This window comes from Aliiroseovarius crassostreae (assembly GCF_001307765.1).
In the GTDB taxonomy this organism is placed as follows: domain Bacteria; phylum Pseudomonadota; class Alphaproteobacteria; order Rhodobacterales; family Rhodobacteraceae; genus Aliiroseovarius; species Aliiroseovarius crassostreae.
Genome location: NZ_LKBA01000023.1, coordinates 55,871 through 113,541 on the forward strand (window position 1 = coordinate 55,871; position 57,671 = coordinate 113,541).

Consider the following 57,671-nt stretch of genomic DNA (forward strand, 5'->3'; position numbering starts at 1 on the left):
GGTTTTTGGGCATTTCCATGGCCGCTTTCCGTATTTCCGGTGGGATCCTTTTGCTGCTGACCGCGCTCGATATGCTGTTTGAGCGGCGCACCAAGCGGCGCAAGGACACGTCCGAGAAAACCATTGATGCCGAAGATGACCCGTCGGTCTTTCCCCTCGCCATGCCGTTGATGGCAGGTCCGGGGGCGATCGCCACGATGATCCTGTTATCCGGCGAAGGGGACGGGTATTCCGGTGTGATGCTTGCCCTGGTGGTCATGGCGATGGTGCTGTTGATCACATTGGTCTTTTTCTTTGCCGCCAACCTGCTTGAACGGATGCTGCGTGAAACCGGGATCACGGTGCTGACGCGCCTGCTTGGCATGCTTCTTGCCGCGTTGGCGGTGCAGTTTGTGCTGGACGGGCTGAAGGATTTTGGCCTGTTTGGCATGGGCTAACTGAGAGCAGACAACCGTTTGGAAAAAATTGCTTCTTTGGCCTGTGGCCGGGATAGCAAAACACGGCACGAGGCGACAATTTTGCCCCCGCCCCGATGACAATTCCACGCGCGGTTCCTATATTTCGGGGACGGAGGAATGGAATGACCGCTGATGATCTTGGACGTCTGGCCTATCTCGCGCTGCTGCTGACAGCGGTGGCGGGGTATTTCATCTCCGAAAACCGGTTCAACCTCGGACAAACCCTGCGCCATGCCCTGCTCTGGGTGTTCATCTTCATTGGCGCCATGGCTGGGGTTGGTTTGTGGAATGACATCAGAAATGACATTTCCCCCAAACAAAGCTTTATTGAGACCTCCGGGCAGGTTGTGTTGCCCCGCGCCTTTGACGGACATTTCTACATACAACTCAAGATGAACGGGCAACCAATTGATTTCATAGTCGATACGGGCGCCAGCAATGTCGTGTTGACCAAAGAGGATGCCGAGCGCGCCGGGGTTGATCCATCCAGCCTGCGTTATTTTGGCCGCGCGCTGACCGCCAATGGGACCACCCGGACGGCCCCGGCCAATATTGCCCGGGTTGAGCTGGAAGGGATCACCGATTACGGGGTTGAGGTCTGGGTCAATGAAGGTGAAATGCCGCAATCTCTTCTTGGAAACAGCTATCTGCAACGCTTTGACAAGATCGAGATCCGCCGCGACCAGCTGGTGCTGACGCGCTGAACCGCTGACCTTCGACAAGTGGGCGCAGCCGGTCCCGCTTGGCCCCCTTCCGTCCTGCTTCACCGATCCTGTTCACGGGGGCCGGCTCACCCGTGCCCGCAGCCGAAGTGCAACCGGGGTGAAAATAACGGGGGGTCGCCAATCAGGAGCTTGCTTTCAGCTTCCATCGCCCACTGTCCTGGGACCAGTATTTTGCAGTGCATCCCGCCGCCACAACCGCTTTCCACTGGGTGCGGGCATGTGCCACCGCGTCCGGGTCATTGCCATCAAACAGGATGGAAACACGCTCCATCCCAGTCATTTCTTCGGGGCTCACCCCGGCCCCGTCCACTGAAATCAGCGTGTTGGCGCCGTTTGGGTTGTCCTGCCCCTCGGTCAGCAGCACCGGCTGGTCTGCCTCATGCGCGCCCCCGGCGCGCCCATGAGGCAAGAACCCGTCCTCCGGGGACAGCCAGAGTTTCTCATCCAGCCAGGTCAGCTGCTCCGGGTTGCGCCCCCGCACCAGCACCCGCCAGCCATTTTGCAGCGAACGGGTGAGAAGCACGGGCAGCGTGGCCTCAAGCGGCGTCAGGGTCATGTGGTAGAAAAAGACCTCGCCACCTGTCGGCGCGATGCCTTTTCCCTCCGAATTCTCCGCCGCCTGAGACATGGGGTCAGCCTTCGAACAGGTCTGACACCAGACGGTTCAGGGCCAGAACGCCCCAACCGGTGGCACCTTTGGGCGCGTAGGTGGTATCCCCTGCGGTCTGCGCCGTGCCGGCGATATCGAGGTGAATCCAGGGAGTGCCCTCTTTGACGAAACGTTGCAGGAACTGGGCGGCGGTGATCGACCCCGCGGCGCGACCTCCGACGTTTTTCATATCCGCCTTGTTCGATTTCAGCAGCTTGTCATAGGCATCGCCCAGCGGCATGCGCCAGGCGCCTTCGCCTTCGGATTGCGCCGCCTTCAACATCGCGTTGCAAAGCGGGTCATCGTTTGAGAACACACCGGTATTTTCATGCCCAAGGCCGATGATGATCGCGCCGGTCAGGGTGGCCAGGTCGATCATCCCCATCGGGCTGAACGTTTCCTGCGCATACCACATGATGTCACACAGAACCAAACGCCCTTCGGCATCGGTGTTGATCACTTCGATCGTGTCACCTTTCATCGATGTCACGATGTCACCGGGGCGTTGGGCACGACCATCAGGCATGTTTTCCACAAGCCCCACAACACCGACAACATTTGCCTTGGCCTTGCGTCCGGAAATTGCTTTCATTGCGCCTGCCACGGTGCCCGCACCGCCCATATCCATGGTCATGTCTTCCATGCCAGCCGCAGGTTTCAGGCTGATCCCGCCGGTGTCAAAGACCACGCCTTTGCCGATCAGCGCCAGCGGGGCTGCGTCTTTCTCACCGCCATTCCATTTCATCACCACAACCTTGGACGGGCTTTCCGATCCCTGCCCGACCCCCAACAGCGCCCGCATACCGAGTTGTTCCAGCTCCGGCTCGTCCAGGACCGAAACCTCAACCCCAAGCTCTTTCAACGCCACCAGACGGTCGGCAAATTCGGTGGTGGTCAGGATGTTGGAGGGTTCGTTGACCAGATCGCGGGTGAAGAACACACCATCGGTCAGGGCGGCTGCCAGCTCTGCCTTGCCGTCGAAGGTTTCCGGCTTTGAGACCATCACGGTCAACGCGCCGCCTTCCTGGGCGTCTTTGGACATGTGGTCCACGAATTCATAGGCGCGAAGGCAGGCCCCAAGCGCAAGTTCGTCAGCAAACCGACGATTGCCGGCGAGCACCAGAACCTCTTTGCCCAACAGGGATTTACCGATGACCGCACCGGCCTTGCGCATGGCATTGCCCTTGGACCGTTTTGACAGGCGCAGCACCTGGACCGCCTCGGCGGCAAGACCTGTGGGCCAGGCCAGCTCCGCTGCTTCCCCCTCTTTCATCTTTTCAAACCGCTCGCTTGAGGCAAATCGCGCCAGCGCGCCGCGCATGAGCTTGTTCACCCGGCGGGCGGCCGGGTCGAGTTTTCCGGGCTCGGAAACGATCACCACGATTCGTCCGCCATGGGTCGCAATGGCATCAAGGTCGGTGGCAATGAAGCGGGGGGTGATCGGGGTGGCCATGGGAACTCCTTCCAAAGGGCAACAAATGAGGCGCAGCTGAACCTGCAATCGGTCCGCGCCACCGTGACTATTGATCAAAACCGCCGCGATTCGAAGGGGGCATTCTCCGCTTGCAAATCCTTCCGGTTTTTCATCCGGGGGCGGCATTCTTTTGCCATTCCTACCTGTCAGAGCAAACAAAGGCCAGATAGCAGTTTTCCCGCCCGCACCAATCCGCTAGAACCGCTTGAAGATGTTGTAATCTATCGCATGTGGCAATTGGGAAAAGTTGGGGGAAATTTGGCCAGGCTGGATCGATATATCTTGTCACAGCTCTTGGTGCTGTTCGGGCTGGCCGGCCTGGTCCTGGTTCTGATCTTCTGGATCAACCGGGCGGTGCGCCTGTTCGACTATATCATCTCTTCTGGCGAAACGGCGTTGGTCTTTCTTGAAATCTCGACCATGATTCTGCCCAGCGTGATCGTGTTTGTCCTGCCGATTGCCGCCTTTACGGCCTCGATTGTGGTGATCAACCGACTGAATTCCGAAAGCGAGCTGGTGATCGCACAGGCCACCGGGTTCGGCCCGTTCCGACTGGCGCGCCCGGTGCTGATCTTCGGGGTCATAGGGGCTGCGTTCATGCTGGTGCTGACCCATTACCTCTCCCCCAAAAGCCAGCTGAGCTTTGCCCAGAGGCAGGCGGAGATCTCGTCAGATGTGACATCGCGCTTCCTGATCGAAGGCAGTTTCGTACACCCCACCTCCGGGATCACCCTATATGTGCGCGAAATTACGCCCGAGGGTGAGCTTTTGGACCTGTTCCTGTCCGATGAGCGCGAGAAATCTGAGGGCGGGACCCTGGCCACCTATACCGCCCAGCGGGCGCTTATCCTGAACACCGCAGAGGGCCCGCGCCTGTTGATGTTTGACGGGTTGGTGCAGATCCTGTCCCCCGATGGCCGACTGACCACCACCGGGTTCGAAGAATTCACCTATGACATTTCTGCGCTGATTTCCGATCCGATTGCTGGCAAACGCAAGATCCGCCAGCTTTACACCCATGAAATGCTGTTTCCCACCGAAGCCCTGATTGCCGAAACCCGCCAAAGCGCCACCGCCCTGCGCGCCGAGGCGCATTTCCGCAATGCCCAGGCGCTTTATGTCATTGTCGCCGCCCTGACTGGCTATTCCATGCTGATTGCTGGCGGTTTCAGCCGCTTTGGCATGTGGCGTCAGGTGGTGATTTCCATCGGCGTTGTGGCCAGTTTCCAGACACTCGACAACACGATGCTTGATATCGCCCGCCGGAGCGACAGCGCCCTGCCCCTGATCTATCTGGCTTCTATTCTCGGCCTGCTGTTCAATTTCACGGTATTATGGAGCGCCACGCGCCCCTCCTTCCTGGCCATCCGCAAACGCCGGAAAGCGGCGACGCTTTTGGCCCGGACCACCGCACAGGAGGGGTCCGCATGAGGCTGCACCTCTATTTCGCCCGCCGTTTCCTGTTTTCCTTCGTGACCATGCTGGTGGTGCTGGGACTGGTGTTTGTGCTGCTGGATATGGTTGAGGGCATGCGCAAATTCGACGCAAGCCAGGTCGGCTTCACCGAGGTTCTGGGGCTGACACTTCTGAACATGCCCATGTGGATGTATCGCATCCTGCCGCTGGTGACCATTCTGGCAACCATCTGGATGTTCCTGAGCCTTGCGCGCAGCTCCGAGCTGGTGGTGACGCGTGCGTCGGGACGATCGGCCATGATCACCCTGATTTCCCCGGTGGTCACGGTTTTCCTGATCGGGGTTGTGGCGCTGCTGATCTTCAACCCGATTTCCGCGGCAACCCAAAAGAAATATGAGCGCCTGTCGGCAGAATATTCCGGCGGAAGCCGTTCCATTTCCTCTGTTTCAAAAGGCGGGGTCTGGCTGCGACAGGGCAACAAGCAAGGGCAGATCGTGATCCGTGCCAGCCAGTCAAACAATGACGGAACCCGCTTGCAGGATGTGACGTTTTATTCATTTTCATCTGACGGCATGCCGACCAAACGCGTTTCGGCCCGTCAGGCCACGCTGGAACCGGGCCGCTGGGCGCTGCGCTCGGCCAAGGTCTGGAATTTTGATCTGTCCGACAACCCCGAAGGTGAGGCACTGGTGCTGCCCTCCTATTGGATCGCCACAAACCTGACCGAGGAACAGATCCGCGACAGTTTCGGCAAGCCCTCCAATATTTCAATTTGGGATCTGCCCAGTTTTATCACCCGGTTGAATGAGGCAGGGTTTTCCCCCCGCCTGCATCAGGTCTGGTTGCAGATCGAGCTTTCCACCCCCCTGTTTCTGGTGGCCATGGTGCTGATCGGCGCCTCGTTCACCATGCGTCATACCCGGTTCGGACGCACCGGCATCATGGTTGTGTCAGCGCTTGTTCTTGGGTTTGGCTTTTATTTCATTCGTAATTTCGCGCAGATCCTTGGCGAGAACGGACAGATCCCGGTGATTTTTGCCGCCTGGACCACCCCGATTTCGGGGATCCTTCTGTCGCTCGGATTTCTGCTGCATCTGGAGGATGGGTAATGTTCACCATATCCGACCTGTGGTCTGGCCGTATCAGCAAGCTGGCCCTGATTGCCGGTCTGGCCGCGGCCATTGGCCTTGCCCCCCCTCCGACAACCTTTGCACAGTCCCGCCCCGTCGCGGACAGCTCTGCCCCTGCCCTGTTGGTGGCAGACCGTATCACGGTTCAGGGCAATAAGGGGCTTTTGGCCGAAGGCAATGTGATGGTCCACTTCGCGGGCACCACACTGACCGCGGCCAGCATTTCCTTTGACAAGACCACCAACCAGCTGACCATCAGCGGCCCGATCGTGTTGCAAAACGGTGAGGATCAGCTGATCCTGGCCAGTGCGGCCGAGCTGTCCTCCGATCTGCGCAACGGGATATTGCAATCCGCCCGTCTGGTTCTGAACCAGCAGTTGCAAATTGCCGCCGTCGAAATCAACCGCGTGCAGGGCCGCTATACCCAACTGAACAAGATCGTGGCCTCCTCCTGTCAGGTCTGCGCAAAATCGCCTGTGCCCTTGTGGCAGATCCGGGCTGAGAAAGTCGTGCATGACGAACAGGAGCGCCAGCTTTATTTCCACAATGCCCAGCTGCGTGTTGCGGATGTTCCGATCCTGTTCCTGCCGCGCCTGCGCCTCCCGGATCCGACCCTCAAGCGCGCAACCGGCTTTCTGGCCCCGAAGCTGCGCACGCGAAGCAGTTTTGGCACCGGGGTCAGGCTGCCTTATTTCATTCGGCTAGGCGACCATGCGGACCTGACGCTGGCCCCGTTCATCGCCACCAGGTCCAGAACTCTGGAATGGCGTTATCGTCAGGCGTTTTACAACGGCAACCTGTCTTTCAACGGCGCTGTCAGCAATGACGATATTCGGAGAGACCAGACCCGGTCCTATGTGTTCGGAGAGGGATCGTTTGACCTTCCGCAGGATTTCAAACTTGATTTCACCCTTCAGGAAGTCTCAGACCCCGGCTATCTGAACGATTACGACTACTCCAGTGCCGACCGGCTGCGCAACGCGCTTGAAGTGTCGCGTGTGCGTCGGGATGAGTTCATCTTTGCCGGCATCACCCGACACGAAAGCCTGCGCGCCTCGGAACGGGCCATTTCAGATCAACTGCCTTTCGCCCAGCTGGAATTTCTGTATCAACGCCGCTTTGATCCGGTTCTTCTTGGCGGCGTCGCCGAATATGAACTGTCCGCGCGGTCCTATTTCCGGGAAAGCACCCTGGACGGCCCAAAGGGGCGCGATGTGACCCATGTGGGAGCGTCCTTTCACTGGAAACGCGACTGGATGATCAGGGGCGGGATGATCGCATCCCTGGAAACCGGGATTGACTGGGGAAATTACTGGATCAACCAAGACAGCAGCTTTGATCCCAACCAGAGCTTTGCCACCCCCTCCGTCGCCGCCACGCTGCGCTGGCCTTTGTCGCGGGTTTCCGCCAATGGAAGCGTCGATGTGATCGAACCGGTGCTGCAGCTGGTCTGGAGTGATCAGATCGGTGCCACCCTGCCCAATGAAGACAGCACCTATGTCGAACTTGACGAAAACAACCTGTTCGACATGTCCCGGTATCCGGGATTTGACCGACGAGAAGAGGGCACACGGGCCAATATTGGCGTGAAATGGAGCCGCTTTTCCCCAACCGGCTGGAGCTCGACAATCGGCATCGGACGCGTGTTTCGCTTTGATGGGAATAATTCTTTCTCCAATGCCTCCGGCCTGTCCGGCGACAGTTCGGACTGGTTGATCGCAGCGCAGTTGCAATTCGGGGCAAACCTCGCCTTCCAAGGCCGTGCGCTGATCAATGACCAGTTCGAAGTTGCCAAGACCGAAAGCCGCTTTGCCTATATCGGGGAAGACTGGAACCTGAGTGCGGCCCATCTCTGGGTTGTCGCAGATCCCGATGAAAACCGTGACGCCTCGATCCACGAGCTGCGCCTGACAGGCGGGTATCAGCTGACCGATGGCTGGCGCATCAGCGCGGAGGGCGATGTTGACCTTTCGGCCAATCAGGTCACCAAGGGCCAGCTTGGGCTGCAATATCGCAATGAATGCCTCCAGGTCGATCTGGCCGTCTCGCGCCGGTTCACCGCCTCACAAACCATTACACCCACCACGGAACTTGGCCTTCAGGTCGAGCTGTTGGGGTTTGGGGGGGCCCCGAAAGGAGCTGCGCGCAGATGCCTGCAGTGACCCAGCCCCCTCAAGCGGCGACAATCATCCGCATCTCCCTGTCACGGGGCAGATCGGGCTGGCATCCTGAGGCCGCTTTGGGCAATATACCCGCAGACCCGCAAGATGTTCGCGGCCACGCCCCTTGTTAACGATGAATAACCGGAAGAGCAGACAAGACATGACACACGCTATTTCATCGGGTTTTCCCATGGCAACGCATGGAAAAAGCGACCGCTTCAAACGCCTGCGCCGCGCTCTGACGACCCCTTTGGTCATGGCAGTGGTGCTCTCGCCCCTGCCCGTAGTGACACCGGTCAGTGTCGCCCATGCCCAGAACCTGTTTGCGCCCGCTTTACAGGTCAATGATCGGGTGATCACCACCTATGAGCTGTCTCAGCGAATCGCCTATCTGACCTTGCTGCGCGCGCCCGGAGACAGGGCTGAACTTGCCCGTGAACAGTTGCTCACTGAAACCCTGCAACGCGAAGCTGCCGCCCGTGCAGGTATGGCCCTCAGCGACGCGGAGCTCACCGAAGGGATGGAAGAATTCGTCAAGCGGTTCAACATGCCCCTGGAAAAATTCGAACAGGCCATCGCGCAGGGCGGCGTGGCCATGGAAACCTTCCGCGATTTTGTCTCGGCCGGGCTGGTGTGGCGGAAATTCGCCCGTGAACGGTTTCGCCGCGACGTAAGGATCACCGAGGAAGATATCGACCGCCGTCTGGCACAAAGCGGCCCTGATGCCGGGGTGCGGGTGTTGTTGTCCGAAATCATCCTGCCCGCTGATACGCCACAAACCCAAGAGACATCCGGCGCGCGCGCATTACAGCTGGCGGAAATTGACACCCTGCCTGCCTTTGCGGCCGCCGCACGACGCTATTCCGCGGCCCCCTCCAAAGGGCGTTCAGGTCGGCTGGACTGGATGGACCTGTCCAACCTTCCCCCTGCCCTTGCGGCCCAGATCCTGCCTCTTGCCCCGGGGGAAGTGACGGCACCGCTGCCCGTCCAGAACGGCATTGCGCTGTTTCAGATGCGCGCCATCGAAGAAATCGACGCCCCGGCCCCGAAAGATGTGCTGATTGATTACGCCGCTTACCTGATCCCGGGCGCCGGAACGCCGGAAGCCCTGGCCAGCGCCGCCGACATTCGCACCCGCGTTGACAGCTGCAACGACCTTTACAAGGTGGCCCAGGGGCAGCCGGAAGAACAGCTCGTGCGCGATACGAAACTGGTCTCGGAGCTTCCTACCGATTATGCGATTGAACTGGCGAAGCTGGACGAAGGTGAAAGCTCTGTTGCGCTGACCACACCGTCAGGCCAGAATCAGATTTTCCTGATGCTGTGCAGCCGCACACGGGAACTTCCAGAAGAACTCAGCCGTGACGACATTCGCACCCAGTTGCAAAACCAGCGTCTTGGTGCCCTTGCCACCGGTTATCTGGAAGAATTGCGGGCAGAAGCCTATATCGAGGATCTTGCACAGAAATGACCTCTGATCTTTCCCGTCTGGCCCCCATTGCCCTGACGATGGGTGAGCCAGCGGGCATCGGCCCGGAGCTGGCCCCAGCGGCATTTGAGGCGCTCAGGGGAGAGGTCCCGTTTTTTCTGATAGGTGACCCGAACCATTTGCCCGCAGGCTGCAAATTCACCGAGATCAGCACGCCGGCCGAGGCTCATACCCCCCAAGATCTGCCGGTCCTGCGCCATGATTTCGGCCCCGATCGCACCCCCGGCACCCCTTCGGGCGCACATGCGCAACACGTCGTCGACGTGATCGCCCGGGCGGTCAGGCTGGTGCAGGAAGGTGAGGCAGCGGCAATCTGCACCAACCCCATCCACAAGAAAGCGCTCAAGGATGGCGCCGGGTTTCGTTTTCCGGGGCACACCGAATTCCTTGCGGATCTGGCAGGTGGGGTCGAAGTGGTGATGATGCTGGCCTGTGAGGAGCTGCGCGTCGTGCCTGCGACCATTCACATCCCCCTCGGCGAGGTGCCCTCCACCCTCAGCCGGGACAGGCTCACCCAGGTTATTCGCACAACCCATGATGCCCTGATCCGGGATTTCGGCCTTGCAACACCGCGAATTGCGGTGGCTGGGCTGAACCCGCATGCCGGTGAAGGCGGTGCGATGGGAGTGGAAGAGATCACGATGATCTCGCCTTTGTTGGATGAGCTTCGCCGCGAAGGGTTGGATCTGTCCGGCCCGTGCTCAGCAGACACGATGTTTCATTCTGCGGCCCGCGCAGGCTATGATGCCGCGATCTGCATGTATCACGATCAGGCCCTGATCCCGATCAAAACCATTGATTTTGCCGGAGGGGTAAACGTGACACTGGGGCTGCCCTTTGTGCGCACCTCTCCCGATCATGGCACGGCATTTGACATCGCCGGACAGGGAAAAGCCGACCCAAGTTCATTGATTGCGGCATTGCGGATGGGCTGGAGCATGGCAAACGCCCGCAAGACGGGCCTTCGCAATACCAACCACAAGGACGGAACACGCTGATGACCCAGATCGACGGGTTGCCCCCGCTGCGCGAAGTGATCGCCACCCATGGCATGACCGCCAAAAAATCGCTCGGGCAGAATTTCCTCCTTGATCTGAACCTAACCTCAAAAATCGCCCGACAGGCGGGGGATCTGACATCCTGTGACGTTCTGGAAGTGGGGCCCGGCCCCGGCGGACTGACCCGCGGACTGCTGGCTGAAGGCGCGCGCAAAGTGCTTGCCGTTGAAAAAGATAGCCGTGCCCTCGGCCCGCTGGGAGAGATCCAGGCCGCCTATCCAGGTCGGCTGGACGTGATCAATGCAGATGCGCTGGAACTGGATCCGCTGGAACATCTTACCCCGCCAATCCGCGTTGTGGCCAACCTGCCCTACAATGTCGGAACAGAACTTCTGGTGCGCTGGCTGACCCCCAAAACCTGGCCCCCAGTCTGGTCCAGCCTGACCTTGATGTTCCAAAAAGAAGTGGCGCAGCGCATCGTCGCCCAGCCCGGCTCCAAAGCCTATGGCCGCCTTGCGGTTCTGGCGCAGTGGCGCACCGATGCCCGAATTGTCATGGAGCTGCCGCCCGAGGCCTTCACCCCACCGCCGAAAATCCGCTCGGCCGTGGTGCATCTGGCAGCCCTGCCGCAGCCCCGCTTCGAGGCGGATGCCGACAAGCTGCAGAAAGTGGTGGCCACCGCCTTCAACCAACGCCGCAAGATGCTGCGCGCCTCACTCAAAGGCCTGCACCCGGAGATCGAAGACATTCTGAACTCGGTGGGGATCAAACCCACATCCAGGGCGGAAGAAATCGACCTCGAGGCGTTTTGCGCCCTGACCCGCGCCCTGACCAAGACATGACCCCAAAGCAGCCGTAACCTGCGGCTGCACGACCTTTGGCTGGAAAACCCGCTAATCTTCAGCGGCCCCCTTCGTTTTTTTCTTGCTGAAAATACCTCGGGGTGAGCCTCAAAGAGGCGAGGGGCAGCGCCCCTTCCTGCACATATTCAGAGACAGTTCCACCGTTGCGGAAACGCGCTGAGCTCCCTCAGGAATGTTCCTCCTGCGCGGTTTGTGCAAGCACCCTGTTATAGGCTTTGAGCGCATCCACATGGTGGATCGTGCCCCAAAGATCCGGCGCGTCCCCCTCTCCGCCAAGGGTCACAACCGGCACAAATACAGCCCCCGTAGCCTCAAAAACCGGCATCACCGCCTCCAGTGTTGCATTGCCATCCACATAGACCCCCTGCTCGATCAATTCCCAGCAATCGGCCTCGCCCGGTGATCGCTTGTGATCAAGCTCACGCATGACCGCAGCCACGCGCACCATGGACAAAAGATACGCCTGTGGCCCGGCGGCAAGGTGGATATTGCGTCGCTCCAACTGGGTCAGGAAGAAAGACTGGTCCACCAGACGACTGGACAGCGCAGTGGAGAGAGACACCGCACACATCACCGCAATCCCGGTCTGCCAGTCGCCTGTCAATTCAAAGACAATCATCGTGGTGGAAATCGGCGCACCCAGCACCGCGGCTGCCACCGCTCCCATTCCAGCAAGGGCATAAAGCGTTTCTGACCCGGAGACGTCCGGGAAAATGGCTGTGGCGATAATGCCAAAAGCAAGCCCGGTCAGCGCGCCCATCATAAGCGCCGGAGAGAACACCCCGCCCCCCATCCGTCCGGCCATGGTGACCGCGACCGCAAACACCTTGACCACCGCCAGCACCACCGCTTCATGCCACACCATCTGACCGGTCAGGGCAAGCGAGGTGGTCTCATAGCCCACACCAATGATATGCGGGAAGAAAATCGCAATTATCCCCAGGATCAGACCGGACAGCGCCGGACGCAGAACGTTCGGCAGGCGCATCCTTTTCTGCAGGTCATTTCCAACATCATCCGCCAGAAAGATCGCCCGCATGAAGACAACCGCGACAAAGCCAGACAGGATGCCCAGGATCAGGAAGGCCGGCAGTTCGACATAAAAAGCGAGACTGCCCTCCAAAGGCAGCACAAATTCGGTCATACCGCCATATTCCAACCGGTTGATTACCGTCCCGGCCACCGCAGCAATGGCAATCGGCGCAAAGGCATGCAGGGCAAAATGGCGCAACACCACTTCAAGCGCAAACAGGGCTCCCGCAATAGGGGCATTGAAACTGGCAGAAACGGCGGCGGCCACGGCACAGCCCAAAAGATCACGGCCCGTGACGCCATCTGCCTTGATCCGGTTGGCAATCCAGCTTGAGACAACACCTGCCATATGCACAACCGGCCCCTCACGTCCGGTGGATCCCCCGGTTGAAAGCGTGATGAACGAGGCCAGCGCCGAGCCGATCCCCGCGCGCTTTTCCACCCGCCCTTCCCAAAGGGCTGCCCCCTCGATCACATCCGCCACCGAACGCACCCGGCCATCATGGGTGAACCAGTTCAGAATGACCCCAACTGCAAATCCGCCGAGCGCGGGCAGGATCAGGATCCAGTACCATGGCAGGGTCGATGCAAAGCTGTGCAGATGGGCAAGATCATCCGTGCCGTAAAGCGTGGCTTGCAACCATTCGATTCCCTTGCGAAACCCAAGTGCGGCGGCCCCGGAGACCACTCCGATCACCAGCGCGATAAGCCAGAATTGCACCTGGGACGGGCCTTTTTCCAGCAACAGTTTCCAACCCGTTGACAATGCTTGAATTTGCCGTTGTAGTGTTTTGAGAATTAACCCTTTTATTTGATTAAACTTTACCAAAACTTTACCCGACCCTTTTCCCGTTCGCCCAAGCAGGCTAGTCTGTCTCGGCTGCTAATTGGGAGAGGATGGATGTCCATCGACGCCGTTTTGACCGAGCTTACTTCGTTTCTAGGCGATCGGATGAGCCGCTCCAAGCCCGATCTGATGGAACACGGGCGTTCTGAAACGCATTTCGAGATGGTTTTGCCTGATCTGGTCGTCTGGCCAATCAGCACCGACGAAGTGTCCCGGATCATGACCCTCTGCCACAAACACGACATCGCCGTGACCCCTTTCGGGGTCGGAACCTCGCTTGAGGGGCATACCATTCCGCTGAAAGGCGGGGTGGTCATTGACCTGTCGCGGATGAACCGCCTGATCCAGGCGGACCCGGGCGACATGGTGGCCGTGGTGGAACCGGGGCTGACCCGCGAAGCGTTGAATGAAGAGCTTCGGGCAACGGGTTTGTTTTTCCCCGTCGACCCTGGCGCAAATGCCACATTGGGCGGCATGGCCTCAACCCGTGCCTCGGGAACCACAACCGTGCGCTATGGATCCATGCGTGACAATGTCCTTGGCCTGACCGTGGTTCTGGCAGATGGTCAGGTGATCAAAACCGGGTCGCGCGCAGCCAAATCAGCCGCAGGTTATGACCTGACCGCCCTGATGCTGGGTGCAGAAGGCACCCTGGGCGTGATCACCGAGCTGACATTGCGCCTGCATGGCACACCTGAGGCGATCAGCGCGGGCGTTTGCGCCTTTCCCGATCTGGCGTCAGCTGTCGCCACCGTGCAGCAGGTGATCCAGATGGGTATTCCTGTGGCCCGGATCGAGTTTCTGGACGAAGCCAGCACCGGCGCCATCAATCGCTATGCCGGTCTCGACCTGCCGCTCTGCCCGCATCTTTTTGTCGAATTTCATGGCAGCGACAATGCCGTTGCAGACGCGGTGCAGGATTTCTCGGATATTGCCGACGATTTTGGGGCCGCCGGCTTTGAAAGTGCCACGCGCACCGAAGATCGCAACCGGCTATGGAAGATCCGCCACAACGCCTTTTACGCCCTGACAGCGCTGAAGCCAGGTGCCAAGGCGATGGTAACGGATATCTGTGTGCCGATCTCGAAACTTGCGCAGGCGGTTGAGGAGACCCGGCAGGATATTGCGGCCTCACATATGCCCGGCCCCATATTAGGACATGTGGGGGACGGGAATTTCCATGCAATCTTGTTGTTGGAAGAGGGCAACAAGGAGGACTGGACAACGGCAAAGGCCCTTGTGAAACGCATGGCGGACCGGGCGATTTCCCTTGGCGGAACGATCACGGGAGAACATGGGGTCGGCATGGGCAAGCTGAGCCTGATGGAGGCGGAACATGGACCGGCCTGGGAGGTCATGGGGACGCTGAAACAGGCGCTTGATCCGAAGGGCATTCTGAACCCGGGGAAGCTGGTTCCACCGGTTCACGGGTAACCTGAAGCGTTTCAGCGTCAACCTGAGACAGGGAAAGGCCGAACCGCAGCAAGAAACATCAAGGTCGTGGGCTTTCGCAACAAACCTGCGTGTCAGGTTTATCCCGAAATGCTGTAACCCCCTCATCTGTCGCTCGCGCTTCGGGACTGCCGCGCCAAGGGGCTCTGCCCCTCGCCTCTTTGAGGCTCACCCCGGATATTTCTAACCAGAAAATATGGCGGGCGGTGGCGGCTTATCCGTTCAGGAGTTCCTGTGCCGCAGCTTTGGCAGCGGGGGTGATCGTATCGCCAGAGATCATCCGGGCGAGTTCATCCACGCGTTCCTTTGCGCAAAGCGGCACCACGGTGGACAGGGTCATGCCATCTGTCACCGATTTTTGCACCCGCCAGTGATGATCACCGAGGGCAGCCACTTGCGGTGAGTGCGTTACCACCAGCACCTGCCCTCCATCAGACAGGGATTTCAGGCGGCGGCCCACCGCATCAGCAGTGGCGCCCCCGACCCCACGGTCGATTTCGTCAAAGATCATTGTCAGCCCATCGGCGTCGCGGGTCAGGCAAACTTTGAGCGCCAGCAGGAAACGGCTGAGTTCGCCACCGGAGGCGATTTTGTTCAGAGGGCCGGACGGTGCCCCCGGATTGGTGGCCACGGTGAAGGTGACGACATCTGTCCCCTCCGGCCCCGGATCTGTTGGTGTCAGTTGGGTGGTGAACACGGCGCGTTCCATTTTCAACGGGGCGAGCTCCGTGCCCATGGCGCTGTCAAGAGAACGGGCCGCCTTCTGTCGCGTGGCATGCAGGGCCGTCGCCGCAAGGTCATAGCTTTCCTGAGCCTCGGCCACCGCGCGTTCCAGGGCGGCAATCTGGTCCACCCCGGCATCAAGCGCGTTCAGACGCTCACGCAGCACCTCGGCATGGGCGCCCAATTCATCGGGTTGCACCTGATATTTGCGGGCAAGACCGCGAATTGCAAAAAGGCGCTCTTCGATCTCTTCAAGCTCATGTGGGTTGAAGGTCAGCTGGTCAAGTGTTGCTTCGACATGAACGATGGCATCGGACAGCTCTGCCATGGCGCGGCCAAGCGATTGGATCGGCTCATCAAGACTGTCCCCGGCCTGATCGACCACCCCTTCGAGCCAGCGCAGCGCATCTCCCATCCGGGCCTCGGCCCCCTCTCCAATCGCCCCCATGGCCTGATGGGCACGCTGGATATCCTCACCGATTTTCTCGGACGCCTGCATCATGCGGCGGCGCTGATCCAGTTCGGCATCTTCGCCGGGTTGCGGATCGAGCTTGTCGAATTCCTCAACCGCATGGCGCAAGAAATCCTCTTCCGCCCGGGCTGCCTCCAGCGCAGCGCGGGCCTCTGACAGAGCGGTCTGTGCAGAGGACAGTTTGCGCCAGGCGCTGCGGGTGTCAGAACGCACCCCCTCCAACCCACCAAAGGCATCCAGAAGCTGGCGATGCACGCGCGGGTTCAGAAGGCCCCGATCATCCTGCTGGCCATGCAATTCAATCAAACAGTCGGAAAGCGCGCGCAACACATCGCCTGAGACCCTGCGATCATTGACCCAAGCCGTTTTGCGCCCATCGGCACGATTGACCCGGCGCAGGATCACCTCGCCATCGGCCTCGATACCGGCCTCGGCCAACACGGCACGGGCGGGATGGTCTTGTGGCAGATCGAACTCGGCCGTCACCTCCCCCTGATCCGCCCCGGAGCGCACCAGATCCGCGCGCCCGCGCCAGCCCAGGACAAAGCCAAGACTGTCGAGCAGGATGGATTTTCCCGCCCCGGTTTCCCCGGTCAGCACGTTCAAACCCGGCTGAAACTCAAGTTCCAGCCGGTCGATGATCAGAATGTCGCGGATATCCAGACCGCGCAGCATCAGGCCATGCCTTTCATGCGGATGCCCCCATTTGCCGCGATCAGAGCCATTTGCCCTGGATCAGTTGGCGATGGATCGCGGTCAGCCAATTGTCACCTTTCGGTGCGGCCTCCAGCCCGGACTGTGTCAGCAGGCGATAGCTGCTTTCATACCATTCGGTGGACCGGAAGTTATAGCCGAGAATGGCCCCTGCGGTCTGTGCTTCATCTGTCAGACCAAGGGCAAGGTAGCTTTCCACCAAGCGGTGCAGCGCCTCGGCCACCTGCGTGGTGGTCTGGAACTTTTCCACCACAACCCGGAACCGGTTGATCGACGCCACATAATGCTTGCGCTTGAGGTAATACCGACCGATTTCCATTTCCTTGGCGGCAAGGTGATCAAAGGCGAGATCAAATTTCAAAATGGCCGATTTTGCATATTCCGTGTCCGGGTAGATCTCGATCACCGCGCGCAGGGCCTGCAGCGCCTGGAAGGTCAGGCCCTGATCCCGCCCCACTTCATCAATCTGGTCGTAATAGCTGAGCGCCAGAAGATACTGTGCATACGCGGCGTCATCATCCGCAGGATAAGTATCAATGAACCGCTGCGCAGTGGCGCGGGACAGTTCATATTCCTTGTTCTTGTGATAGGAGAAGGCCTGCATGATCAGCGCGCGCTTGGCCCATTGGGAATAGGGGTAAAGGCGCTCTACCTCACCAAACCATTTGGCGGAAAGCTTGGGTTTACCACGTTCCAGATCATATTCGCCGCGCTTGAAGATCTCTTCTGCGGTCCATTCCTCGATCGGTTTTTCAACGGGCCGTTGGGATTCGCCAAAAACCCCCGAGAACCATCCACCGCCCCCGGTCGAGCTGGCACTGCCGCCTCCCGAACAGGCGGACAGAAAAACTCCGGTCAAAACAACCGCAGAAACGGCTTTCATCAGATGGACACTGATCATAATAGGCGCCTACCCCGTAACTCAATTCGAAGATCGGAAAATTCCCCGCTACAGGCATGTCCTAGCACAGAATTTTGCGGTGCAAAATGGCCTTACGCGGGTTTTTCGCGACTTGTCGCCGATCCGCCGCTTGGCAGGTCCGGACTGGTTGCACAGAAAGACCCGAAGCGCGGGTTTCAGGCGGTCAGCGGCAGGTCGGATTTTACCACCCCTACCCCCGGCAACAATTTCGCAGCCTCATGGCCGAGCATCACAAGCCGCCAAGCTTCCGGTTGATCAAACAGCGCGCGCAGCAGTTTGTTGGTCATGGCATGGCCCGCTTTGTGACCAATATAGCGCCCCATCAAAGGCGCCCCTGCAAGATACAGATCCCCCAGTGCGTCCAGCATTTTGTGGCGCACAGCTTCATCCTTGCGGCGCAGCCCCCCCGGAGAGAGAATATCGTCCCCATCCACCACAACAGCGTTTTCATAGGTGCCCCCAAGGGCAAGCCCGGCGGCACGCATTGCATCGACATCTGCCTGACGACAGAAGGTCCGGCAATCGGACAGCTCGCGCACGAAATTGCCATTGGACAGGTTCAGGGATTTGTCCTGTGTGCCAATGGCAGCATCCGGGAAGGAAATATGGAAATCCATCTCGAACCCTTCGGCGGGGGCAAGCCTGGCCCAGGCGTCCCCTTCACGATATTCGACCGGTGACAGGATCTTGATCACACGGACAGGGGCATTCAGCTCACGCACACCAGCGCGGATCAATCCCTCAACAAAACGGGACGAACTGCCGTCGAGAATCGGCACTTCCGGCCCATCAATCTCCACCAGGGCGTTATGAATTCCACAGCCCGCCAGTGCCGCCATGATATGTTCGATGGTCGACACCTCAGTCCCCGCATCATTGCGGATCAAGGTGCACAGGCGCGATGGAACCACCGACGCCCAATGGGCGGGAATCAGATTGTCCTGATCGTGAATATCAACCCGTTTGAACCAGATCCCGTATTCCGCCGAAGCCGGTCGCACAGTCATGCGCACGGGGCGCCCGGAGTGAAGGCCGGTGCCCGAAAAGGTAACAGAGCTGGTAAGCGTGGTTTGCACGAAGCACCTCGTAGATTGGCTTTGCGGCTCCTGTAGGGGAGTGCCCCCATTCCGCGCCTTTTGGGTAAAGCTTCACGCGACGAACAACAATTCAATCATTTGTAACGGTTTGAAACATGGTGACCTAATGGTAAACCGCCAGCCCTCACATCAGGCAAAACCAAGCTATCATATTGTTAATAATATAAAAAACGGCCGCACTGTGGCGGCCGAATTTCGTATTCACATCCCAGATCGGCAAGGAATTGCCGAACCTGAAACAAGGTTTCAGTTGGCCTGACGACGCAGGAAAGCAGGAATTTCCACTTTTTCCTGTTCGGCATCCATCTGCGGTTGCTGTGCCGGACGTGCGATAGGCGCTTCCACCGCTGGCTCGGGACGGGCGGCAGCGCCCTCAACAGCACCCGCTCCGGTCATCCGGTTGATCAGCGAATTGATACCAAAGCGCGGCTTTTCAGCAGCGTGCGGCTGCGCCGTGGGGCGAGCTTGCGGTTGCGGCTGGGCAGCGGCGCGCGGCTGGTTCTGAACCGCAGCCTGCAGACGGGCCAAGGCCTCCGGTGACGGGGTACCCGGTGCCGGGGGTTTGGGCGCAGTGAACTGTGCCACGGCAGGTTCGTCTTCGTAGTAATGATCAACCGGTGCGGACTGGACCGGTGCCTGAGTAGGCGCCTGTGCAACAGCCGGTTGCGGCTGGTAGGCCGGCGGCGGCAAATCACCACCCGCGCTTTCTGCCGGGAAGACGTTTTCCGCCTGCTCTTCTGCAGCAGCTTCGGTCGCGTTCAACTCGCTCCCGAACAGCGACGGCTCAGCCGGGGCTGTAGCGGCTTCAACCGGAGCTTCGAACTTTTCTTCCACGGCCAGCGGCGTTTGCAGCGGCTCTGCCAGACGACGACGCGGCACCGGCATTTCCTGCGGTGCTTCGACAGCGTCGATACCGGTGGCAACAACCGAAACGCGCATCCCACCTTCCATATCGTTGTCGAGGGTCGAGCCCACGATGATATTGGCATCCTGATCCACTTCTTCGCGGATACGGTTCGCGGCTTCGTCCAGTTCGAACAGGGTCAGGTCATAACCGCCGGTGATGTTGATCAGCACACCTTTGGCGCCGCGCAGCGAAATCTCATCCAGGAGCGGGTTGGCAATCGCCTTCTCGGCGGCCTGAACCGCACGGTCTTCGCCGGTCGCCTCGCCGGTGCCCATCATCGCCTTGCCCATTTCGTCCATCACGGCGCGCACATCGGCAAAGTCGAGGTTGATCAGGCCCGGGCGGACCATCAGGTCGGTCACGCCTTTCACGCCCTGATACAGAACGTCATCAGCCATCGAGAAGGCTTCGGTGAAGGTGGTCTTTTCATTGGCCAGACGGAACAGGTTCTGGTTGGGGATGATGATCAGCGTATCGACCATCTTCTGCAGCTGCTCCACACCGTCTTCGGCCTGTTTCATCCGCTTGGCGCCTTCGAACTGGAACGGCTTGGTGACAACACCAACGGTCAGAACACCCAGTTCCCGCGCGGCTTGCGCGATGATCGGCGCAGCCCCGGTCCCGGTGCCGCCGCCCATACCAGCCGTGATGAAGCACATATGTGCCCCGGCCAGATGATCCACGATCTGTTCGATGCTTTCTTCGGCTGCCGCCGCCCCGACCGTGGCGCGAGCACCAGCGCCCAGCCCTTCGGTAACTTTCACACCCATCTGGATGCGGTCCTTGGCGCGCGAATGCTGCAGCGCCTGAGCGTCAGTATTGGCGACGACAAACTCGACGCCCTCAAGCTCTTTCTCGATCATGTTGTTGACCGCGTTGCCACCAGCACCGCCCACGCCAAACACCGTGATCCGAGGTTTCAATTCTTCCTGACCAGGCATGGTAAGGTTCAATGTCATGATCTGTCCGCCTGTTAATCTGCGTGCTGCGCGGCGTCTTTGTCCTGCGTCAGCATGGTGTGTTCTTGTCGGCGTGAATCGCCGGTGACTGCCTCTTTTCAGCCACAATACCGCAAAAGCAGTATGGTCGTCACGCACCAATTGAAGTGAAAGACGCAAAATGTGGGAAAACCCGCTGTTTTATCAGCAGGATTTCGCCACTCACACAAGGTTTTGGGATTACCAGTTGTCCTTGAACCACTTCATCGCGCGCTTCAGGCTGCGGGCGGGATAACTCTCTGCGGGAATTTCGAAATCCCACCACTCGTCCTGCGGGTGCGCCGCAAACAGGCACAGCCCGACGGCAGAGGCAAATCCGGCCCCCGTTGCCGCCTGTGGCAGCCCCTGCACCCGAAGCGGGCGCCCAATGCGCACTTGCTGACCGAGGATTTTCGGCGCGAGGCCATCCAGGCCGGGAATTTGGCTGCCCCCGCCGGTCAGGACGATCTGTTGACTGGGCAAATGGTCAAACCCGGCCGCATCCAGACAGGCGCGCACCTCTTCCAGGATCTCTTCGACCCGTGGGCGCATGATGCCAATAAGTTCGGCCCGGCTGACGGTGCGCCGGTCATGTTCCCAGTCTCCGGTGTCCCCACCGATCTCGATCATCTCGCGGTCATCCATGCCGGTCGCCACAACGCCACCGTAAAAAGACTTTATTCTTTCGGCGGTTGCGAGTGATACTTGAAGTCCTTTTGAGATGTCGGAAGTCACATGATCCCCGCCCAGCCGCACGCTGTCGGCATAGATCATGTGCTTTTTCATGAAAATCGAGACCCCCGTGGCCCCACCGCCCATATCAATACAGGCCGCCCCCAGCTCTCGTTCGTCTTCAACCAGGGCAGAGATGCCCGAGACATAGGCCGAACTGGCCAGCCCGGCCACTTCCAGATCACAACGTTTGATGCAGTAACACAGGTTCTGCACCACGGCGCTGTCAACCGTCAGCAGATGCATGTCCACCGCAAGGCGGCTGCCCACCTGCCCGCGCGGATCGGACAAGCCAGAGCGATGATCGAGTGCAAAATTGACCGGCTGGGCATGCAGCACCTCGCGCCCGGATCCAAAATCCGGCACATCGCAAGAGGCCAGCACGCGTGCCACATCATCTTCACTGACCGCGCGTTCGCCCAGATCCACGGCCCCGGCCAGCCCGTAGGAGCGCGGATTGGCCCCAGAGAAACAGGCAATGACGTGGTCCACCCGCACATTGGCCATTTTCTGCGCGGCCTGCACTGCGGTGCGGATGGCGCGTTCGGTTTCGGCCATGGCGTCGATCTCACCAAAGCGCACACCGCGTGAGCGGGTTGTGGCTGCTCCGATCACCCGAAAGGCGCTTTGCCCGGCCAGACTGCCGACACCATCCCCTTCGCGAAACTGTTCGCTGCCGTCAAACCGCAAGACAAGGCAGCCAATTTTGGAGGTTCCCACATCGAGAATGGCTATCACACCGCGCTGCATCGCTGCTTCGCGCATGGATCGCATGGCGCGCTGCTGAACGTAAAGATCGGTCATTCGGTGGCCTCTTCTGTTTCCAATCCCCTGATCCGGCGCAGCTCTTCGGTTGCGTCGGATCCAAGACGCAGCGTCGGGCGCAACGGGGTTCGCATATCGATGGCAGTCACATTGCGTGCCAGAAGGTCCTGGGCCTGATCAAGAGCCAAGACCTGTTCCAGCGCAAAAACCGGCTGATTTTCCGGCAGCATGATCCGCTGATCCTTGGTGAGCATCAGATCCCAGCGCCGTTCCCCCACGCGCACGAGGCCCCGCAGCCGGTCGGCAAGCGGTCCTGCGGTCGCAATGATACGAAGCGCTTCTTCCACCGCCTTGTCCGCCCCAACCCCCGCAATCATCGGCAGGTCGGCGCGGGCGGCACGGCCTGTCAGGCTGGCGACCCGGTGACCGGACCGGTCCAGCAGCTCAAGCTGTCCCTGTGATCGCCACACCACAACGGGGTCGCGTTCGCTGATCACAACTTCAAGCACCCCCCCGGGACGAATGCGCAGCTCCGCATTGGCCACCACGTCCAGCTTCATGATTTCTTCGCGCATCACCTCAAGATCAAGGTCGAACGAGGAGATCGGGAAGTCGATTGGCAGGAGCATGCGCACCGCGTCATCCACAATCGGGCTTGCCCCTTCCACGGCCATCAGCTTGACCATGAATTCCGGGCGTTCCTGGACGGACCTTTTGATATCGGTGATTTTTTCACCAATCGCGTAACGATTGGTGGGGTTTGAGAAATACCACCCCGCCATCAGCAGGATCAGAAACACTGGCAGCCCCACCCGCAGGGTGGCGCGAAAGAGCGGTGTCAGCCACAGGCGATTGATCTTATAGGCGATACGAGACGGGGCGGGGTCGCGGCGCACGGGCGCCCCCCCATGACCGGACGGGGACACCGGCGGTTTCGACCTGTGCGTCAACGATTGCATGACGCGTCCTCCACCATCCAGGCGCACAGCTGACCGAAACTCATGCCGCAATGGGCGGCCTGTTCAGGGACGAGCGAGGTGGGGGTCATGCCCGGTTGGGTATTGGTCTCAAGCAGGACCAGACCCTCAAGCCCGCGCGCCTCGTCCCAACGGAAATCGGTGCGGCTGACGCCCCTGCATCCCAGCGCCTCATGGGCCCGCAGCGCGTAGTCGAGGCAGGCGGCCTCGATCTCGGCGGGGATATTTGCGGGGATGTCATGGCGCGAGCCCCCCTCGGCATATTTAGCGTCGTAATCATACCAGCCATCGGTGATGATATCGGTCACCGCCAGCGCCCTGCCATCCATGACGGTGGTGGTCAGTTCGCGCCCCGGCGCATAGGTTTCCACCATCACGGTCTGCGGCATGCTATCGGCGAGCTGCGGCGGAGTATTCGCGCCCTCGTTGACGATATAAATCCCGACCGAGCTGCCTTCGTTATAGGGTTTGACCACATAGGGCGGCGCCATCACATGACACGACTTCACCTCGTCCCGGTCCGCAAGAACCGAGGTCATGACCGGAAGACCCGCAGCACGGAACACCTCTTTCGCGCGTTCCTTGTCCATCGCAAGCGCAGAAGCCAGCACCCCGGAATGGGTATAGGGAAGCCCCATCCATTCCAAGATCCCCTGCACACAGCCATCTTCGCCCCAGCGTCCATGCAGCGCGTTGAATACCACGTCGGGCTTGAGATCTTTCAGGCGTTCCACCAGATCGGGGCCGGCATCCAGCTCGATCACGTCAATGCCTTCCCCCCGCATGGCCTCGGCGCATTCACGCCCACTGGTCAGCGACACCTCGCGTTCCGCCGAGGGGCCACCCATCAAGACCACGACCTTTGGGGCTGCCTGTTTTGCCTTGCCCGTCATAATGCCTCTGTCCCGGGCCAAATTGACCCTGTTATTCAGACAGTTACCCCCTGCCCGGAAGCAATGCCCAATGAATTTTCAGGAGGCTGCTCTGCCTCTTCAAATATCGGAAAAGCCGTGCTTTTCCCACGCGCTTGGCCCGATTATTTTTGTGCCGGTTCGCCTACGCGCATGATTTCCCATTCTAGCTGTATCCCGCTATGATCGTAAACCTTTTTTCGCACCGCTTCGCCCAAGCCTTCAAGGTCGGCAGCGGTGGCATTGCCGATATTGGTCAGGAAGTTGGAATGCATCTGGTTCATCTGTGCGCCCCCCAGGGTGGCGCCCCGCAGGCCCGCCTCATCAATCACTTTCCAGGCTTTGAGCTCATGGCTGTCATCAGCGCGCCCGGTTGAACTGAACCCCGCCGGATTGCGAAAAGTGCTGCCGGCAGTGCGATCTTTGGTCGGTTGCGTTTCGTCACGCTTTTTCAGCTGAGCATCCATATGGGCGGCCAGCTCCTCCGGGTCGCCCTCGGGGGCCTCAAAGGTGGCGCTGGTGATCACCCACCCGTCGGGCAGATCGGTCTGGCGATACTGGAAGTTCAGATCTTCCGCGGTGAGCGTGACCCTCTCCCCCGTCCGGGTAATGGCCTGCGCGCTGACAAAGACATCCGCAACATAGGAGCCATAGCAGCCCGCATTCATCCGCACGGCCCCGCCAATCGCTCCGGGGATGGTGCGCAGAAAGGTCAGGTCCCGCCCTGCTGCTGCCGCCTTGCGCGCCACATGCGCATCAAGGGCCGCAACGCCTGCGGTGACGCGCGGTCCGTCGATGGCGATCTCATTGAACCCGCGCCCCATGCGGATCACCACGCCGCGAATGCCACCGTCGCGCACGATCAGGTTCGACCCGACCCCCATCGGAAAAACGGGGATGTCCGCGTCAAGCTGGGTCAGAAACTGGGCCAGATCATCCTCATCTGCTGGCATGAACAGCCACTCAGCCGGACCGCCAACACGCAGCCAGGTCAGCCCGGCCAATTCGCGCTCGGCCATCAACTGCCCTCGAATATCAATCTGATCAGGCCGCGCCATCCCCTGCCCCTTTGATGAGTTTCACAATCCGTCGCCCCAGATAAATCACGGGCCAGCGTAAGACAACCATGCCGATGGCCAGAACAAACAGAGCAGCACCGACCCCGTGCTCCCACCAGGCAAGCGCCACAATGGGTGCGCCCAGAGGCATCAGCGCATAGGCCAACGGCCAGTGTTTGCGCGCAGATGGCCGCATCGAGGCAAGCTTGGCACCGATGATCCAGAGGCAGGCAAGAAGCAGGGTCCAGCTCATGATTTTGTCACCACTTTGCCAAGCAGGTAAGAGAGTGGGCGGCGAAACAACGACACGATGGCAAAAGTCGCAGGCACGGTCCAGAGCCAGCCATGGGTGGCCCCGATCCAGACAATCAGCGCCGGCCCCGCCAGTAAGAGCGCCGCACCCGGGGCAAATTGCGCCCTCATCGGCAAAAAGGCCACCAAGGTTGCGATCACCACCCAAAGGCAGGCAAGGATCAGCGGCAGGCTCATGCGCGGTCCTGTCCGGCCGGGTTATGCATTCAGCTTGCCCGGCAGGGCGTTGGCCCAGGCGCTGATGGTGCCGGCACCCAGACAGACCACCATATCACCGGGTTTCGCCTCATCCCGGACCAGGTCAATCAGATCCTCTTCGCAGGAAATCGCACGGGCGTGGCGGTGGCCGTGACGCACGAGGCCCGCCACCAGATCGTCACGGGATGCACCTACAATCGGCTCTTCACCCGCGGCAAATACATCCGCAATACCAACCACATCCGCTTCGTTGAAACAGGCGCAGAAATCTTCGAACAGATCATGAAGCCGCGTGTAGCGGTGCGGTTGATGCACCGCGATGACCCGCCCTTCGCTGGCCTGACGGGCCGCTTTCAGGACGGCGGCGATTTCCACCGGATGGTGGCCGTAATCGTCGATAATGGTGACCCCGTTCACCTCTCCTACCTTGGTAAAGCGGCGGTTCACGCCCCCAAAAGCCGCGAGGGCTGCGCGGATTTCATCTCGCTTCATGCCCAGATGGCGGGCCACGGCCACGGCGGACAGGGCGTTTGACACGTTATGATCGCCGGGCATCGGCAGGGTGCAGCCTTCGATCCGGCTACCTTCGGAATGCAGTTCGATGTCGAAATGCGCAATGCCACCTTTGTAATGCAGGTTCACGGCCCGCACATCTGCCTGCGCGTTGAACCCATAGGTCACAACCCGGCGGTCGGTGACTTTGCCCACCAGCGCCTGCACCTCGGGGTGATCGGTGCAACAGACGGCCAGCCCGTAAAACGGGATGTTCGAGACGAAATCAAGGAAGCCTTGGCGCAGCGTGTCAAAGTCGCCCCAATGCTCCATATGCTCCGGGTCGATATTGGTGACGATGGCGATGGTTGCGGGCAGGCGGTTGAAGGTCCCGTCACTTTCATCAGCCTCAACCACCATCCATTCGCCCTGCCCCATGCGGGCGTTGGATCCATAGGCATGGATGATGCCGCCATTGATCACCGTGGGGTCGATATGGCCATGAACCAGAAGCTCGGCCACCATGGTGGTGGTGGTGGTTTTGCCGTGGGTTCCGGCCACCGCAATATTGGATTTCAGGCGCATCAGCTCGGCCAGCATTTCAGCCCGGCGCACCACCGGCAGGCCACGGGCACGGGCGGTATCCAGTTCGGGATTGCCCGGTTTGATGGCCGAGGAAATCACCACAACTTCGGCATGTTCCAGATTTTCAGCTTTCTGTCCGATAAAGACCTCAGCCCCCAGATCCTCCAGCCGCTTGGTAATCTTGGTTGATTTCAGGTCCGACCCCTGCACCCGATAACCATGGTTGAGCAAGACCTCGGCAATGCCCGACATGCCGATACCGCCGATACCGACAAAGTGAATTGCACCCATTTCGGTGGGCAGTTTGGTAGCGGCTGCGTTCATTGTGTTTGTCCTGTAAGCGTTTCAACCAGCGCAACAAGGCGCGCGGTGGCATCAGGAATTCCCTGCGAAAGCGCGGCGCGCGCCATTTGGCTGGCGCCCTCGGGGTGTTCCAATACATTGGCAATCTGGACCGACAGAAGACCCGGATCCAGTTTGCTTTCGGGAATGAGGATCGCCGCCTGCGCATCCACCAGCCCGCGCGCATTGGCAGTCTGGTGATCTTCGGTTGCATGGGGATAGGGGATCAGGATCGACGGGCGCCCGATGACCGAAATATCCGCTACCGAGGAGGCGCCGGCCCGGCTGATCACAAGCTGCGCTTCGGACATGCGGCGGGGAATATCGGTGAAGAACGGCTGCACATCGGCGCGGATGCCATGTTCGTTATAAAAGGCGACCACTCGGTCATGATCTTCGTCCCGCGCCTGATGGCTGACCGAGACATGCCGGAGCAGGTGCCCCGGCAAGGCGGCAATCGCAGCCGGGACAGTGTCCGACAATGCCCGCGCGCCCTGACTTCCGCCCATGACCAGGATCGATATCGGGTAATCACCAGGCGCGATATAAGGCGCGCCTGCGCGTTCCAGAACCGCAGCACGCACCGGGTTTCCCGTGTGCTCCGCCCCTGCCCCTTCGGGTAATGCGGTGGGCCATGTGCCGCAGGCAACCACATCCACCCGGGTGGCAAAGCGTTTGTTCACCCGCCCGAGAACACCGTTCTGTTCATGGATCATCCGAGGCAGGCCCAGCATCCAGGCCGCCCCGATCGCGGGAATGGAGGGATAGCCGCCAAAGCCCACCACGGCCGCAGGGCGATCGCGCCGCAGACGCAGGGCCATGGACAGAACACCCCCGGCAATTTTCAACGGCACCAGTGCTTTTGCCACGACACCGCCACGCGCAAATGTGGCCGAGCTGACCTCCTCCACCTCAACAACATGGGGAAATCCGCCTGTATAGCGGGCACCGCGGGCGTCCGTGGACAGCTTTACCCGCCATCCCTTGCGCAACATGGCTTCAGCCAGGGCCTGCGCGGGAAACATATGCCCCCCGGTCCCTCCGGCAGCGATCACAAGAAGAGGTTGCGTGTCTGACATGTTTTCGGCCTGCTCAGTGACGGTGGTTAAAGACATCCTGCATCCGGCCCTGCGGCCGTGTGCGGGTGAAAGCCAGGAGCATACCCAAAGCCACGCCGCCTGCAATAAGCGAGGATCCGCCGTAGCTCACGAAGGGCAAAGTCATGCCTTTGGCCGGAAGAAGGCGCACTGCGACCCCCATATTGATCAGCGCCTGAACCCCGAAGATCGAGGCCAGCCCAGCCCCCGCCAGTCGGATGAACGTATCACGTTCCTGAATAAGCCGCATAAAGCTGCGCACCACGATGGTGGCGTAAAGCGCGATAATAACCAGCACCAGAAGAAGGCCGTATTCCTCGGCCGCGACCGCGATGATGAAATCTGTATGGGCATCAGGCAGGGACCATTTCACCTGCCCCTCACCCACGCCCACACCAAAGAACCCACCTTCGCGGATGGCATTGGTGGCATAGCCCAGCTGGGTGGTCGGATCGACCTCCGGGTTCAGGAAACCATCGATGCGGCGGGCAACATGTTCGGAGTTGTTATAAGCAACACTCATGCCCAGCACGGTCACCCCCACCAGGGAAACCAGCACCAGAATGGGCGCACCGGCGAGGAAATACATCACCCCCCAGGCAAAGGCGATCAGCGCGGCCTGGCCATAATCCGGTTGGGTGACCAGAAAGGCGACAATCACCATCAATAGCCCCAGTGACATTGCTCGTCCCGGCGGTCCGTTCAATTCGTAACTGGCGGCCATCAGCCAGGCGGCCACGATCACGAAACCGGGCTTGAGAAACTCGGACGGCTGCACCGAGGCAAAGCCCAGCGAATACCAGCGCACCGCCCCTTTGCCGAAATCCGTGCCCAGCACCGGCAACATCATCACTGCAACCATGGCAAAAGCAAACCCGATCACCCCCAGACGGCGCACCATTGTCGGGCTCATCATCGTGGTGGCGAACATCGCAACCAGCGCCATGGCTCCGAACACCAATTGCCGTTCGACATAGTGGAAATTGTCCAGCCCGTTGCGCTCAGCCAGCGGCGGAGACGCGGCCAGCCCCAACAGGATACCCAGACCAAACAGCACCAGAACACAGGTCACGGACCACCGATCCACTGTCCGCCACCAACGGGGAAGAATTGGATCGCCATCCCGCTTCGGGATCGCACCATATACCATTTCAGTCATGATCGCCGCCTGTCACTGCTTTAAAAACCGCTCGTTCTCTTTTGATTTCCCCGGGTTTTCATTGACTTCAGGCTCTGCGGCCCAACCGGAGACCCCCATCTTCCTGCGGGGGATTGTGAAAATCATAGCGCAGATTTCCCTTTGATGCCAGCACTTTATCTGGCTTTCACCATGCCATGCGCAAAGATCCGCGCGCGGTTCAGGACAGGGTAGAGCCGCGAACCTGTGCTTCGCGCCACAAGATCACCCCACCTGCCACAATCACGACCCCCGCGCCGATCAGGGTCTGCAGACTGGGCAGTTCCGAAAAGAACAGATAGCCAAACAGGATCGCAAAGATCATCGACGAATAGTCAAAAGGCGCAATCGTCGATGCATCCGCATATTTATAAGCGGTGGTCAAAAGCGCCTGCCCCACGGCTCCAAGACATCCCGCACCAAACAGAACGGCCCATTGCGGGCCAGTGGGCCAGTGCCAGCCGAAGGGAAGCGTCAAAAGCGCCGCCGCCGATGCGGTCAAAGCCGCATAGAGAACAACCGTCGACGGATGATCCCGCCCAACAAGGCGACGCACGAGGATCTTGGCAGCTGCCATGAAACAGGCCGCGCCCAGGGCCAGCATCGCCCCCAGGCTGCGCTGCGCTGCGGCCTCATCGCTGGCGCCTACCACCCCGCCCAGCTGGGGCCAGAGGATCACCAGCACGCCGATCAGCCCCGCCACCACTGCACTCACCCGAATAAGCCGCACCCGCTCTTTCAAAAAGATCACCGCAAAAATTGTGGTCAGGATCGGGGCAAAGAAGAAAAGCGCCGTGGCTTCGGGCAGGGGCAAGTAGGAGATGGCGGCAAAGGTCAGGCTCATTGCGCAGGCCCCCATCAGGCCCCGCATCAGATTGCCGCGCAGGTTTTCCGTCTTCAACACAACATGCAGCCGCCCCTGCCCTCCGATCCAGACAAGCAGAAAGGGGATCGACAGAAACGCGCGGAAAAACACAACTTCGGTCGGCGGCAGCGCCCCCTCCAGCGTCTTGATCAGGCTTTGCATCGACAGGATGAAACCCACGGAGGCGAGTTTAAGAAAAAGGCCAAAACCTTGTGACATATGTTTGCCTAAAGCTGTTTGGGTGGTTGGCGTGTCTCATCACGAAGATACCCATCAACCTGACCTCAATTGCCTTAGCGCCCGTTCTGGCTCCGGGCAAGGCCTTTGAAATGCGAACGGGCGCCCGAAGGCGCCCGCTGCATTGACTTCATAGCCTGTGCTTATTTCAGGACCGGTCAGGAAATCATCGTCAGCAGCGTGTCCAGAGACTGCTTTGCATCGCCATAGAACATGCGGGTGTTTTCCTTGAAGAACAGCGGGTTCTCGATGCCGGAATACCCGGTGCCCTGCCCGCGTTTCGAGACAAACACCTGTTTGGCTTTCCAGCATTCCAGAACCGGCATCCCGGCGATCGGGCTGTTCGGATCTTCCTGGGCGGCCGGGTTCACGATGTCGTTTGACCCGATCACGATGGCCACATCCGTTTCCGGGAAGTCATCATTGATCTCGTCCATTTCCAGCACGATGTCATAAGGCACTTTGGCCTCTGCCAAGAGCACGTTCATATGCCCGGGCAGACGACCCGCAACCGGGTGAATGGCAAAACGTACATTCTTGCCCTTGGCGCGCAAGCGACGTGTCAGTTCCGCCACGTTCTGCTGGGCTTGCGCCACAGCCATACCGTAGCCGGGAATGATCACAACGCTGTCGGCATCTTCAAGTGCTGCAGCCACGCCGTCTGCGTCGATGGCGATCTGTTCGCCCTCAATCTCCATCGCCGGACCGGTGGTGCCACCGAAACCGCCCAGGATCACGCTGATGAACGACCGGTTCATGGCCTTACACATGATGTAGGACAGGATCGCACCGGACGACCCCACCAGCGCGCCAACCACGATCAGAAGGTCATTGCCCAGCGAGAAGCCGATTGCGGCAGCCGCCCAGCCCGAGTAGCTGTTCAGCATCGACACAACCACCGGCATGTCCGCACCACCGATCCCCATGATCAGGTGATAGCCGATGAAGAAGGCCGCCAGCGTCATGATGATCAGCGGCAGGATGCCACCGGAATTGAAATACCAGACAAGACAGACCAGTGACAGGATCGCAGCCCCAGCATTGAGTGCATGTCCACCGGGCAGCTTTTCAGCGGCCGAGGAGACTTTGCCCGCCAGCTTGCCATAGGCAATCACAGATCCCGTAAAGGTCACGGCCCCGATGAAGACCCCCAGAAACAGCTCAACCCGCAGGATGTTCTGTTCAACGATGTCCTTCTTGGCAATGAGGGCCGCAAACCCTTCGAGGCCTTTCTTGGCGGCCTCCTCCATGCCCAGCACATTGACCAGTTCGATATGCGCATTGAAGCCCACAAACACTGCGGCCAGCCCCACCAGAGAGTGCATCGCGGCCACAAGCTGCGGCATCTCGGTCATCTGCACGCGCTGTGCCACATAGGTGCCGATCACGCCGCCAATGGCGATCAGGATGATCGACAGCCACCAAAAGCCCGCTCCGGGACCGATAAGCGTGGCAAACACCGCCAGCGCCATGCCGACAATACCATACCAAACCGCGCGTTTTGCGCTTTCCTGCCCCGACAGACCGCCAAGGGAGAGGATGAACAGAACTGCTGCAACAACATATGCAGCCGTGGTGAAACCAAATTCCATGATCCCTACCCCCTTAAGATTTCTGGAACATGGCGAGCATGCGCCGTGTCACAAGGAAGCCGCCGAAAATGTTGATCCCGGCCATGAAGACCGAAAGCGCGGCAAGGATGACCACCAGGGCCGAGCTTGTGCCGATCTGCATCAGCGCCCCCAGGATGATGATCGACGAGATCGCATTGGTCACCGCCATCAGCGGTGTGTGCAGCGAATGCGCCACATTCCAGATCACCTGGAAGCCCACGAACACGGCCAGAACAAACACGATGAAGTGCTGCATGAAGCTGGCCGGTGCCACGAGGCCAACCCCGAGGAGGAGCGCGCCACCAATGGCCAGAAGCGTGACTTGATTTTTGGTTTGCTGTTTGAATTCAGCAACTTCCAGCACCCTCTTCTCTTCCGGTGTCAACTCTGGAACCACCTCTTTCGGCTTGGCGGCAATCGCCTGCACCTTGGGCGGCGGTGGCGGGAAGGTGATCTCACCCTCAAAGGTCACGGTTGCACCGCGGATCACGTCATCTTCCATGTTGTGGTTGATCTGCCCGTCCTTTTCGGGGGTCAGGTCGGCCATCATGTGGCGGATGTTGTTGGCGTAAAGCGATGAGGCTTGCGTGGCCATGCGCGAGGGGAAATCGGTATAGCCGACGATTGTCACACCATTGTCGGTGACAATCTTCTCGTCCATCACGGTGCCTTCGGCATTGCCGCCCTTCTCGGCTGCAAGGTCAACGATCACCGAGCCGGGTTTCATCGCCTTGATCATGTCCTCAAGCCACAGCTTGGGCGCTTCGCGGTTCGGAATGAGCGCGGTGGTGATCACGATGTCCACCTCGGGCGCCAGTTCGCGGAACTTGGCAAGTTGCGCTTCGCGGAACTCGGGGCTCGACACCGATGCATAGCCACCGGAGGCCGCACCATCCTGCTGTTCTTCTTCGAAATCGAGATAGACGAACTCCGCCCCCATCGATTCAACCTGTTCGGCCACTTCCGGGCGAACGTCGAACGCATAGGTGATTGCCCCCAACGAGGTCGAGGTGCCGATTGCGGCCAGACCAGCCACACCGGCACCCACAACCAGAACCTTGGCGGGCGGAACCTTACCGGCTGCGGTCACCTGACCGGTGAAGAAACGGCCAAAGTTGTTACCCGCCTCGATCACCGCGCGATAGCCTGCGATATTCGCCATGGACGACAGCGCGTCCATTTTCTGGGCACGCGAAATACGTGGCACCATCTCCATCGCAATCACATTGGCGCCAGATTTTTTCGCCTTTTCCATCCCATCTTCGTTTCCGCCGGGATTAAAGAAGGAGATCAGCGTCTTGTCCTTGGTAAGACGCTTCAGTTCCGTATCATTCGGCTGGCGCACTTTTGCGATGATATCGGCCTCTTTCCAAAGGCTTGCCGCGGTTTTGACAATCTCTACACCAGCCTCCCTGTAAAGCTCATCCGAAAACCCGGCAGCGAGCCCTGCCTTGGTTTCAATCAGGCATTCATAGCCAAGCTTCTGCAGCATCCTGGCGCTTTCAGGGGTCATCGCGACCCGATTTTCGCCTTCAAATATTTCCTTGGGAACACCAATCTTCACGTGTCTTTTCCTCTTCTCCCATCTTAGGGATGGCCCACCGGTCCATGCCGCCAGACATCCCTAGTTATTCATGCAATCTACGCTGTAATCTTGGCAAAGATACGCAGACGCAGCGTAACATCCTAACGTTTTTTGCCGCGCTGCGACAATTTTGTTTCAAAAACCTATCAGATCCAGCGGCGAACCTTTCTGCTCCACTCCTCAAATTCAGCCCCGTAAAGCGCCCGCAACCCAGCCTCTTCCCCTTCAATAAATCGTTTATTTATCAAAAAGATAAACAGGGGAACAAAGAGGATGGCAGGGGCGATGTTCCACCACAGAACTGCCCCCAGCAACACCAGCGCATCCCCCAGATAGATCGGGTTACGAGAGAAACGGTAGATGCCGCGCTGCAGAAATGCGGTCGGGGTCGCGCGTGGCATGATGGTTGTGCGCGCGCGAAGAAACTCCCACATCGCGCACAGCATCAAACCAATCCCAAACATGATGAACACCGCCCCCAGTTCCGGGAGTGCCAATGGGCCAAACCCGACCTCCGGCACAGCAAGATGCAACGCATAGGTCCCGGCCAGCAGGCCCAACAACCACACGGGCGGGAGATCAAGCAGTTGCATCGTACATTTCACGACTCTTTTCAGCGAATTTCCGACCATTAGTAACATTTCCGAAAGGTTTAGCAATCGCTTCTGTTCGTCCCCCCTCTCCGGCGCGCGCCAATGCGTTGCTTTTCCCTTCGGAGGTTTAACTGCGGGGAGCGATAAAGGTCCCGTTTCTGAGGTCAGACATGGCCTGGCGAAGCTCGTCTTTGGTGTTCATCACAATCGGGCCGTGCCAGGCCACCGGCTCGCGGATCGGCGCCCCCGCCACCAGAAGAAACCGCAGCCCGTCAGGACCAGCCTGCACCCGGACCTCATCACCTGCGCCGAACCGGACCACGGTACGATTTCCGGACAGATCCCGGATATTCACCTCACGCCCCCCCACTTCCTTTTCAAGCAGAACCCCTTGGGGGGCAGCGGCATCTGCGAAAGCTCCGGCCCCCTCAAACACATAGGCAAAGGCCTGACGGCGGGTATCAATAGGCAGGGATTTCGTGACACCGGCGGGGATGGACACATCAAGGTAAAGCGGGTCAGCGGCGATCCCGTCTACCGGGCCAGTGCGCCCCCAGAACCCGCCCACAACAACCCGCACCACTGTGCCATCATCTTCTTCGATCACCGGGATTTCGGCGGCGGGCACGTCCTGATAATTGGGGGTGGTCATTTTCAGCTCTCTGGGAAGATTGGCCCACAGCTGAAACCCATGCATCTGCCCTTGCGGGTTGGCGCTCGGCATTTCCTGGTGCATGATGCCCGACCCGGCTGTCATCCATTGGATGTCACCCGCCCCGAGGCGTCCCTTGTTGCCCAGGCTGTCTTCGTGTTCGACCTCTCCCGCCAGCACATAGGTGATGGTCTCAATGCCGCGATGGGGGTGCCAGGGGAAACCCTGCCCGTAAAGCGCAGGATCATCCGAACGGAAATCGTCAAAGAGCAGAAACGGGTCAAAGGATTTTGGATCATGAAACCCAAAAGCCCGATGCAGATGAACGCCTGCGCCTTCTAGCGTAGGCTGGGCGATATTTTGGGACAGAACAGGACGAAGTGACATGGAAACCTCCTTGATCAGGCTGTGTCCATGATATGGGGTGGCCCGGCCACTTCGCAATTGCGCACAAATGCTCACCTCGAAAACAGAAAAGCACAGATCCCGGCCTTGCTGATGGCCCGCTTATGGGTTGCAGTTTTCGTTCTCAAAACAGATCTTGGGTCCGTTCCGGGGCTTTGTCACAACCAGATCCGTCATGTTGCGTGAGAAGATGCCAGTCCAGTCCCCCGAAAAAATCGGCAGATAAACTACGTTTGTTTCCACAATCACCAGAAACTCACCCAGATACATCAACGGGATCGCCTCTCTGTAACGTTCCTGAATGTCAGTTGTCGTCAGTTCCGGCACACTTGCGGCAGGATAAGATTTGGACCAGACCTTTCTCAGAACCCGGCTTTCTTTGCCGCAGGCGGAAAGACATTTAACCTCGGTCACCCTGATCCAGGCCCCCGGGTTGTTGTTTGTCAGATAGCGAAACAGCTTGTGATAGCCCTGCAAATCCGCTTCGGTCACATTGTCATCACGCGAAATCAGATCGGAAATGGCGTAGTTTGCTTTCAGGGACAGGCTTTTTTCACGAAAGACATCAAAAAAGGTAAAGCCAATCATGAAGACGGTGAACACAAGCGGGATGAGGATGACGGATTCAACCGTAATCGAGCCATCATGCCGCGCCAGAAAAGACCGCAGGTGATATTGAACCGGTTTTTTCATCATTTCGGCTCCGCAACGTAAGTGGACCAAGACGACATGACCGACCCACCCGACGCATCCCGCGGCAAGTCCAGAACGAAGGGGGTTGGTGCAAAGAACGGGTCCATCACCAGGCAGGCCCGCACCAGGGTTGGCACCTTGTCAGTGCCCGGGGCAAACCGCAGATCCGCCGGATCAACCCCATTCACACGGTCACGGCAGGCGATCTTGCCCGTGGGCAGGGTCCAGGAACTGTCAAGGGCGCGCACGTCAATTGACAGATCGGTTGTGCAGGTGGGGAAATAGATCATTTCGCTGCACATTCTGCGCTTCATCTCTTCAGGTGTCGCCGGCAGCATGGTTCCGAGGCGCAAAGACCGGATGCTCAGATCCAGCGCACGTTCCAAAAGAACGGTGCGAAAGGTGAAAAACCCGATTTCGAACGCGGTAAAGAAAATTGTCATGAACAACGGGAAAAAGATCACGAACTCAATGGTCGCGTTGCCGTTTTCCCGCTTCAGCCGCCGTTTCAAACCTTTGCACCAAGCCATCATCACTCTCCCGAAACCTTCACCCGGATCATTGTGTCAATCGCAGGCGGGAAATGTCCTGCCCGATTGCGGAAAAGGCTTGTTCCAATCCGGAACCATCAACCTTGAAATAATATCCAGCCCCTGAGGAGCATCTTTCCAGAACGCTGCCCCCATCGCTGCCCCCGGCTGTCTCAAGCTCGATCGTATAGACCTTGATCCCCTGGTTTTTTGCCGCATCACATTGGTCCAGCAGCAATTGATCCACCGCTTTGTCAGGATCCGCATTCGACAGGCTGGTTCCGGGGGTGCTCAGGAAACTGAACTTATCAAAATACTTGGTTGTGAACCCAGCTTTCCAGAACTCTTCATAGCGCAGCTGCACGGCAGAACCGGGTTCTTCCTGATCCCAGCAGTCAGTGTAATATCCACGGGACCAGCTGTATCGCCTTACACAGGCGCGGTAAGATCCACTGCCATAGGGATGATCAGCGGTGCGCGGGGCGGATGCCGGCACATTACGCCAGTGATACAGACCAGTATTTGCATCATAGATCGACATGATACTTTGATCAGACAGATTGTCATAAGACTGAGAGTTGTTTCGCCAGAACGGGGACGGACCTGTGCGCCGCCCGTCTTTCAAACGACGATAGGAGGAGTTCAATCCATCCGTCATCAACACAACAATCTTGGATGTCTCAACAGCAGAAGGGTCATAGGGACGGCTGGCAAAACCCGAATAGACGATGTTGTCATCAATCAATCCCTGAACGACGCTGTTTGCATCTTTCATCAAAAGCGCAACACCCCATTTCATCCCGATATGGATTGCGGTTCCGCCAAGCGCATCCAGCGCCTCGATATCCTGAACCAGATCCTCTGCAGAATCCTCAAGCGGGGCGATTTCCCGCCACGGCGCCGTGAAACAGCTCCACCAAGTGTCTTTGGATGTGGCCGCAGCTCCGGACGGTTCAACCCACCCGTTGGGGTCCACCCAACTGCGATAGGTCAGACCGTAATACTTGGCAGCCTGACGCAAAGGAGAGCTCGGATCGATCCCGGCAATAGAAAAATCGCCGTCCATGAAGGTCGCACAATGGCTGTCATCCTGCTGATCCACAAGATTGTACTGTTTCAACAGGTCCTTTCCGACCGACACCTGCGATGCGTAGGGCACAAGCGACAGAGAGGTGTTCTTTTCCGCGTAAGTACAATTGGTTGAGGTGCTGGTATCTTCCGGGTTGCACAGCAGCTGGTTGGAAAATTTCTTTGCCGCCTGCTTCAACTCGTAAAGTTTCGTATTGCCGCTGGCGGACGGGTCTCCCATCGATCCTGAAACATCAACAACAAGCGAAACCTCAAGATATTTCACAGCTTGTCGGGCGCTACTGACGGCAACGGCATCCAGCCCCTTAAAGTCAATCAATTGCAGCAACAATGGCTCGACATGCATTTTTGCCTTCGCGCTGACCTCACTATGGGTTGCACTGGCATCCACCACGATATCCGCAGGATCAATGTAGTTCCCCAACCCGGCGGAATCGAAATAGGATTTCACAACCGCCGCTCGGTCTGTGGTCTGATCGGGATGGGCACCGGCCAGGATGGCACGATCCAAGGTGGCCTGAAGGCGGGTGCGCTGCGCCTCGTAATGCATGAAATCCACGCCAAGCCCTGCGATGATCAGCATGCCCACGATCATGAACAGCATGAAAACGACAAGCGCGCCATCTTCGTCCCGCTGGAAGCGCAGGACATGATCAACAAGCTTCGAACCGATACGCGCATTACGAGTTTTCCATTCTGCAAAGCGCATCATGAAATCCCCTTTCCTCAATACAAACAGGCCAAATTGGTCCCGACAAAATCGCCGACACCAACGCCACCCAAACCCCACTTGGAGAGAGTTAACCTTATCCTTGTGGCGAAATTAGGGCATTCTCATTCTTCAAACCCGCCCAACAACACCCAATCAAGCCTTTGTTTTAAAATACTTTCTTGTTTCCCATAGGTCAATTAGCACCGTTCACATTTCTCATTTTCGGGATGTGTTGTTAACTAAAGCGGCCTAGGCTGTGCGTGAAAGTGACGCAGGGTGCGATTCGCCCGGCGTGTGTCACCGGTCAGCAGTCAGGAGCATCAAATGACCCGAACACAAGAACCTTCATTCCGTGAATCCGTGGATATCATGTTCGACCGTGCGGTCGAGATCATGGACCTCCCCCCCGGACTGAAGGAAAAAATCCGTGTGTGTAACGCCACATATACCGTGCGGTTCGGCGTGCGGTTGCGCGGCGAAATCCGCACCTTTGTTGGGTATCGCGCCGTGCATTCCGAACATATGGAACCGGTAAAAGGAGGCATCCGTTACGCCAGTGCCGTGAACCAGGACGAGGTCGAAGCTCTGGCCGCCCTGATGACCTATAAATGCGCGCTGGTCGAAACGCCTTTTGGCGGTTCAAAAGGCGGGCTGTGCATTGATCCGCGCGAATATGAAGAGCATGAGCTGGAGCTGATCACCCGTCGGTTTGCCTATGAACTGGCCAAACGCGACCTGATCAACCCCTCGCAAAACGTTCCCGCCCCCGATATGGGCACCGGCGAACGCGAAATGGCCTGGATTGCGGACCAATATGCCCGCATGAACACCACCGACATCAACGCCAAGGCCTGTGTCACCGGGAAACCCACCCATGCGGGCGGGATCTCGGGCCGGGTCGAAGCAACCGGGCGTGGGGTCCAATACGCGCTGAGAGAGTTCTTCCGCCACGAGAAAGACAAGGCAATGGCCGGCCTGTCCGGAAAGCTTGAAGGGAAGCGTATCATCGTCCAGGGCCTTGGCAATGTGGGCTATCACGCGGCCAAATTCCTGTCAGAGGAAGATCACGCCCTGATCACCGGCATCATTGAACGCGACGGCGCGCTGGTCGATGAGAGCGGGCTGGATGTGGAAGCGGTGCGCAACTGGATCGGCGCCAATGGCGGGGTTTCCGGCTTCCCGGACGCGACCTATGTCGAAAACGGGCGTGCGGTGCTGGAAAATGAGTGTGATATTCTGATCCCGGCGGCCCTGGAGGCCGTGATCGACCTGACGAACGCCGATCGGATCAAGGCACCGCTGATCATCGAAGCGGCCAACGGTCCCGTCACCGCTGGCGCCGATGATATCCTTCGTGAAAAGGGCTGTGTGATCATCCCCGATATGTATGCCAACGCAGGCGGCGTGACCGTTTCCTATTTCGAATGGGTCAAGAACCTCAGCCATATCCGGTTCGGCCGGATGCAGCGTCGCCAGGAAGAGGCACGTCACCAGCTTGTGATCGACGAGCTGGAGCGGCTTGACCGCTACCTGGGGGACGCCTGGTCGATGACGCCGGAGTTCAAAGAGAAATATCTGCGCGGCGCAGACGAGCTCGAACTTGTGCGCTCGGGGCTGGATGACACGATGCGCACCGCCTATCAGGCCATGCGGGACGTGTGGCATTCACGCGACGATGTGCCTGATCTGCGCATGGCCGCCTATCTGGTGGCGATTGACCGGATCTCCAAAAGCTATCGCGCCAAGGGCCTCTGAGCTTTTATCGCCAATCAAAAGAACAAAAGAAAAGGCCGCGCGATATCCAGCCCTTTACCATAAGTGTTGCAAAATAAGATTTTGGTTGGCCAGTTTCTGGCCAATCTTATCCCACAATAATAAGAAAAACTCGGAAAAACCGGGAGAGAAAGTGTGGGAACAGCCACGAAGAAATCTTCGTCAGGCGCTCGTAGGCGCTTACCTTTGCCTTCCTTTGGCATCAGCGTAAATTTCTGCCGAAATCCTCAGTGTGATTTCTTTGCAGAGACTCCAGACCCATTCGACAGAAGAGGGCAAAATCGGAGCAAGGTCAAGCCGAACATGCCGCGCGGCAGGGTCATCGGATCCGGCGATGAAAAGACCTTCCAGTGTGGCGGGTGCGGAAAGACCTCAATCATCAAGAACAACAAGGCGATCATCGAAGAATATCGTCGCCTTCGTCGGAAGTTCCGCCCTGAATTTCCAAGAGATGCCTGTTCCACCGAGGAGTGCGTAAATCACGGGAAGACCCAATCCGAGAACCCGGAGCTATATCAAAAGCGGGGACGACGCAGAAAGGCACGCAACGCTGGAAATGCAAATCCTGGCCGTATCACACGAAATCGGAGCCGCATCGCTCTATGCGCATACTGACCGACCGGGAGAGCATGGCACCTGATCGTCGAGCACGCCTTATGCGTCTGGCGACGCTACGGAGCGTTGATGCCTATTTTCATAAGGTCCGGAGCAACCTGAAGTTCGCGGAACGTCCTTCTCACACGCCAAGCGCCAACGGCCGCGCCTGACATCGGCATTACCTCTACAACCCGGAAACCATGGTGAAAATCGTCGATATTTTTCGCTTCACGCATAACTGGATGGGCAGGCGCTCAACGAAAGAAACCCCAGCGATGAAGCTGGGGTTGGCCAGAGGCAAGGTCAATGCGAAGGATCTGTTCAGTTAGCGGCGATCTGACAAGCCTTTTATGATCCAGCAGAAAACCACCTATTTCTCACTGGGTTAGATTTAAGGGAGTTAGTATCGTGATGCGCAATATCGTTTTTGTTGGAACTTTATGTGCAGGAGCAGTTTTGGGAGTGGCAGAGAATGCCAATCCGATTGTTTCCCAACAACAATTTCGAAATCTCATCGGTGAAACTTGCTTGGGAACAATCGCGTTGAGGGACCCGGTTTGGTATCGCATGGGAGGAAACGGAAAGGGATCAGAAGCCGGTAAAGAATTGGTAATCGTCGGAAAACTACCTTCTGATGTCGAGAACTGAAGCAGCCCAGAGATCTCCTCTGGGCTGCAACACTTATGGTAAAGGGCTGGGCGCGATATGCGTGGCCTTTTTTTTACCCGAAGATGAAGATACAGACGCCAAAGGGTGGATTACTTGCGCAAACGATCCGCCTGCGCTGCATCCTGAATGGCCCAGTATTGCAATGCATCACGGATCCCTTCCGCAGCCTGCGACCGCCATTTCGCCGAGGTCATCCGCTCAAGATCCTTAGGCGAAGACATGAAGCCAAGCTCCAGCAACACCGACGGAATGTCCGGTGCTTTCAAAACCGAAAACCCTGCCTCCATCCGAGGGGTTTTGTAAATCGATCCCGTTGCGGAATGAATGCCTTCAACCAGCGCATCAGCCAAGGCACTCGAGCGGGGGGTGGTTTCCCTGCGCGCCAGATCCATCAGCACAAGCGCCACCTCATCATCCTGTTCCCGCAGGTCCACCCCGGCCAGCAGGTCCCCCCGATCATGACGCTCCGCCAGTTTCTGAGACGCGAGATCCGTGGCTTCTTTGGACAGGGTATAGACCGTGGCCCCCGTGGCACGCCCCTGTGCCAGAGCATCCGCATGCAGCGAGATGAACACATCTGCCCCGGCATGGCGGGCAATGGTTACACGTTCCTCCAATGAAACGAAGCTGTTGTCATCACGGGTCAGCACAACATCAAACCCACCTGCCCGACGCAGAACGTCCCGCAACTCACGCGCAAATGTCAGCACCAGATCCGCCTCAACCACGCCATCGCGTTCCGCGCCCGGATCAATTCCCCCATGACCGGGGTCCAGAACCACCCGCAACGCGGCCTGCCCACGCTGGTGGGGTTTACCGACGGCATCGCCGGATCCCGAAGCGAACACAGGACGGGTAGCACCCAGAGCCGGTGCCCCGGCGGTCTGTGCAAATTCCTCGTCCGAGACCGGCACGAGACGCAGGTGCAATCGCGCGCCCTGATCGCCCGTCGTCATTTGTGATGTCTTGATTTTCAGCGGCTCTGCCAGATCCAGCACAAGCCGCGTCCATCCCGGTCGATATAACCCGGCCCGCAAATCCGAGATCCGGTCGCTTTCATAAAGCACCGCCTCGCGGTCAAGCCCGGTCCAGTCCAGCTCTGAAAAATCAATCACCAGACGCCGGGGTTGTGTCAGCGTGAAAACGCGCCAGGGCACGGCGCGTGTCATGTCAATCTGAAGCTCAAGGCTGCGCCAGTTTGCCTCCAACGTCACCCCATCACCCGCCAGACGGGCCAGCGCGGACAGCTTTCCGGCCTGGCCCGGTATCGACTGCCCCTCTGCCAGCGCAGGGGTGAGCAGCAGACCGAAACAGACCACAAGACAGTTGAAAAAGCTGGTGAAACGACAAATTGAGCGCAAAGGGCTGCTCCGTTCAGGATTGGGGCCGAGGGGCGGGATTGGGGCGATCATAGCAAACCGCCCCTCCCCCTGAACACCCGTTTTGCCCCGGCTCACGGGCACCGGATTACTGGGGGCACCGCGTTATTGGGGCAACGTGTTATTGGGCGGACCGAATGTCCGAGACAAAAGCCTCCATCTGCGCCAGCGGCATATACCCGCGCGCAAGCTGTTCCCCCATCACGAAGGCAGGCGTTCCGGTGATCTGCAGACGGCGCGCAAGGGCGTGGTTCTCGCCAAGGATTTCATCAACACGATCCGCCGTCATCCCCTTTGCAATCGCTTTGCCATCCAGCCCGAGATCATCCGCCAGTGCGATCAGATTGCCAATGCTGGCCGATCCCTGCAGGGTGATCAGCGCCGGGTGCAGTTTTGCATATGCATCCTCACCAAACAGAAGTTGTGCCGAGATCGCAAACCGCGACGAATTCAGGCTGTCTTCGCCCAGGATCGGGTATTCTTTCAGGATCAGGCGGATGCCCTTGTCTTTCTCCAGAAGTTCGGTGACCTCGTCATAGGCCTTGCGGCAATAGCCACAACGGTAATCAACAAATTCAACGATCGTCACATCCCCGTCGGGATTTCCAGCCACATGCGAATAGCCATCGTTGAACAGAGCTTCTGCATTGACCCGCACCAAGGCCAGATCATCCATCTCTGCCTGCGCCGCCTGACGCTCTTCCAGAACGCTGACCGCCTCCATGATCACTTCGGGGTTTTCCAGCAGATAAGCCCGCACCTCATTGCGAAACGCTTCTCGCTCCGCCTCGCTCATGTTGCTCAGATCAATTGCTGCAGCAGGCAAGGCGGTGCCAATCATCAAAGCGGTGCCCAGAAGGGTGTGTTTTGCACGGGAAAAACGTTTCATGGGGTTCTCGTTCCGAAAAAGACAAATCCCTTTCGACATATGCGATTGCAGCCGATGCGCCAAGCCTGATCCGATCAAACCCGCGCGAGGTCGCGCGGCAGATGGTCCCAGCCTGCCCCCTTCCTTCCTTACCACAGGTTGACTTTACGCCATTTGCGCGGCACCTGTCCGGCAAACCGGATCAGAGTTCGAGGATCGACATGCGCAAATCTACCCGCGGCCAGGTGGCCCCCTTTATCGTGATGGATGTCATGGAATCCGCCCGCGCCGCCGAAGCCGCCGGGCGCCATATCATCCATATGGAAGTGGGCCAGCCGTCAACGCCCGCACCGCGTGCGGCCCGTGAAGCATTGCTGCGCGAGATGGAAAAAGACGCGTTGGGATACACGGTTTCCCTAGGGCTTCCAGAACTTCGAGAAGGCATCGCAACACTTTATAAAGATTGGTATAATCTTGATCTGAACCCTGCGCGTGTGGTGATCACACCGGGCAGCTCAGGGGCATTTATCCTTGCCTTTTCCGCCTTGTTTGATGCGGGCGACAAGGTGGGGCTGGGCGAACCCGGTTACCCGTCTTACCGGCAGATCCTCAAGGCCATGAGCATCGAAGCTGTCGGGTTGCAGACCGCCCCTGAAAACCGTTATCAACCGGTCCCATCAGACATTCCCGAAGGCCTTCAGGGCATGTTGACCGCCTCCCCCGCCAACCCCTCTGGCACGATGCTGGACCATGGTGCGCTTGAGGCGTTGATCGGGAAATGTCACGCGCAGGGCACCAGCTTCATCTCGGACGAGATCTATCACGGGCTGCAATATGGCGGTCGTGCGATTTCGGCACTGGAAGTGTCCGACGACATTTACGTGATCAACTCCTTCTCGAAATATTTCTCGATGACCGGTTGGCGCGTAGGGTGGATGGTCGTGCCCGAGGATCACATCCGCCACGTTGAACGTATCGCGCAGAATATGTTTATCTGCGCCCCTCATGCCAGTCAGGTGGCGGCGATTGCGGCGCTGAAGTCACATGAGGAGTTGGATGCAAACCTAGATACTTACGCAATAAATCGTCAAATCTTGACGAAAGAACTCCCCAAGATCGGATTTGGCAAATTTGCGCCAGCGGATGGTGCGTTCTACATCTATTGCGATGTCAGTGAACATACCAACGACAGCCGGGCCTTTGCCGCCGAAATTCTGGAGAAGGCAGGCGTCGCGGTCACGCCCGGCCTGGATTTCGACCCGCGCCGGGGCGCACAGACCCTGCGCTTTTCATATGCCCGCTCGACGGCGGATATCAAAGAAGGGGTGGCACGTCTGGCAACATTCATGGCCGGGCGGAAGGCAGACACCTAAAGCGTTTCGGTTTTAACCTGACACAGGGCAAAAACACAGGGCAAAACCGAAACGCGGCAAGAGATCTCAATGTCGTGGGCGTTTCGGAATAAACATGTATCTCAAGTTTATCCCGAAACGCTTTAACCCGTAGCGGCCCGGATCCGACAGAAGATTGGACCGGCAGTCTGGGGCGGCTGACAGGACAGCAGACGCGTCAGCTAACGGGGAAAACAAAACACACCCGGCGCCTCAGGCCGACAGGGCTTTTCCAAAAACACGCCCCAGTCGGCTGACCCCGTCCAGATATTGCTGATAGCTGGTCGCATTGGCTTTGACCCCATCCAGCCCATCCAGAAGGGTCTTTGCCATTTCGCTCGCCAGGACATCCAGCACCACACGCCCCAGCGCGGCCTGATCTTCGAACCAATCCGCCAGCACCGAGGAGAGCTGCGCCATACCTTCGGCCACCTCCTCCTCTGCAGCGGAGGTTTTCACTTCCATCATCTCATGCCCATGAGGCGAATTGAACAGAGCTTCCATCCCCGCCCCCCCCTTGGCCAGCAACGCGGCAACCAGCGTATCCGTCACCGCACGCGAGGGATCGCGCAGCAGTTCTCTGCGCAGATCACAGACGGCCTGGGCGAAAAACACCACAACAAGGCGGCGAAACAGGTCCTGTTTGTTGCGAAAGTGAAGGTAAAGCGCCGCCCGCGACATGCCAGCAGCCTTGGCGATATCCTCCATCGACGAGCGGCGAAACCCATATAGCCGGAACACCTCCAGCGCGGCCATCAGAATGGCCATCTGCTTGTCGTCGACGGTTAGATCCGCAGGGGTTTCGGGCATGTTCTGGCTTTCAATCCGGCAAGAGGTCTGAAGCGCCAATCTGACATTTTCGTCAAATTTTGTCAATTGACTTACTGACACTTTAGGCTCATTTTGTCATTGCGCAATTACTCGCTGCGGAGGATCCCGATGTCTCAGCCCACGCCCCGAACCCTTGTTATCAACAACATCCCTCATCAGGTCACTTTGCCCGGTGACGTGCCCCTTTTATGGGTGTTGCGCGACGAACTTGGCCTGATCGGCACGAAATACGGCTGTGGTGTTGCGGCCTGTGGCGCCTGCACCGTGCATATTGACGGAGAAGCGGTGCGCTCTTGCCAGGTGCTGCTGGAAGACATCGACGGGCCAGTGACCACAATCGAAGGGATCGGAACACCAGAGGCGCTCAGTGCCCTGCAAGAGGCGTGGGTACGCAACCAGGTGGCGCAATGTGGGTATTGCCAGTCGGGACAGATCATGCAGGCGGCCGCCCTTCTGGCAGAAAACCCTGCCCCAACGGATGATGACATCAACGAAGCAATGTCCGGCAACCTGTGTCGCTGCGGCACCTATCCCCGGATCCGAGCCGCCATCCATGATGCGGCCAAAATGATGGAGGTTTCCTGACATGGGCAAATTGAAGACTTTCACCCGACGCGCCTTTCTCGTCACCTCAACCGCCGTGGTGGGGGGCGTAGCCTTCGGGGCGTATCAATTGGCCAAGACCCCGGACAATCCCTTGCCGGAAGGGGACGGCGCATTGAACCCATGGGTGGTGATCAATCAAGACGGGGTGAGCGCAGTGGTGCCGCATTCCGAAATGGGCCAAGGCGTGATGACCACGCTTGCCGCAATGGTGGCGGAAGAGCTGGACGTGGATCTGGACGCCGTGACGGTCCTGCACGGCCCCGCAGCCCAGGCCTATTACAACAGCGCCCTGGCAACCGATCGCCACTACAAAGCAAGCCAGGACCCTGCCCCCAATGGCTGGGCGGCCTCTCTCACGCAGGCCTTTCCGAAACTTCTGTCGCTACAGATCACCGGTGGATCGACCTCCGCACTGGACGGAATGCAGCAGATGCGCATGGCGGGGGCCTCTGCCCGCGCCACATTGCTCATGGCGGCGTCGCAGCAATTGAATATCGGGCAGGATCGTCTGCGCACGGAAGACGGCCATGTGATTGCGCCGGATGGCACACGCCTCAGCTATACGGAACTGGCCCCGCGTGCCGCCACGCTTGACCCGGAACAGACCCCACGTCTGAAATCCCCTTCCGAATGGCGCTATCTGGGCAAAAGCCAGCCGCGCAAGGATCAACCGCTAAAAGCAACCGGCACCGCGACATTTGGCATGGATGTCCGCCTGCCCGGCATGAGGTTTGCCTCCGTTCGCATGTCCCCTCGACTGGGGGGCGAGATGATCTCTTTTGACGCCAGCACTGCCGAAACCATGCCGGGGGTCGAGAAAGTAGTCGATCTGGGCAATGGTGTGGCGGTGATTGCACGCAACACATGGCTTGCGATCGAGGCTGTAAATGCGATTGACGTCACCTGGGGAGACGCTCCCTACCCCCCTGAAAGCGATGCGATCTTTGAAAAGATCGAGACCGCTTTCGATCAGCCCGCCAACTGCACCTTGCGCGATGAAGGGAACGCCGACATCGCCTTTACAGGCGATGCCCTGACCGCGGAATATCGCGTGCCGTATCTGGCCCATGCGACGATGGAACCGATGAACTCCACCGCGCTTTACACCGATGGCAAGCTAGAGGTCTGGTCCCCCAACCAGGCCCCGGTTCTGGTGCGCGACACATGCGCAGCCGCTGCCGGGCTGGATGCCGAGAATGTTGAGGTGCATACGACCTTTCTTGGTGGCGGGTTTGGCCGGCGCGCCATGGTGGATTTTGCCGAGATCGCCACGCGGGTCGCCCTCACCTTGCCCGGCACCCCGGTGCAGACCACCTGGTCGCGCGAAGAAGACATGCGCCATGATCACTATCGCCCCGGAGCCATCGCCCGGATGCGCGGGGTGCTGGAAAACGGCCGGATTGCTGCGCTGGACGGCCAGATGGCCGCCCCATCAATCATGAAACAGCTTCTGACCAACATGCTCGGGGTCGAAATGACCCCGTCGGACAACACCCTTACCGAAGGGGCGCATGACCAGCCCTATAACATTCCCAATCAGCGGTTCAGAGGATACGCGGCGGATGTCGCGATCCCGGTTGGGTTTTGGCGCTCGGTCGGCTCCAGTCAGAACGTTTTTTTCCACGAGAGCTTTATCGACGAACTGGCCCATGAGGCAGCTGTGGACCCGCTGGAATTCCGCCTGCGCCACATCCGCCCACAGCACGCCCCCTCTGCCACGGTTCTGGAAACCGTGCGCGACATGTCGGGCTGGAGCGGCAAGACCGCGGACAATATCGGGCGCGGCGTGGCATTTGGGTTTACCTTCGGCACCGCGGTGGCCCAGGTGGTGGAAGTGGAACGCGATGCAGAGGGGGTGATCCGCCTGAACGACATGTGGATCGCAGCAGATCTAGGCACGGTGCTTGATCCGCTCAACGCAGAGGCCCAACTGACCGGGGGCGCCGTTTTCGGCCTGTCAGCTGCCATCCACGGACAGATCACCTTTTCCGACGGGATGGCTGAACAGGAAAACTTCCCGGATTATGACGCGCTGCGCATGGGGGTCACGCCCCGGTTCCATGTCAAGCTTTTGCAAAACATGGAACGGATGGGCGGGGTTGGCGAACCGGGCACCCCACCGGCCGCACCTGCGCTGGCCAATGCGCTGTTTGACCTAACCGACACCCGCGCACGCCATCTACCCCTGATGGAGCAGTTCCAGTTTTTTAGCTGAACCGCGGCCCTCCACCGGATTGTTTCCAAATGGGAGATCTTTAGAAACACGCGGTTTCTTCACAAAATATCGCATCTTTACCGTAGTTCGCGCCATTTTCGCCTAAATTCTGGCTAAATTGTCTGAGAAATCGGAACAATCGAGGGGGTAGTCTGTGAAACGCCCCCCAATTGACGGCAGGGCAAACACAAAATGGCAACTTATACGGTAGAGTTCTATGATACGGACCCGCTGTCCATTCTTGGACAGACGGTTGGGGCCACCGTATCCTGGTCCGGTCCAGGCACCGCTGCCGGTGTTGCCATCATTACCGACAATGAAACCGGCATCGAAGGGCTGACACTTGACGATGACGATGGTGGCGGAGAGACGGCCACGGCAGATGTCACCCTCGGCACGGGCAGTTCAATCGGGGTATCGGTTGAAGCCGAAGAAATGTGGACGCTGCGCGACACCGTCACCGGCGAGGAATTTCAGGTTGCCACGTTCCACGTCCTGGCCGGGGACGCCGCAGGATATTACACCCTGTCCGAAGTGCCGCTTGTGCCAGGGCGCTCATACGAGGTCGTGGAGTTTGACAGTGCGCCCGATGTCACCGCTGGTGATATTGCCTTTACCTATTCCGACCAATTCCTCGGGGATGATCTGGTTGACGGCACCAGCGGGAATGATGTCATCGACGCAGGCTATGTGGGTGACCCTGAAGGCGACACCATTGACGACGGGCACGGGTCCGGCGCCACCGGCCAGGGCGACGAGGTTGAGGCAGGCGGTGGAAATGACACCGTTCTCGCCGGGGATGGCGATGATCTGATCTATGGGGATTTTGGCCACCCCGATACCCCCCCCGCCGCAGAAGAGGTGCTCGACTGGACGGATCAGGGCACGCAAGGCGCCGATCTGACCGGGGGGTTTACCCAAAACACAGGCGAGATTGATGTCACGATCGGGTTTTCCGATCCGGGCAACAACGCCACAACCTTCACGGTTGAAACCGGTAATACCCAATATGTTGGTTCTGACGGATACGACACCAACTCAGCTGGCCGCCTATATGGAAACGGCGATGCGGAAACGGCGGTCCTGACCGTCGATTTTGCGGCGGCCACCGGTGCAAATGCCACCGGAGAAGTTTCTGACGTTTCCTTCCGCATCAACGACCTTGACGCGGTTGCGGGCAACCATATCGACCAGGTCACAATCACCGCCTTTGATGCGGATGGGAACCCGGTGGCGGTCAACCTTACGGCGGGCAGCGGCATTCAGGTCAGCGGCAACACCGCAACCGGCAATGGCGACTATGAGACTTTCAACCCGGAAGGCTCGCTATTGGTCGAGATCCCCGGTCCGGTGTCACAAATCATCATTTCCTATGCGAATGGCGATACTGTCACCCATGCGGTCGACATTACCGACATTCACTTCACCCCGATCCCGATGTCCGGGGATGACAGCCTGAGCGGCGGGGCCGGAAATGACACGATCTATGGGGAAGACGGGGATGACACGCTGGTCGGAGGGGCCGGTCAGGACCACCTTTATGGTGGGGATGGCGCAGACGAATTCTCTGTGGGTGCGGGCGATGTGGCCGAAGGTGGGGCTCACTCTGATATCTTCAACCTCGACCTGACCGCCGCGCTGGATGGCTCTGGTCCGACAATCACCGTGGATGGCGGCGAAGACGCGGATGACAGCGACATCGATACGCTCGACCTCAAAGGGCTGGTCAATAACTGGTCTGATGTGGTGTTCGATCCGAACAACGCCGAAAACGGCACCGCCACCCTGACCGATGGCACAGTGGTCACTTTTTCCAATATCGAAAACCTGATCATCTGCTTTACCCGTGGCACCCGGATTGAAACCCCCTATGGCCCCCGCCCGGTTCAGGATCTGCGCCCCGGCGATCTGGTCATCACCCGTGATAACGGGGCCCAGCCCCTGCGCTGGATTGGATCCAAGACCGTAGCTGGACAGGGGGATCTAGCCCCGGTTCGCTTTGCCAAGGGGGCCTTTGGCAACAACCGCGCCCTGCTGGTCAGTCCGCAACACAGAATGCTCTACCGTGGGGCGGATGCAAATTTGTTATTTGACCAGAGTGAAGTCATGATCCCCGCCAAGCACCTGATCAACGGGCGCACGATCTTTCAAGAAGACCGCCACGAGGTGACATATTATCACCTGCTCTTCGATCAGCATGAGGTGGTGTATTGCGAAGGTGCTGCGAGTGAGAGCTTTCACCCCGGCCATCAGGGCCTGGCCGCTATCAGCCTCGCGGCGCGCGAGGAGTTGTTTACCCTGTTCCCAGAGCTGCGGTCAGCGCCAAACAGCTATGGCCAAACCGCGCGTATGGTCTTGCGCCATCACGAAGCCCGCACGCTGAACTTGGCTGCCTGATTGATTGAATTCGCTTCAAATCCGAAACAAAAAGCGCAGCCAAACACTGATAATTCGCAAAATTTTCAGTCTTTTTTTCCTTCTCACACCCAATCTTAAGCCGCAACAGGCAAGCTGCCAAAATCTGCGCGTATGGAGGGGGAACCTATGGCAACAGGGTATCTGGTGCAACTTGGTGATAGTTCACTGGACAGCGGCGACGCAATCATCGGTCCTACGACCAGTTTTACGATCGATACAATCCTTGGCAGCGGAAGCTGGACCTGGAGCGGCACATATGGCGGCACCACCTATACCAATGAAACCGAGACGGGGACATATTATCTGGGCTCGGATGGGAATATCTATTTCACCTCAAACAATGGCCCGGTTGATACAATTTCGTCCGCATCCGTCATCTCTGCGCCAAGCTATTCCACAGCGGATGACGTGCTGACCGGAGGGGATGGCGCGGATGTGATCGACACGAGCTTCACCGATGAAGACGGGGAAAAGGTCGACGGGGGGGACGGCGCCACCGGGGACAATGCAGATGTGGTTGATGCGGGCGCAGGCGACGATTACGTGGAAGCCGGTTATGGCGACGATACGATCTATGGCGGCACAGGATCCGACACGATCGAGGGGGGCGATGGCAACGACAGCATTTATGGCGATGACGACCTCTCCAGTGTCACGCCTGAGCCGATCACGATCCACGAAGGCAATTTCACCGACACTACAAATGGGTATACGGTCACCGCGCAGAATGTTGTTGGCGGGTCGCTGACCACCGCGAGCAGCAGCAACATTGCCACTTATTCCGGCGGCGGGTTCGGCGCGAGCGGCACCGTCTCTGACAGCGACAGCTCGGTCACCTCCCAGATTGGTTATGACCTTGCTTCGGGCCTGTCCGAAAACGTGACGGTCACACTCGATGGGGAGGCAAGTGAAGCAAGTTTCAGCTTTGCCAATCTCTACACCTCAACCTATGCAGAAGCCGGTCATTGGGCGATCTACAATGATGGTGTTCTGGTTGCGGAAGGCGACTTTACCGAACAAGGCGCGGGCACGGGAAGTGGCACGGTGGACATCTCCGGGCACGGGAATTTTGACCAGATTGTCTTTACCGCCCTTCCCCAGACAGACGGCACGGATGGATCGGACTATCACCTGACCTCGGTCAGTTTCACCCCGGTCCCGGTCGACCCGATCGCCGGGAATGACAGCCTTTCGGGGGGCGCTGGCGATGATTTTATCGATGGCAACGGAGGGGATGACACGCTGACCGGCGGGTCGGGATCCGACACGCTTCATGGAGGAGACGGAGAGGACCTGATCCATGTCGGGGCGGGCGACACCGCTTCGGGTGGGACCGGATCGGACCGGTTTGAACTGAACCCGACGGATGCGCTGGATGGTTCCGGCCCGACCATCACCCTGGATGGCGGCGAAGACGCAGATGACAGCGACATCGATACGCTCGACCTCAAAGGGCTGGTCAATGACTGGTCTAATGTGGTGTTCGATCCGGACAACCCCGAAAACGGCACCGCCACATTGTCAGACGGCACCGTGGTGACCTTCACGAATTTCGAACAGATTATCATATGTTTTACAGGCAGCACGCGGATTGAAACCCCTTTCGGGCCACGCCCCGTTCAAGATCTGCGCCCGGGGGATCTGATCATCACCCGTGACAATGGGTTGCAGCCCCTGCTCTGGATCGGGAAGAGCCATGTCGCAGCCCAAGGCAGGCTGGCCCCCATTCGCTTTTGCAAAGGCGCGATTGGAAATTCCCGCCCGCTTCTTGTCAGCCCGCAGCACCGGATCTTGTTGAAGTCCCCCAAGGCGACCCTTCTCTTTGACACGCCCGAAGTCCTTGTTCCGGCCTGCCACATGATCAATGGCGAAACCATCTACCGGGAGGCGGCATCAGAGGTGACCTATTATCACCTTCTGTTTGATCAGCACGAAGTGATTTATTCCGAAGGGGTCCCGACCGAGAGCTTTCACCCGGCCTGGCCCACACTTGGTGGGCTGGACACCCAAACAAGGGAGGAGGTGCTTGCCCTGTTTCCCGCGCTGCGCTGCTCAAACACCGGCTATGGCAAGACAGCCCGCAGCGTGCTGCGCCGTTACGAAACGCGCCTCTTGCTGGCGGGGTGACGCTCCCAAACGGGTTTCACGCTCAGGCTTTGGTCGCCTTCCAGGCGCGAGCCGCGTTGCCGAAAGCTTCGAACAGGGGGCGGGACACCGGGTCTTCGGCCGCCTTATATTCCGGGTGCCATTGCACCGACAGCGTGAACCCCGGCGCATCCCGGATGACAATTGCCTCGGGCGTCTCATCATCCGCATGGCCTTCGATCACCACACGAGGGCCTGCGGTCTTGATCCCCTGCCCGTGCAGCGTGTTGGTGCGCACCGTGGTTTTGCCCAGCAATTTGTGAAACGCCCCCCCTTGGGTGAAATGCACGTCATGCCGGATTTCAAATTTTTCATCAAGCGTGCCATCCGGGGGCATCCGGTGGTTCATCCGGCCGGGAAGTTCACGGATTTCCGGGTAGAGCGTGCCGCCCATCGCCACATTCACCTCTTGAAACCCGCGACAGATCCCAAAGAAGGGCTGGCCGCGGTCGACGCAGGCCCGGATCAGCGGCAGGGTAATCGCATCCCGGCAACGGTCAAACTCGCCATGCGCCTCGGTGGGATCTTCGCCATATTCCTCAGGATGCACGTTGGGACGCCCCCCGGTGAACAGAAAGCCGTCGCAGACATCCAGCAATTCGTTCACGCAGACAAAATCCGGGTGGCTGGGCACGATCAGGGGCAGGCAATGCGCCACCTGACTGATCGCCTCTGAATTCATCGTTCCGCCCGCATGGGTGGGGTATTGATCATTCAAGGTGTAGAAATTGCCGATGATACCAATGACGGGGCGGGTCATATGTGCTCCGATTTAATGCGTCTTTCTAAAGTGTTTCGACTTATTATTGAGACACAATAACGAGGCGAAACGCTCGAAACCTACTGATGTTGCGGGCGTTTCGAAATCAACTTGTGTCTCAAGTTAATCTCGAAACGCTTTAGGATGATAGCAGATCGGGAATGACGGGCGAAGCCTAGATTGGGTTTCGCCCCGAGGAAGTTTACGACCCGCGCGCTGAACTTGGCAAATGCGGTGCAACCGCGACCAGAGCCCGCGCCCGCCCGCCCTCGGATGTGGCATTTTCATATTGGTGGTCGTAATCCGCATCAAAATAAAAGGCATCCCCCTGAACAAGAAGATGGCGCCGACCATGAATGGTCAGGGCGATCTGCCCCTCGATCACATAGACCAGTTCACCCCCTTTATGGGCATGGGGTTTTGAAGGGCGCCCTGTTTCAGGAAACTCGGCCAGATAGGCTTCGAGCAGGCGATCGGGCACCGGAAAATCCAGGCTTTCGAACAGGTAGGACACGCCCTCCTGCCCGTCGATCGGCAGTGTGATCCGGTCCTCGGCGCGCACATGCACGGCTGTCGGCCGGGCATCTTCCGGGGTGAAAAAGTGATCCAGCCCCACGCCGAACACAAGGGAGATGCGCACAAGAGTTGGCAATGTGGGCACAACCACACCGCGTTCAATCTTGGACAGCATCCCGGCGGAGAGGCCGGTATGTTCCCCCAATTGCGCCAGCCCCAGCCGCTTGTCGGTGCGCAACTGGTGGATTTTCGGACCGATTCGGTAGGCGTCGATCTGCTCGATCAGCGTGTCTGACAACATGGGGGTGTTCCTTTCCTTTTCGGTTTCTTTTGCCCCTCCGGAAAGAAGGCACAGATTACTTTACTCACATTACAGAATTATTCACATCACGAAAAAGTGGGTTGAGATGCAGGTAACTTTTCACATCATGAAATTATTGTTCTCTAAATTCAAAACAAAAAAGGAGCGTTACAATGTCGTTCAAGACGCTGAACCTGAAAAACACCACTCTTGCACTGGCCCTGGCGATGGCCCCCCTTGCTGCCTGCACCTCATATGCCGGGAGCGGCCCTGATATCGTGGACACTGCGGTCTCAGCCGGGAGCTTCAATACGCTGGCGGCTGCTCTTGATGCTGCTGACCTTGTCGAAACCCTGAAAGGCGACGGCCCATTCACTGTCTTTGCCCCCACGGACGAAGCCTTTACCGCCCTGCCGGAAGGCACCGTGGAGACGCTTCTGAAGCCTGAAAACAAGGATCAGCTGACCGCAATCCTCACCTATCACGTGGTGCCTGGAAAAGTGATGTCCGGCGATGTGGTGCAACTGACCTCTGCCACCACCGTCAATGGCAGCGACGTGTCCGTGAAAGTCATGAATGGCAGCGTGATGATCAATGACGCCAAGGTCACCACCGCAGATGTGGGTGCAAGCAATGGCGTGATCCATGTGATCGACAAGGTGCTGATCCCCGCGAATTGAGGCCCAAGTATATCAGGCCGGAGCATTTCGGGCCGGCCGCGTCAGGTTTGGCGCGGCCACTCTTAAACACGGAAAGGAAATGTTATGACTTATACCCATCTTGTCACCCTGATCCTCGTCTGTATCGGCGGGGTGAACTGGGGCCTTGTCGGCCTTGCGAATTTTGATCTTGTTGCGGCGCTGCTGGGCGACATGTCAATCCTGTCGCGCATTGTCTATCTGCTGGTGGGCGTCTCGGCGGTCTATCAACTGGTTGGGGCCAGCCGGTGCCTGAAGGCAGCCGCCTGACCACAGAATTGAAACGGGGCTTACCCCTCGGCGGTAAGCCCCACCGCGTCAATTCCTGCCGCCCCTGCGAGCAGGTCATTTTCCGACGTATCCCCGGTGACACCAACCGCACCGATCACCGTGCCGGTATCATTTCGCACCAGAATGCCCCCCGGCACCGGCACCAGACGCCCGTTATAGGCGCCATTGGCAGCGAGGATGAAATAGCTCTGCGCTTCAGCCCGGTCGCGCTGGGCCGTGCCACCAATCCCCAGCATAATCGAGCCATAAGCCTTGCCCTGGGCAATATCGAACCGGCCCGGAGGGGCGCCTTCACCGCGTTCAAACGCAATCACATGACCGCCCGCATCCACCACCACAACCGACAGGGGCTTCATCCCCTCATCCCGGCCCTTTTCCTTGGCCACACGAATGATTTCGCGCGCCTGTTCCACTGTGAGTGTCATCACTTTTCCTTTTTCACCCGGCCAATGCGGCCTTCAATGCAAGGCGCCGCGCATGCAGCACCGGTTCAGTATAGCCGGACGGTTGCACCCGTCCCTTGAACACAAGATCACAAGCTGCCTGAAACGCCTGACCCTCAAAATCAGGCGCCATCGGGCGATAGGCCGGGTCCTCCGCGTTCTGCGCATCCACAATCGCCGCCATCTTTTTAAGAGCTGCCATCACCTCCTCCTCGCTGACCACACCATGGTGCAGCCAGTTCGCAAGGGCCTGGGAACTGATCCGACAGGTGGCGCGGTCTTCCATCAGGCCCACATCATGAATGTCCGGCACTTTTGAGCACCCCACCCCCTGGTCGACCCAACGCACCACATAGCCCAGAATTCCCTGCGCGTTGTTTTCCACCTCCTGGCGGATATCCTCGGCAGACCAGTTCACCCCATCCGCCACCGGAAGGGTCAACAGATCATCAAGGCGCCCGCGCGCGCCCCCTTTGCGCAACGCATCCTGTCGGGCCAGCACATCAATATCGTGGTAATGCGTGGCATGCAGGGTGGCGGCGGTTGGGCTGGGCACCCAGGCGCAGGTGGCACCCGCTTTCGGGTGGCCGATCTTGTCTGCCAGCATCTGTCCCATCCGGTCGGGCATCGCCCACATGCCTTTGCCGATCTGCGCCCTGCCCTTCAGCCCGCAAGCCAGCCCGATATCCACATTGCGATCCTCGTATGAGGCAATCCATTTCGACCCTTTCATATCCCCCTTGCGGATCATGGGGCCCGCCTCCATCGAGGAATGAATTTCATCCCCGGTGCGATCCAGGAAGCCGGTATTGATAAAGGCCACACGAAATTTGGCCGCGCGAATGCATTCCTTGAGGTTCACAGACGTGCGGCGCTCCTCATCCATGATGCCCAGCTTGACCGTATACCGTGGCAGGCCCAGCACCGCTTCGACCCGGCTAAAGATCTCGTCCGAGAAGGCAACCTCTTCCGGCCCATGCATCTTGGGCTTCACCACGTAAACCGACCCGGTCACCGAGTTCCCGCCGGTGCGCGACAGGTCATGCATGGCGATGAGCGTGGTGATCATTGCATCCATCAGCCCCTCGCCGATCTCTTCTCCCTCAGAGGTCAGGATCGCGGGGTTGCTCATCAAATGGCCCACATTCCGCACGAGCATCAACGACCGGCCCTTCAGGGTGATCGGCTGCCCGTCGCTGTCAAGATAGGTGCGGTCCGGGTTCATCTTGCGGGTGATGGTCTTGCCCGATTTTTCAAAGCTTTCTTCCAGATCCCCCCGCATCAGGCCCAGCCAGTTGGAATAGGCCAGCACCTTGTCTTCGGCATCCACCGCGGCGACACTGTCTTCGCAATCCATGATGGTGGACATGGCGCTTTCCAGGATGACATCCGAGATATTTGCCGGGTCATCCTTGCCAATCGGGTGAGATGCGTTCACGCAAACAACCACATGCAATCCGTTGTGTTTGAAGACAAATTCGGATCCACCCTCCGCCGAACCAACAAAGTTTTCCGGCGAGACAAGGCGCGCCTCGCCCCTTGAGGTCGAGATCACCAGCCCATCCTCAATACGCAACCCACGCACGTCCGACCATTTGACCCCATCCAGCGCAACAGCCTTGTCCAAAAACCCCTTGGCCCAG

General features: G+C 58.8%; 49 protein-coding genes (2 of these 49 running past the window's edge). 18 read left to right on the forward strand and 31 right to left on the reverse strand.

What is annotated here, in order from left to right:
* Positions 1 to 437 carry the 3' portion of a MarC family protein gene (locus AKJ29_RS16065; RefSeq protein WP_055192554.1) on the forward strand. Its footprint begins 196 nt before the window's first position, so the window shows 437 of its 633 coding nt (coding positions 197-633); the start codon falls outside the window, past its left edge; its stop codon occupies positions 435 to 437.
* A gap of 143 nt (positions 438 to 580) precedes the next feature.
* Entirely contained in the window at positions 581 to 1,162 is a 582-nt protein-coding gene (locus AKJ29_RS16070) for a retropepsin-like aspartic protease family protein (RefSeq protein ID WP_055192555.1), read from the forward strand.
* Between the two features lie 142 nt (positions 1,163 to 1,304).
* Here AKJ29_RS16070 and AKJ29_RS16075 read toward each other — a convergent pair whose 3' ends face one another.
* Together AKJ29_RS16075 and AKJ29_RS16080 are read right to left on the reverse strand one after the other, a co-directional pair.
* Positions 1,305 to 1,811, reverse strand: a complete 507-nt coding sequence (locus AKJ29_RS16075; protein WP_055192556.1) for a DNA polymerase III subunit chi — start codon at positions 1,809 to 1,811, stop codon at positions 1,305 to 1,307.
* 4 nt (positions 1,812 to 1,815) lie between these two features.
* Positions 1,816 to 3,285: a leucyl aminopeptidase gene (locus AKJ29_RS16080; RefSeq protein ID WP_055192557.1), complete on the reverse strand. Its 1,470-nt coding sequence runs from the start codon at positions 3,283 to 3,285 to the stop codon at positions 1,816 to 1,818.
* Between the two features lie 303 nt (positions 3,286 to 3,588).
* On the opposite strand from AKJ29_RS16080, the gene AKJ29_RS16085 reads away from it, so the two are divergent.
* From AKJ29_RS16085 to rsmA, 6 genes are all read left to right on the forward strand, one after another.
* Positions 3,589 to 4,737: an LptF/LptG family permease gene (locus tag AKJ29_RS16085; RefSeq protein ID WP_161805468.1), complete on the forward strand. Its 1,149-nt coding sequence runs from the start codon at positions 3,589 to 3,591 to the stop codon at positions 4,735 to 4,737.
* Positions 4,734 to 5,831, forward strand: a complete 1,098-nt coding sequence (lptG, locus tag AKJ29_RS16090; RefSeq protein WP_055192559.1) for an LPS export ABC transporter permease LptG — start codon at positions 4,734 to 4,736, stop codon at positions 5,829 to 5,831. Before AKJ29_RS16085 ends, lptG begins: the two co-directional genes overlap by 4 nt.
* Entirely contained in the window at positions 5,831 to 8,014 is a 2,184-nt protein-coding gene (locus AKJ29_RS16095; RefSeq protein ID WP_055192560.1) for an LPS-assembly protein LptD, read from the forward strand. Before lptG ends, AKJ29_RS16095 begins: the two co-directional genes overlap by 1 nt.
* Positions 8,015 to 8,174: 160 nt before the next feature.
* Positions 8,175 to 9,485 carry a peptidylprolyl isomerase gene (locus tag AKJ29_RS16100; RefSeq protein WP_055192561.1) on the forward strand — a complete coding sequence of 437 codons (1,311 nt, stop codon included), beginning with the start codon at positions 8,175 to 8,177 and terminating at the stop codon, positions 9,483 to 9,485.
* Positions 9,482 to 10,501 (forward strand): 4-hydroxythreonine-4-phosphate dehydrogenase PdxA, encoded by a 1,020-nt coding sequence (pdxA, locus tag AKJ29_RS16105; protein WP_055192562.1) that lies wholly within the window; start codon positions 9,482 to 9,484, stop codon positions 10,499 to 10,501. The genes AKJ29_RS16100 and pdxA overlap by 4 nt, the downstream gene beginning before the upstream one ends.
* Entirely contained in the window at positions 10,501 to 11,343 is an 843-nt protein-coding gene (gene rsmA, locus AKJ29_RS16110) for a 16S rRNA (adenine(1518)-N(6)/adenine(1519)-N(6))-dimethyltransferase RsmA (RefSeq protein ID WP_055192563.1), read from the forward strand. Before pdxA ends, rsmA begins: the two co-directional genes overlap by 1 nt.
* Before the next feature lie 187 nt (positions 11,344 to 11,530).
* Here the strand turns inward: rsmA and AKJ29_RS16115 are convergent, their stop codons facing one another.
* Positions 11,531 to 13,162, reverse strand: a complete 1,632-nt coding sequence (locus AKJ29_RS16115) for a chloride channel protein (RefSeq protein ID WP_139231397.1) — start codon at positions 13,160 to 13,162, stop codon at positions 11,531 to 11,533.
* A 135-nt stretch (positions 13,163 to 13,297) separates the two neighbouring features.
* Here AKJ29_RS16115 and AKJ29_RS16120 point away from each other — a divergent pair, with 135 nt between their 5' ends.
* Complete coding sequence (locus AKJ29_RS16120) at positions 13,298 to 14,677, forward strand: FAD-binding oxidoreductase (RefSeq protein ID WP_055192564.1); 1,380 nt, start codon at positions 13,298 to 13,300, stop codon at positions 14,675 to 14,677.
* Between the two features lie 232 nt (positions 14,678 to 14,909).
* Here AKJ29_RS16120 and recN read toward each other — a convergent pair whose 3' ends face one another.
* The 21 genes from recN to AKJ29_RS16225 all read right to left on the reverse strand — a co-directional run bounded on the left by recN (position 14,910) and on the right by AKJ29_RS16225 (position 38,127).
* Positions 14,910 to 16,565, reverse strand: a complete 1,656-nt coding sequence (gene recN / locus AKJ29_RS16125; protein WP_055192565.1) for a DNA repair protein RecN — start codon at positions 16,563 to 16,565, stop codon at positions 14,910 to 14,912.
* Positions 16,566 to 16,605: 40 nt separating this feature from the next.
* A complete protein-coding gene (locus AKJ29_RS16130) occupies positions 16,606 to 17,505 on the reverse strand; it encodes an outer membrane protein assembly factor BamD (RefSeq protein ID WP_055192566.1) in 900 nt (299 codons plus the stop codon).
* 176 nt (positions 17,506 to 17,681) lie between these two features.
* Positions 17,682 to 18,602 (reverse strand): UDP-3-O-acyl-N-acetylglucosamine deacetylase, encoded by a 921-nt coding sequence (lpxC, locus tag AKJ29_RS16135; RefSeq protein WP_055192567.1) that lies wholly within the window; start codon positions 18,600 to 18,602, stop codon positions 17,682 to 17,684.
* A gap of 267 nt (positions 18,603 to 18,869) precedes the next feature.
* Positions 18,870 to 20,489, reverse strand: a complete 1,620-nt coding sequence (gene ftsZ / locus AKJ29_RS16140) for a cell division protein FtsZ (protein ID WP_055192568.1) — start codon at positions 20,487 to 20,489, stop codon at positions 18,870 to 18,872.
* A gap of 219 nt (positions 20,490 to 20,708) precedes the next feature.
* On the reverse strand, positions 20,709 to 22,043 hold the full coding sequence (gene ftsA / locus AKJ29_RS16145) for a cell division protein FtsA (RefSeq protein WP_055192569.1): 1,335 nt from the start codon (positions 22,041 to 22,043) through the stop codon (positions 20,709 to 20,711).
* Positions 22,040 to 22,963: a cell division protein FtsQ/DivIB gene (locus AKJ29_RS16150; RefSeq protein WP_055192570.1), complete on the reverse strand. Its 924-nt coding sequence runs from the start codon at positions 22,961 to 22,963 to the stop codon at positions 22,040 to 22,042. Before AKJ29_RS16150 ends, ftsA begins: the two co-directional genes overlap by 4 nt.
* Positions 22,951 to 23,829: a D-alanine--D-alanine ligase gene (locus AKJ29_RS16155; RefSeq protein WP_235477628.1), complete on the reverse strand. Its 879-nt coding sequence runs from the start codon at positions 23,827 to 23,829 to the stop codon at positions 22,951 to 22,953. The genes AKJ29_RS16150 and AKJ29_RS16155 overlap by 13 nt, the downstream gene beginning before the upstream one ends.
* A gap of 188 nt (positions 23,830 to 24,017) precedes the next feature.
* The gene (gene murB / locus AKJ29_RS16160) at positions 24,018 to 24,950 is read right to left on the reverse strand and encodes a UDP-N-acetylmuramate dehydrogenase (RefSeq protein WP_055192572.1); all 933 of its coding nucleotides are present in this window, start codon (positions 24,948 to 24,950) and stop codon (positions 24,018 to 24,020) included.
* On the reverse strand, positions 24,937 to 25,203 hold the full coding sequence (locus AKJ29_RS16165) for a DUF2484 family protein (RefSeq protein WP_055192573.1): 267 nt from the start codon (positions 25,201 to 25,203) through the stop codon (positions 24,937 to 24,939). The genes murB and AKJ29_RS16165 overlap by 14 nt, the downstream gene beginning before the upstream one ends.
* Complete coding sequence (locus AKJ29_RS16170; RefSeq protein ID WP_055192574.1) at positions 25,200 to 25,439, reverse strand: DUF2484 family protein; 240 nt, start codon at positions 25,437 to 25,439, stop codon at positions 25,200 to 25,202. Before AKJ29_RS16170 ends, AKJ29_RS16165 begins: the two co-directional genes overlap by 4 nt.
* Positions 25,440 to 25,460: 21 nt before the next feature.
* Entirely contained in the window at positions 25,461 to 26,861 is a 1,401-nt protein-coding gene (gene murC, locus AKJ29_RS16175) for a UDP-N-acetylmuramate--L-alanine ligase (protein ID WP_055192575.1), read from the reverse strand.
* Positions 26,858 to 27,994, reverse strand: coding sequence for a UDP-N-acetylglucosamine--N-acetylmuramyl-(pentapeptide) pyrophosphoryl-undecaprenol N-acetylglucosamine transferase (locus AKJ29_RS16180; protein WP_235477631.1), 1,137 nt, complete (start codon positions 27,992 to 27,994; stop codon positions 26,858 to 26,860). Before AKJ29_RS16180 ends, murC begins: the two co-directional genes overlap by 4 nt.
* Positions 27,972 to 29,135 (reverse strand): peptidoglycan glycosyltransferase FtsW, encoded by a 1,164-nt coding sequence (locus AKJ29_RS16185; RefSeq protein WP_055192577.1) that lies wholly within the window; start codon positions 29,133 to 29,135, stop codon positions 27,972 to 27,974. Before AKJ29_RS16185 ends, AKJ29_RS16180 begins: the two co-directional genes overlap by 23 nt.
* A gap of 199 nt (positions 29,136 to 29,334) precedes the next feature.
* Positions 29,335 to 30,237 (reverse strand): DMT family transporter, encoded by a 903-nt coding sequence (locus AKJ29_RS16190; protein ID WP_055192578.1) that lies wholly within the window; start codon positions 30,235 to 30,237, stop codon positions 29,335 to 29,337.
* 176 nt (positions 30,238 to 30,413) lie between these two features.
* Positions 30,414 to 31,847 (reverse strand): NAD(P)(+) transhydrogenase (Re/Si-specific) subunit beta, encoded by a 1,434-nt coding sequence (locus AKJ29_RS16195; RefSeq protein WP_055192579.1) that lies wholly within the window; start codon positions 31,845 to 31,847, stop codon positions 30,414 to 30,416.
* Positions 31,848 to 31,860: 13 nt separating this feature from the next.
* Entirely contained in the window at positions 31,861 to 33,432 is a 1,572-nt protein-coding gene (locus tag AKJ29_RS16200) for a Re/Si-specific NAD(P)(+) transhydrogenase subunit alpha (RefSeq protein ID WP_055192580.1), read from the reverse strand.
* Positions 33,433 to 33,599: 167 nt separating this feature from the next.
* Positions 33,600 to 34,046, reverse strand: a complete 447-nt coding sequence (locus AKJ29_RS16205) for a methyltransferase family protein (protein ID WP_055192581.1) — start codon at positions 34,044 to 34,046, stop codon at positions 33,600 to 33,602.
* Positions 34,047 to 34,173: 127 nt separating this feature from the next.
* Positions 34,174 to 35,085 (reverse strand): pirin family protein, encoded by a 912-nt coding sequence (locus tag AKJ29_RS16210; protein ID WP_055192582.1) that lies wholly within the window; start codon positions 35,083 to 35,085, stop codon positions 34,174 to 34,176.
* Between the two features lie 120 nt (positions 35,086 to 35,205).
* Positions 35,206 to 35,796, reverse strand: coding sequence for a TadE/TadG family type IV pilus assembly protein (locus AKJ29_RS16215; protein WP_055192583.1), 591 nt, complete (start codon positions 35,794 to 35,796; stop codon positions 35,206 to 35,208).
* Positions 35,796 to 36,326, reverse strand: coding sequence for a TadE/TadG family type IV pilus assembly protein (locus AKJ29_RS16220; protein WP_055192584.1), 531 nt, complete (start codon positions 36,324 to 36,326; stop codon positions 35,796 to 35,798). The genes AKJ29_RS16215 and AKJ29_RS16220 overlap by 1 nt, the downstream gene beginning before the upstream one ends.
* A 28-nt stretch (positions 36,327 to 36,354) precedes the next feature.
* Positions 36,355 to 38,127, reverse strand: a complete 1,773-nt coding sequence (locus AKJ29_RS16225; protein WP_055192585.1) for a TadE/TadG family type IV pilus assembly protein — start codon at positions 38,125 to 38,127, stop codon at positions 36,355 to 36,357.
* A gap of 324 nt (positions 38,128 to 38,451) precedes the next feature.
* Between AKJ29_RS16225 and AKJ29_RS16230 the strand changes: the two genes are divergently transcribed.
* Together AKJ29_RS16230 and AKJ29_RS19525 are read left to right on the forward strand one after the other, a co-directional pair.
* Positions 38,452 to 39,882, forward strand: coding sequence for a Glu/Leu/Phe/Val family dehydrogenase (locus AKJ29_RS16230; RefSeq protein WP_055192586.1), 1,431 nt, complete (start codon positions 38,452 to 38,454; stop codon positions 39,880 to 39,882).
* Between the two features lie 1,026 nt (positions 39,883 to 40,908).
* Entirely contained in the window at positions 40,909 to 41,145 is a 237-nt protein-coding gene (locus AKJ29_RS19525; RefSeq protein ID WP_235477634.1) for a hypothetical protein, read from the forward strand.
* 110 nt (positions 41,146 to 41,255) lie between these two features.
* Here AKJ29_RS19525 and AKJ29_RS16235 read toward each other — a convergent pair whose 3' ends face one another.
* Positions 41,256 to 42,578 (reverse strand): N-acetylmuramoyl-L-alanine amidase, encoded by a 1,323-nt coding sequence (locus tag AKJ29_RS16235; RefSeq protein WP_082392645.1) that lies wholly within the window; start codon positions 42,576 to 42,578, stop codon positions 41,256 to 41,258.
* An 88-nt stretch (positions 42,579 to 42,666) separates the two neighbouring features.
* Entirely contained in the window at positions 42,667 to 43,434 is a 768-nt protein-coding gene (locus AKJ29_RS16240; protein ID WP_055192703.1) for a DsbA family protein, read from the reverse strand.
* Between the two features lie 200 nt (positions 43,435 to 43,634).
* Between AKJ29_RS16240 and AKJ29_RS16245 the strand changes: the two genes are divergently transcribed.
* Positions 43,635 to 44,786: a pyridoxal phosphate-dependent aminotransferase gene (locus AKJ29_RS16245; protein WP_055192587.1), complete on the forward strand. Its 1,152-nt coding sequence runs from the start codon at positions 43,635 to 43,637 to the stop codon at positions 44,784 to 44,786.
* A gap of 231 nt (positions 44,787 to 45,017) precedes the next feature.
* On the opposite strand, the gene AKJ29_RS16250 is transcribed toward AKJ29_RS16245, so the two are convergent.
* Positions 45,018 to 45,680, reverse strand: a complete 663-nt coding sequence (locus AKJ29_RS16250) for a TetR/AcrR family transcriptional regulator (RefSeq protein ID WP_055192588.1) — start codon at positions 45,678 to 45,680, stop codon at positions 45,018 to 45,020.
* 63 nt (positions 45,681 to 45,743) lie between these two features.
* On the opposite strand from AKJ29_RS16250, the gene AKJ29_RS16255 reads away from it, so the two are divergent.
* The 4 genes from AKJ29_RS16255 (at position 45,744) to AKJ29_RS20385 (ending at position 53,001) form a co-directional block, all read left to right on the forward strand.
* A complete protein-coding gene (locus tag AKJ29_RS16255) occupies positions 45,744 to 46,220 on the forward strand; it encodes a (2Fe-2S)-binding protein (protein WP_055192589.1) in 477 nt (158 codons plus the stop codon).
* Between the two features lies 1 nt (position 46,221).
* Positions 46,222 to 48,456: a xanthine dehydrogenase family protein molybdopterin-binding subunit gene (locus tag AKJ29_RS16260; protein ID WP_055192590.1), complete on the forward strand. Its 2,235-nt coding sequence runs from the start codon at positions 46,222 to 46,224 to the stop codon at positions 48,454 to 48,456.
* Positions 48,457 to 48,648: 192 nt separating this feature from the next.
* Positions 48,649 to 50,853, forward strand: a complete 2,205-nt coding sequence (locus AKJ29_RS20380; protein WP_055192591.1) for a Hint domain-containing protein — start codon at positions 48,649 to 48,651, stop codon at positions 50,851 to 50,853.
* Between the two features lie 147 nt (positions 50,854 to 51,000).
* Positions 51,001 to 53,001, forward strand: coding sequence for a Hint domain-containing protein (locus AKJ29_RS20385; protein WP_055192704.1), 2,001 nt, complete (start codon positions 51,001 to 51,003; stop codon positions 52,999 to 53,001).
* A 22-nt stretch (positions 53,002 to 53,023) separates the two neighbouring features.
* Here the strand turns inward: AKJ29_RS20385 and AKJ29_RS16275 are convergent, their stop codons facing one another.
* Positions 53,024 to 53,779, reverse strand: a complete 756-nt coding sequence (locus AKJ29_RS16275) for a gamma-glutamyl-gamma-aminobutyrate hydrolase family protein (protein ID WP_055192592.1) — start codon at positions 53,777 to 53,779, stop codon at positions 53,024 to 53,026.
* A gap of 202 nt (positions 53,780 to 53,981) precedes the next feature.
* A complete protein-coding gene (locus tag AKJ29_RS16280) occupies positions 53,982 to 54,596 on the reverse strand; it encodes a cupin domain-containing protein (protein ID WP_055192593.1) in 615 nt (204 codons plus the stop codon).
* 173 nt (positions 54,597 to 54,769) lie between these two features.
* Here AKJ29_RS16280 and AKJ29_RS16285 point away from each other — a divergent pair, with 173 nt between their 5' ends.
* Together AKJ29_RS16285 and AKJ29_RS16290 are read left to right on the forward strand one after the other, a co-directional pair.
* Positions 54,770 to 55,276 carry a fasciclin domain-containing protein gene (locus tag AKJ29_RS16285; RefSeq protein ID WP_055192594.1) on the forward strand — a complete coding sequence of 169 codons (507 nt, stop codon included), beginning with the start codon at positions 54,770 to 54,772 and terminating at the stop codon, positions 55,274 to 55,276.
* Positions 55,277 to 55,360: 84 nt separating this feature from the next.
* Positions 55,361 to 55,564 carry a DUF378 domain-containing protein gene (locus tag AKJ29_RS16290; protein ID WP_055192595.1) on the forward strand — a complete coding sequence of 68 codons (204 nt, stop codon included), beginning with the start codon at positions 55,361 to 55,363 and terminating at the stop codon, positions 55,562 to 55,564.
* Positions 55,565 to 55,584: 20 nt separating this feature from the next.
* Here AKJ29_RS16290 and AKJ29_RS16295 read toward each other — a convergent pair whose 3' ends face one another.
* Both AKJ29_RS16295 and AKJ29_RS16300 read right to left on the reverse strand, forming a co-directional pair.
* Positions 55,585 to 56,010: a GlcG/HbpS family heme-binding protein gene (locus AKJ29_RS16295; protein ID WP_055192596.1), complete on the reverse strand. Its 426-nt coding sequence runs from the start codon at positions 56,008 to 56,010 to the stop codon at positions 55,585 to 55,587.
* A 13-nt stretch (positions 56,011 to 56,023) separates the two neighbouring features.
* A protein-coding gene (locus AKJ29_RS16300; protein WP_055192597.1) for a malate synthase G crosses the window boundary here: on the reverse strand, positions 56,024 to 57,671 show its 3' portion. Its footprint extends 500 nt past the window's final position; only the last 1,648 of its 2,148 coding nucleotides appear in the window; its start codon lies beyond the right edge, outside the window; the stop codon is at positions 56,024 to 56,026.

Coding starts and splice junctions, on each gene's coding strand:
- AKJ29_RS20385 (WP_055192704.1), top strand. CDS start 51,001: ATGGCAACAGGGTATCTGGTGCAACTTGGTGATAGTTCACTGGACAGC.
- AKJ29_RS16185 (WP_055192577.1), bottom strand. CDS start 29,135: ATGACTGAAATGGTATATGGTGCGATCCCGAAGCGGGATGGCGATCCA.
- ftsA (WP_055192569.1), bottom strand. CDS start 22,043: ATGACCGATCTTTACGTTCAGCAGCGCGCCATGCGATCCATGCGCGAA.
- AKJ29_RS16290 (WP_055192595.1), top strand. CDS start 55,361: ATGACTTATACCCATCTTGTCACCCTGATCCTCGTCTGTATCGGCGGG.
- AKJ29_RS16225 (WP_055192585.1), bottom strand. CDS start 38,127: ATGATGCGCTTTGCAGAATGGAAAACTCGTAATGCGCGTATCGGTTCG.
- AKJ29_RS16205 (WP_055192581.1), bottom strand. CDS start 34,046: ATGCAACTGCTTGATCTCCCGCCCGTGTGGTTGTTGGGCCTGCTGGCC.
- AKJ29_RS16100 (WP_055192561.1), top strand. CDS start 8,175: ATGACACACGCTATTTCATCGGGTTTTCCCATGGCAACGCATGGAAAA.
- AKJ29_RS16120 (WP_055192564.1), top strand. CDS start 13,298: ATGTCCATCGACGCCGTTTTGACCGAGCTTACTTCGTTTCTAGGCGAT.
- AKJ29_RS16275 (WP_055192592.1), bottom strand. CDS start 53,779: ATGACCCGCCCCGTCATTGGTATCATCGGCAATTTCTACACCTTGAAT.
- murB (WP_055192572.1), bottom strand. CDS start 24,950: ATGGCGCGGCCTGATCAGATTGATATTCGAGGGCAGTTGATGGCCGAG.
- AKJ29_RS16075 (WP_055192556.1), bottom strand. CDS start 1,811: ATGTCTCAGGCGGCGGAGAATTCGGAGGGAAAAGGCATCGCGCCGACA.
- AKJ29_RS16080 (WP_055192557.1), bottom strand. CDS start 3,285: ATGGCCACCCCGATCACCCCCCGCTTCATTGCCACCGACCTTGATGCC.
- AKJ29_RS16210 (WP_055192582.1), bottom strand. CDS start 35,085: ATGTCACTTCGTCCTGTTCTGTCCCAAAATATCGCCCAGCCTACGCTA.
- AKJ29_RS16220 (WP_055192584.1), bottom strand. CDS start 36,326: ATGGCTTGGTGCAAAGGTTTGAAACGGCGGCTGAAGCGGGAAAACGGC.
- AKJ29_RS16245 (WP_055192587.1), top strand. CDS start 43,635: ATGCGCAAATCTACCCGCGGCCAGGTGGCCCCCTTTATCGTGATGGAT.
- AKJ29_RS16235 (WP_082392645.1), bottom strand. CDS start 42,578: ATGATCGCCCCAATCCCGCCCCTCGGCCCCAATCCTGAACGGAGCAGC.
- pdxA (WP_055192562.1), top strand. CDS start 9,482: ATGACCTCTGATCTTTCCCGTCTGGCCCCCATTGCCCTGACGATGGGT.
- AKJ29_RS19525 (WP_235477634.1), top strand. CDS start 40,909: ATGCGCAATATCGTTTTTGTTGGAACTTTATGTGCAGGAGCAGTTTTG.
- rsmA (WP_055192563.1), top strand. CDS start 10,501: ATGACCCAGATCGACGGGTTGCCCCCGCTGCGCGAAGTGATCGCCACC.
- AKJ29_RS16285 (WP_055192594.1), top strand. CDS start 54,770: ATGTCGTTCAAGACGCTGAACCTGAAAAACACCACTCTTGCACTGGCC.
- AKJ29_RS16155 (WP_235477628.1), bottom strand. CDS start 23,829: ATGGGTGGCCCCTCGGCGGAACGCGAGGTGTCGCTGACCAGTGGGCGT.
- AKJ29_RS16170 (WP_055192574.1), bottom strand. CDS start 25,439: ATGAGCCTGCCGCTGATCCTTGCCTGCCTTTGGGTGGTGATCGCAACC.
- AKJ29_RS16260 (WP_055192590.1), top strand. CDS start 46,222: ATGGGCAAATTGAAGACTTTCACCCGACGCGCCTTTCTCGTCACCTCA.
- AKJ29_RS16190 (WP_055192578.1), bottom strand. CDS start 30,237: ATGTCACAAGGTTTTGGCCTTTTTCTTAAACTCGCCTCCGTGGGTTTC.
- AKJ29_RS16070 (WP_055192555.1), top strand. CDS start 581: ATGACCGCTGATGATCTTGGACGTCTGGCCTATCTCGCGCTGCTGCTG.
- AKJ29_RS16195 (WP_055192579.1), bottom strand. CDS start 31,847: ATGGAATTTGGTTTCACCACGGCTGCATATGTTGTTGCAGCAGTTCTG.
- AKJ29_RS16150 (WP_055192570.1), bottom strand. CDS start 22,963: ATGCAATCGTTGACGCACAGGTCGAAACCGCCGGTGTCCCCGTCCGGT.
- AKJ29_RS16280 (WP_055192593.1), bottom strand. CDS start 54,596: ATGTTGTCAGACACGCTGATCGAGCAGATCGACGCCTACCGAATCGGT.
- murC (WP_055192575.1), bottom strand. CDS start 26,861: ATGAACGCAGCCGCTACCAAACTGCCCACCGAAATGGGTGCAATTCAC.
- AKJ29_RS16255 (WP_055192589.1), top strand. CDS start 45,744: ATGTCTCAGCCCACGCCCCGAACCCTTGTTATCAACAACATCCCTCAT.
- AKJ29_RS20380 (WP_055192591.1), top strand. CDS start 48,649: ATGGCAACTTATACGGTAGAGTTCTATGATACGGACCCGCTGTCCATT.
- AKJ29_RS16240 (WP_055192703.1), bottom strand. CDS start 43,434: ATGAAACGTTTTTCCCGTGCAAAACACACCCTTCTGGGCACCGCTTTG.
- recN (WP_055192565.1), bottom strand. CDS start 16,565: ATGCTGCGCGGTCTGGATATCCGCGACATTCTGATCATCGACCGGCTG.
- AKJ29_RS16230 (WP_055192586.1), top strand. CDS start 38,452: ATGACCCGAACACAAGAACCTTCATTCCGTGAATCCGTGGATATCATG.
- AKJ29_RS16295 (WP_055192596.1), bottom strand. CDS start 56,010: ATGACACTCACAGTGGAACAGGCGCGCGAAATCATTCGTGTGGCCAAG.
- AKJ29_RS16215 (WP_055192583.1), bottom strand. CDS start 35,796: ATGAAAAAACCGGTTCAATATCACCTGCGGTCTTTTCTGGCGCGGCAT.
- AKJ29_RS16180 (WP_235477631.1), bottom strand. CDS start 27,994: ATGTCTTTAACCACCGTCACTGAGCAGGCCGAAAACATGTCAGACACG.
- AKJ29_RS16130 (WP_055192566.1), bottom strand. CDS start 17,505: ATGATCAGTGTCCATCTGATGAAAGCCGTTTCTGCGGTTGTTTTGACC.
- ftsZ (WP_055192568.1), bottom strand. CDS start 20,489: ATGACATTGAACCTTACCATGCCTGGTCAGGAAGAATTGAAACCTCGG.
- lptG (WP_055192559.1), top strand. CDS start 4,734: ATGAGGCTGCACCTCTATTTCGCCCGCCGTTTCCTGTTTTCCTTCGTG.
- AKJ29_RS16165 (WP_055192573.1), bottom strand. CDS start 25,203: ATGAGCTGGACCCTGCTTCTTGCCTGCCTCTGGATCATCGGTGCCAAG.
- AKJ29_RS16095 (WP_055192560.1), top strand. CDS start 5,831: ATGTTCACCATATCCGACCTGTGGTCTGGCCGTATCAGCAAGCTGGCC.